We start from the raw sequence: 40,662 nt of genomic DNA, 5'->3' as shown, positions 1-40,662 counted from the left end.
TGGTTGAAAGAATATGAAATTCCTTTGTACTCTGCGAAAAAGCAAACTGACATTGAGCATATTCTTGATAAATTAAGTTTGGTAATAAAACATAGAAAAGAAGAGCTAGATGACTTGGATACCCTCATCAAAGCCCGATTTATCGCTGATGTATGGATCATTATTGTTAACTTTAGATAGTACAAATGAATTGATTGTTGATTATTGCGATACATGGAAATTAATAGCCAGAGAAAACAGCATGGTTATGATTTATAATACGTATTATTATAGAAAAGAATTTACGATAGGAGCATATATTATTGCAGACATAAGATATTTTATAGATATGATTATCTCACTTACGTGGTATTTAAAAAATTCCAGAAAGTGTAAATTGGCTGTTTCAAGTATAGGCGAGTATGTAAATAAGAAGGATCGTAAATTTGATGATTATGATCAATTTATTCCATTCATGAAAAAAACAAATGATATATCGAATGCATATAAACATTCTGTACCCAATACTATAAGAAATCTTATTGGTAAGAATGAACCTTGTATTTTTGCAAAGTATTCGAAAAAAAATAAAGATATATTTCATCCAGTATTAATTGAGATTGCCCTATCAGAATATATCAATCAATTTCAGGAATTTTTTGATTATTCAAAATGTAAGATATCAGAATTATCAATTGGAACAACAGAATAGAACAAATCAGTTGTGGTATCCGTTGTCCTATCGTATTTTAATTGTTTAAATTTGAGAATGCCGATAGGGTTAATAACTGATGATTGATCAATTGACTGACGAATAACCTTACTGGTTGCAATCGTTGGGTACAACTTGGGTATATCAGCTTTGAAATTAAGTGGGCAAGATAGAAAAGAGGATGTTAAAACATTTTGAAAGCGAATATTGTTCATAGTAAAATGAATATTCGCTCATGTTTTTGTTGGATATGTAATAAAATACGATCATAATTTTTGATGAGATACAAGCTTTACCTGATATTACGACCACATTGAAGTTCTTTTGTCTGGACGGGCGTTTTGATGTGATTTGTAGCGGATCTTTATTAGGAATACATTATCGACAAATTGAAAGCAACAGTGTTGGATATAAATTCGATATGAATATGTTTTCTTTAGATTTTGAAGAGTTTCTATGGGCAAAGGGATATGGCGATGAAATAGTTCAAGATTTATTAAATCATGTAGCTGGAAAAATCGTTTAGTGAACTAGAAATGTCTTTATATTCAAATTTGTTCATGGACTTTTGTGTGTTGGGAGGAATGCCAGAAGTGGTTCAAAACTATATTGAAAAGGGAACATTTGAAGGATCGTTACAGACACAGCGACAACTGATAGAAGACTACAAAGAGGATATTCGAAAATATGCCTATGGACTTGATCAAGGTCGTATACTGAACGTTTATAATCATATTCCTGTACAACTTTCCAAAGAGAATAAAAAGTTTCAGATTTCAAAAGTTTCTCATGGTACACGATTTAAAGATTATGTAGGATGTGTTGAATGGCTTAAATTATATTTTTCAGATGTTGGTTTATTCGTCGCATCGCTTGATGATGAATCACAAGAAGATTTATGGGTGAATAGGAATTTTGGCGTTTATAAAGGGGCTCTTTATGAAAATATTGTTGCAGAGGCATTCTACAAAAGCGGTTTACCTTTGTATTACTATAAAAAAGAAAACTCCACATTGGAAGAAGATTTCTTTGTACGAACGATGCATGATTTGATTAGGGTAGAAGTTAAGGCAAAAAAAGGAACATCTAAATCTTTACAGACTTTGATTCAAAGTGACCGATATTCAGATAGTAATAGGGGAATCAAAATTACATCTCAAAATATCGGATATAGCAATTCGATTATGACGATTCCTTATTTTTGTGCATTCTTATTAAAACGGTTTTTAAAGACATGGAATGAGTGAAAAAGATAAAGGACCAGATGGATGAAAACTGGTTCTTTTTTTGGTTGATGTATAAAATTCATAAGAAGGTAACGAACCATTGGATTGACAGGGTCTTGTTTGCATGTTAATTAAAAATTAATAAATAAATCAATTTTAATGAATAGAGGAAAGCAAGATGAGACCGGTAGTTAATCATTTCGTTTTAGGAATTCTTTTTGCATCAATCATAGTCCTTTTTGATTTATGGGCAAGAAATAGGATGGATAAAAAGAAAAGATTTATCATTAAATGTTTGCTTGCTGGAATCTTTGGAACTGTGATCATTCTTTCAACGATGCGAATGAATCCACCGGTTTATGCCACCATTAAAGAGGATACCATCGTATTTCAGCCGGATGAGCGTATCAAATTTTCAAAGATTGAAAGCATAAAATATTTTGAAGATACCAAAATAGAACTGGTATCGAATGGCTTTCGATGGGGCAGCGATGATTATTTTTCTGGAGATGCCAATATTCGTTTTTTGAATACCAATGGAACGGAAAAGGAATCTGTATATAAGTGTAAGGCTTATTTGCATAGTCGTTCCAATGATTACATTCTGATCGAACTCAAAAATTCAACACGATCGTATGTGTTTAATTTTGATGACGAGAAGGAAACAAAAAAGTTTTATAATCGAATGGATTCGTTTTATAAAAGTTCAGAATAAGAAAAGGAAAGCCTATTATGATTTGTTTTGAGATTAAATGTAATAAAAATATTGACAACAAATATCGTTGGATGATATAGTGCATCTGCAATATGAAATAAAAGTTATTACAATTAGATGAATATAATGGTGTTTTCGATGGGAAAGGAGTGTTGTTCATGTATTATTTTGATACGGATCGAATGATGAGCGAGGGATTAAAAGTTAGTTTTGATCATAAGATTGAAATATTAAAGGAACAACTAGAATGTGCAGTTGCGATCGTGATTGGTGCAGGAAGCGGGCTTTCTACTTCTGCTGGATATACCTATGCAGGCCAACGATTCCATCAATATTTTGATGATTTTTATAAGACGTATGGCATTTCCGATATGTATTCGGGAGGTTTTTATCCTTTCGATCATCTCGAATTATTTTGGGGATTTTGGTGTCGTCAAATCTGGGTGAATCGCTATGCCCCTATTCCTTCCAATTTGTATCAAAAACTCTATGCGATCGTAAAAGAGAAAGAGTATTTTGTTTTGACAACGAATGTAGATCATTGTTTTCAAAGAAGCGGTTTTGAAAAACAACGACTGTATTATACACAAGGTGATTATGGATTGTTTCAAAGCAGTCATCCACAAAATGCATCGCTTCATAAGACGTATGATAATTATGAGAGCATCCGTCAAATGATCGAAGCGCAGGGATTTACGATCGGTCCAAAAGGAGAGTTGCTTTCACCAACAAACAAAGAAGTGAGCATGTACATTCCGACTGAATTGATACCTGTGTGTGAAGATGATGGCCAGTGGATGACGACCAATTTACGCATCGACAATTCCTTTGTGGAAGATGAAGGATGGCATCAAGCATCGAATCGATATCACGCCTTTTTAACGAAACATGAGGGAGCCCATATTCTCTATTTGGAGTTGGGTGTAGGAATGAATACCCCGGTTATTATCAAGTATCCCTTCTGGCAGTATACAAAGGAGAATCCGCATGCTTTCTATGCCTGCCTCAACAAAGGGGAGGCCTATTGTCCACAGGAGATAGCAAACCGGTCCATATGTATTGATGGGGATATCGGAGCAGTATTGCAGAATCTTACGACTTAGCCGTTTTGGAAGACACAGTAGACAATTCATAGTATCGATTGAAAAGTAAACATTATGTGAAAGGAGGAGGGATATGACCAATCTTGAAAAGATAGAAGCACTTCACTATTTGATTCAATGTTTGATTGAAGAAATGCCACAATATGGAGGATATACACTTCCAACCGATCTACAGCCGGCATTTGATTTATATCGAGCCCTATGTAATGTTCGTATGTCGGCCACTCATACATTACCCGATCGATTCTATAAGGAACAAGCAGAAGTATTGAAAGGTATGACTGAAGAGAAAGGAATCACGGAAGTATCGAATCTTTTGCCTACGCCATTGGATCCACGCTTGATTCTTTGGCAAGGGGATATCACTACCCTTCGTATAGATGCCATCGTAAATGCAGCCAATGCACAAATGCTAGGTTGTTTTTCTCCACTTCATGGTTGTATTGATAATATCATTCATACGATGTCTGGTGTGGAACTACGTGAGAAGTGTTATCAGATCATGAAAGCACAAGGACAGGAAGAACCAACTGGTCAGGCCAAGATTACACCGGGATATAATTTACCTGCAAAATATGTGATCCATACAGTCGGTCCTATTGTATCCAATAGGCTAACAAAGAAGGATAAAAAACTTCTTAGCTCGTGCTATTGGAATAGTCTGGACCTTGCAGCAGAGCATGGCTGTGAAAATATCGCTTTCTGTTGCATTTCGACTGGTGTGTTCATGTTTCCGCAAGACAAAGCAGCAAAGATTGCGGTAAAGACGGTAAAAGAATGGTTGGATGCACATCCAGAAACAACCATACATCAAGTTGTATTTAATGTATTCAAAGATCGTGATAAAGAAATATACAGTCAATTGTTGTTATGAGAAATTCATGTAAATAGTAATTGAAAACTGATCAATTATTGAATAAATTGCTATTCAAGATGGACCAGTTTTTTATTGTCTCATCCCTACAAAGAAGGAGAACGGAACCGGTTGGTTTGAATGATTTTGACGAGCTTCAAAAGGACAAAAAATAGGATTACAAACCGATTTTTTGCATATGTTGTTGACAAACCGTATTATAAAAATATCGAATCTATCTAAAAGAATTTCAAAGTGACCGATTGATGATAGAGGAAAGGGTGAAAATATGAAAGTGTATGTGAAATGCAAGGTCAATCCCAATTCTGGTTTATGGATTGGACATAGTGAAAACTTTACAAAAGCCATCTATGGATTTAGTGAGTTAGGTGCTGAAATTGTACCTTATCGAAGTCTAGATGATATATATGATACGATCACAAAAGAAGATATCGTGATTGATTATATTGCGCAATGCGAAACGGTATTTCATAAATTTAGATATGATCATATGCATGTAGATGACTATCCAGCTTGTCTACAACCATATTTAGGAAGACGAATCTGGAAAGATACGATCAATGCAATCGCAACCGATCCTGAAAAATGGTCAGCAGGGTGGTTTGTAAAACCAATAAGATCCAAGGCTTTTACGGGAAAAGTCATTCATTCGATCCAAGATCTGGTTGGGTGTGGAAACTATAGCGAAGACTATGATGTATTATGTAGTGAAGCCATGGATATTCGGCGAGAATGGCGATGTTTTATTTACTATGATGAGATTTACGATATTCGACCATATAAAGGCGATTATCATTACACATACGATCCCACTGTTTTGGATCAAATGATGGATGCTTTTCGAAATTGGAAGCAACGCCCTATGGCTTGTGCCATGGATGTTGGAGTCACAAAAGACCATCAAACCATCCTTATTGAGTGTAACGATGCATATGCTCTTGGCTCCTATGGCTTGGTTGATTTTCGCTATGCCAAAATGATATCGGCACGATGGGCACAAATCTTAGAGCGAGAAGATATATTTGATTTTCGCGCCAATGGGAAAGAAAGATAAGAGAGACGAGATCTCTTATCTTTTTGTTATGTTTGAAATTTGATGGGCAATACCACGTAATACATGTCCATCAATGGTTGCTTTTTTAAGAAAATCATCAATGGAACAATACCAATTGTCTTGAAAAGAAATGACGGTATGATGGTCTTTTTGTTGTGCATGGACTTCATAAGGAGCACCTGCATACGTAAATGAAACGGCGCTATCTTTTTTTAGTAACCATATTAAATCATAGATATCAAGAATTTCCTGACCAGTATGTGGAAGCATATCTATGATTTGGTGCATCAATAAAAGGTCATCTGGATTTTTTGATTGTTGTAACCGCCTTGGTAAAAAGGCTCGTGCTTCTTGAAGTAGTTCTTCACATATCGTTTTGATGGAGGGGTCCTTTGTTTCTGAAAATATGGAAGCAATCAGTAATTTGGCTTCAGGAACAGGTGCAAACCAACTGCTTTGTCTGTGGACCACTGTTTCGGTCAACTGAAAAACGGATTCTGTATACCTTGTGTCAGTGCTTGGCGAATCATTGAACTGATAGATACAAGCAAGTTTCAACCATTGGGCTTGCAAATTCGATTCAAATTCAGCTGCTTGATTGGCATATTGATAGGCTTTTTGATAATTTGGCATTCCATCATGGCCATAATAATAAAATTTGCCAAGACAAGTTTGAGCTAAATTTTTGGACAAATCATCATATTGATCAATTAAAATCTCATAATATTTTTTTGCTTGAGGATAATATTCATTGTCGTAATAAAAGGAGGCTAAGTTGAATAATACGATATCACGATCCGGTGTATCGCGATCGGCATATATATAAAATTCGGATGCTTCAATAAAAGCATCTTTTTCAAATTGTGTAGGGTTGTCTTTTGCGTTATATTCTTTGAATATTTTCCATGCTTGTTCTGTATTCATGTTGGGTGCCTCTAAAAATCGATAAGCGAAATGGCGATTTGAATGTATGTGAAAGTATGTTTTTGACTGATTTTTATGATTGTAGCTGATAGTAGCTTGCCGGCATCCATCAATCGAGAAAACACTACATTATCTTTTTCGGGAATATATCCAAGTTTTTTTCCATCACAAGTTAAAACGAGTATTGCATTTTCATCAAAACGATTTTGTTCCCGTTGTAAATGTAAGGTATCACCGATTTTGATTTGTTGAAAAACACTTGGCTCAGTGATATGCGATGTACCGGCAATATAGGTATCAAATAAGTGAATTTCACGAGTTAATGGCTTTATGATCTCATCTAAAGAATTTTCGCTCGCTATTGTTGCTAATTGTTGATTTAACTTGCTTAGTTCGTTTGCCATGGTTCTTTTACCTCGTTATTTGTTATCATCTTTTCAAACACTTTCTGTAATTCTTCTTTGTATTGGGAATAAATTTTAATTTCTTCTTTTAATTCATTCACTTTTTCTTCTTTTAAATCATCATTCTCAAGGATCGTATGATATTGATAGGGATCACTTGAAATAATTGTTGGGATCTCATCTTGTAAAGCGTGAATTTTTTCTTGAATATTTGGCACTTCGAGGGAAAGAGAGGAATGATCCATTTCGATTTGATGCATGAGGAATTCTAGCTCTTCTAACCTAGATAAATCATTGGCATGATAGGCATCCACGATTTGTGACCATAACTCTTTGTATCGTAGATCATTGACAAATTCTGGATGCAAATCTGGATGGACTTGTTTCGCAAGTTGGCGATATTTCTGTTTTACAGCTAAGACGGTGGCCTCGCTAGATACTTTGCACTGCATAGCCATGGAAGTTTTTTCATACATTTCATGCAACTGTTTTTGATAAGCTTGCATCACTTGTTTTGTATATTGGTCTACTTCATCCATGGAAAGTTCTTTTCCTTGATTTAGAGCGGCTTGATAGAATGCAATCTGCTTTTTGAGTCGGATACATGCTATTTTTGCTGCAAAGGCTTCGTTGATTAAAAGCCCAAACGTTCGAATGTAGGCCAATTGTATCGAAGCCGCATCCTTACGAAGCGCATCGCGTTCAAACAATAGCTTTTCATATTGATCGTTTAGAGAATCTTGTATAGAAATGATGGACATAAAAATCTCCTTGTATAAATAGTATAGCAAGGAAATAAACGAAAGCATAAGATAGCTCAAGTTTTGAAGAAAAAAGCTAGAAATCGTGTAGCTGACATTATCACTGTGTAGTGATTTGTTAGTCATTTTCCTATCTTGTATTTGGATATCGTAACAAGAAATGGGACAGGAGACATCAAAACCCATCTGCATGCTTTAGAAAATGCCTGCCAAATCGCGCATGCATTGCATTGTTTAACCATTCGCATATTTCCTTTCCGTTGGCCCGATAATCGAAAAGGTCCTTTTGGGACCAAGGAAGATATGGATCGAATCATTCCGAATATCAAAAGAGCTATAGAAATTGCGAAATCTTATCAAGTCACGCTGGTGTTAGAAAACTGTCCATATTCTCACTTGCCTAAAGGGGAAATGACGCTACAAGTTGTACGAGCCCTTCAAAGTTCCTATCTCAAACTACTATGGGATCCAGCCAATTCCTATCGCGCTATCCCAGCCAATGTGCCAAAGGAATATATGCATTGGAATCTAAAGGAAGAATTAGAACATATGGCTCCTTATATAGGACATATACATATCAAGGATTATCGCTATGATGCGTCTAGCCCCAAACCATTTCTGCATGTTCCTGTTGGCAAGGGAGATATTCCTTATTCTGATTTATTAACGAGTTTGCGTGAAAATGGATATACAGGCAGCTTATCTTTAGAACCGGAAGTAGATGGGAAAGGAAGCATAGAATGTATGCGTGTATTAAAAAAGATGGTCAACAATGTATCCAAGCCAAGTAAGAATATCATTTAGGACGATGTTCTTTTTCTTTGTGTTGGTCTTAAGCAACGAGAGTCGATATGAAAAGTTTGATGACAGATTTTCTGATTTCTTTTTACGAGTTATAGAATCATTTTGTATGCAAAGGAAACAAAAGACATATTTTTCAGGTGGTATATGGAAATTGTTTTAAATGTACCCATTCCATGTTTACAAATAAACAATTTTGACATATTAGGATTTGGACTTTTTGCTTTATCTATTTTACATCGCAATCAAAAGAATCAATGGTTTTCCTTTTGATTGCGAGTGGTTTTGCCCATCTTTGTAAATGGGATGGATCGTACGTAATGGGTATTTTTTTATTTGTTTTGTGATACAGCAATAAATCTGTAGATGTTTCTGTATGTATAATACGTGGTAGAAAGATGAAATATTTTCTGTTTGTTTTATCCGTGTCATTTTGTTTGCTTTCAGAATTATCTAGGATGCAGGTTATTCGAAGCTTTTTTTTATGGCTTGTTTGTTGCATTTATTGAGAATACGCGTATAATCACAGATAGATTTGAACAAATCATATTTGATAAAATATAAATAGGAGGAAACGTATGCGACTTGCATGGAAAGAATTGAAATATAATTGGCGAAGATATGCATTGATCAGTATCATCGTTTTATTGATGATGTTTATGGTCTTATCTCTTTCGGGTTTGGTCAATGGCTTAGGAAGAGCCGTATCTTCGAGTGTTGAAAGCTTGGATGCTCAATCCTTTGTATTGAGTGATGACTCTGAAAAATTGTTGACTGTATCCAATCTTTCTGACCACCAATACCAAGAAATAACGAAACAAACCAAAGGAAAGACTACATCACTGGATGTTTTGCGAACCTATATTCAAACAGCAAATAGTGATGAAAAGAAGGATGCTGTCTATTTTGCCATTGATCCCCATAGTTTCTTATCCCCATCCAATCAACTAGCCAAAAGTAAAGCTGAAAATCCAGTTGTATTGGATGATGCATTTCAAGAAGATGGCATTCAAGTAGGGGATCACATCAAAGATGCTTCGACGGGAGTTGTGATGAGTGTATGTGGGTTTGTGTCGGATCAGATGTATGGACATGTATCCGTTATTTATATGTCGTCGGATACTTATGCATCCATCATGAAAAAAGTAAATCCTCAAGCATATGTGAAATCGTATCATGCAATTGCCGTACAATCGAATACACCAAAAATCAATGTAGATGGTACGGCTGTCTATTCTAAATCGGAGATCATCAACAGCATTCCTGGCTATCGTGCGGAACAAAGTACGATCACCATGGTCATTTGGATGTTAGTGATCATTACAGCGGTGATCATTGGTATCTTCTTTTATGTGATCAATCTCCAAAAAGAAAAAGAATTTGGAGTATTAAAAGCAATTGGTACATCCATGCGTCAATTAAGACAATTTATTCTTTGCCAAGTCTTGTTGATTGCCTCATTTGGCGCTATTCTTGCCGCGATATTGACGCAAATTCTGTCCTATGTCTTACCATCAAGCATGCCATTTTATCTCAATGGCCGAGCAGAAATCACGATTTTACTTGCGTTTGTATTGATTTCTTTAGTGGGTGGCTTGGTATCGGTTCGACGCGTGGCAAAAATTGATCCGGCGATGATCATTGGAGGTGACAACTAATGCAAAACCAAAAACAGTCAACGATCCTAGAAATTTCACATGTATCTATGAGTTATCAAGATGGCCAAAAGAAAAGACAAATTCTCCAAGATGTGAATGTATCGATCCATGCTGGTGAATTTGTCGCGATTGTCGGGCCTTCTGGCTGTGGCAAAAGTACCTTTTTGAATATTGCCGGAATGATGCTTTCTGGCAATACAGGAAAAGTCATATTGTGTGGAGAAGATCTTTCTATGAAGAAAAAGCAAGATTGGACAGCCATTCGACGCGATCATATTGGTTTTATTTTTCAAAATCATCAATTGTTACCATTTCTTACGGCACGTGAACAATTGGATGTGGTAAAAAAAGCCAATCCAGAAAAGGTAGAACAATTGGCACAAGAATTAGATTTGACCAAGATCATGGACCATTATCCATCCCAAATGTCGGGTGGAGAACGTCAACGCGTCGCTTTGGCACGAGCTTTTATTACAGATCCAGATGTGATCTTAGCCGATGAACCAACCGCTTCTTTGGATTCTCAACGAGGCAGACAAGCCGTCAAGATGATTGCGATGGAAGTGCACAAACGAAACAAAGCAGCCATCATGGTTACCCATGATTCACGTGTTCTTGATTTAGTAGATATCGTTTATCAAATGGAAGATGGAAAATTGAAACAAGTCGGATGAATGGATTCCCTTCATCAAAAAAGTACGGTAATACGAGTTATCGTGCTTTTTATTTGATTTCAATGATTCGCGCTGGACCAATACTTTGGGAAAGCCGATGCGATATGGATAGGACAGTTCGACCTTTACTTGAGGCACGCAAAGCCGAAAGGATACGATCTTCTGTCTGGGCATCTAAGTTCGCGGTAATTTCATCCAATAAAAGGATCGAAGGATTGGAAACGATGGCCCGGGCAATCGCAAGCAGTTGGAGTTGTCCTTTTGAAAATAAATCTTCATCCATAGGCGTATCCAAACCATGAGGTAAGTTTTCAATGGTCTGTTCGAATCCTAAAAGAAGAAGGGCTTTGTTGATTTCTTCATCTTTATAGGATGCATACAATGTGATTTGATCCCGAACCGTTCCAGGAACGGAGGTAAAGTCTTGTTCAACCAATCCAAATACATTTCGTCTTTCTTCCGGTTTTAGAGCGACAGGACAATAGCCGGCAAGAGAAATATGGCCTGCATCAGGGTTGTATAGACCCGTCAATAATCGAAAGATCGTGGATTTACCAGCTCCGGTCCGACCTACAAATGTCACATGTTCACCAGGATGGATCGTAAAAGATAAATTCTGAAAGACAGGTTTTTCAGGATCATACCCAAATGTGACATGGTCAAAGCAGATGTCGTTATTTTTTATGGTTGTATTGACTTCTGGATGCCAGTCGGTTTCATTCAAAAAAGTTTGAATGTGATGAATCGCTGCACTCGCAGCTTGCATGTTCTGAATTTCCATACCAATGTTTTCCAGGGGTGAAAAAATATTGGCCACATAAGCAATCATAGCTACGGCCGATCCAACGGATAGACCAAAAAGGGAACGATATCCACTCGCCGCAAAGATCATCATGATTGCCGTAACAATGGCTTGTGTGATCAAGATAACAGGGGAATAGATACTATCAATGATATTTCCTTGATCGATGGCTTGATAGCTTTCTTGAATGTATCTGTCATAGGTGTTTTCCATATATTTTTCGGCATGAAAACCATGGATCATGCGCATGCATCGAATCGTCTCGGGGACTTGGCTGTTTACACGAGCAATGGCTTTCCGATTGGCCAATTGGGCTTTGTTCATTTTTTTCTGTGCCCATCGCGTAAAAAAATACAAAAATGGTGTGATGACCAGAAGCAATAGTCCCAGACCTTTCGAACGCGTAAAGATGACGATAAAAATGGCAATGAGCTTGAAACAATCGGCAATCATGCTTACGATCCCATCGCTATACAAAATATCAATGGCATCTCCATCATTGGTAAAGATGGATTCGATTTCACCGGCTTTATGGACATGAAAATATTGTGGTGATAGTCGTGAAAGCTTTTGGCAAAGAGTCGATCGAATCGCATGGGTCATTTTCTGACCAAAAATGGTAATACAAGCATTTTGTAGCGATTCAAAAATATCGGCAAGAACGATACATAAGAAATACGAAAGTGCAAGGAGGAAGGATATGAATCGTTGATTCCCAAGACGGTTGACAATGCGTTCCAGAACCAAAGGAGGAAGCAAAGAAGTGAAAACAGAACAACCAATTACCACGATCAAAAGAATCATCCATTTCTTGTTTTGTTTCATGAATGTTTGTACGATCTTATTCATTGTCATTCGAATCTTCTCCTTTCCTTTGTTGCATAAACAATTTTCGATATCCAGCTTCTTGTTTCAACATGTCGTCGTGAGACAGAAACGTACTTGTATGATCGTGTAAATAAAGAACATGAGAAAAAGAGGGAAAATGATAAAGACGATGTGAAATGAAAAGAATGGTATGATGGGGAAAAGTCTGACGAATATTTTTTAATATGTTTGTTTCCGTTGCTTGATCGACAGCGGCAAAGGGATCATCCAATAGAAGGATGGGTTTGGCATGGGCCAACGTACGAGCCAGTGCCAGTCTTGCTTGTTGACCACCCGACAACATCGATCCTGCATCTCCAATTCGATCCGAAACCAAACGATCCATTTGTTTGAGATCTTGATCCAGATTGGTCATTTTCAAATAGGTAGTGGCACATAGATCACGACCTAGACAAATATTCTCTTCAAAAGAAACCGAAAGCAGTTGGGGTTCATGGCCCATATAGGAAATCGCAGAACGCTTTTCTTCTTCACTCATATCGCGTAATTCTTTTCCATTGCACGTGATGGAACCGGTATAATCGATTTCATCGATCAATACTTTTCCGAGTGAACTTTTGCCACTGGCCACTTCGCCTGTAATACCAATGATCTCGCCGGGTCTGGCAATAAATTGAATATCGTGTAAGAGCGAACCAATGGACACATGATTGAAAGATACAGTCATGGGACAAAAAGGTACCGTATCGATGGAATCGTCCTCTTCGATGGGTTCTCTCATCAAAGGTTGAATGCGTTTCCAGGAAACTTCTGCTTTTTGCACGGCATTAAAAAGCTTTGCGGCATGGCTGGTCTTGACGGCTAGTTTTGTGAAACAAGAAAGAAAAGTCGTAAAAGCTGCAATGTTCCAGACAGTCCAACCCGTTCCATTTACATTTTTCCCACCAAAGTAAATGATCATGAGGGTGCCAAGCATGGCAATGGCATCATACAAAGGGGTTAAAGCCCCTTCATAAAGATTGGCTTTCGCACTTTTGACTTCATAATCACTTAACACTTTTTCATAGGCCTCATCCCGATTTTGTTCACGTCCATATACCCGATAGGTAAGACTATTTTCGATACGATCCATGGTCAAAGCACTTAAAGAAGAAGCACTTTTTTTATAAGCAATATTGGCTGCAGTGACTCTATGTTTCATTTGATTGGCAACAACGTACGCAATCGGAGCAAACAAACAACATAAAATGGCTAGCTTCCAATCGTAATGAAGCAAAAGACATGTATAAGCAATCAAAACAACTCCTGTATCAAAGAGTTCAGTCGTAAATTTACGAATGCCTTCGGCACACACATCGACATCGGCAATCGCATTGGTTAAAAGCGAGCCCATATCCTTTTCTTTTGGCTTGTGTGTGTGAACAAGCGAGTTGTAGAGACTTCGACGCATGGCCCGACTGATATCATTCGCAAATCTTCGTACGCCAAACCGTTTGATGGCTCTGGCTAGTTGTACCAAGGCAATGACCAATATATAGAAAAGGGCCAATCGTAACATATCTTGCCAAGTCGCTTTGGCTTTGGTGATGTCATAGAGACATTGAGCCAACTGACCTTCAAAATAGGGCCCTGCCAACAGTCCAACATTATAGAGCAGACCGGATATCGATACGATGATAAGCATTGGTATTTCAAATCGAAAATACGTACGAATTTGGTTGGGATGTTTTAATAATTTATCTGTTTTCATGATCGTTCACAACTTTCTGAACATGCGAAAATCCCCCTTTGGACTCCGCTTTGTTTCGAAGATATAATCGATGAAGAAGGGTATAAAACGTCTGCTTTTCGTTTTCATCCAAACATTGAACCAGCCAATCGTAATAGAGATTTTCAATTTCAACCTTGGAAAGTTTCAAACGCTCCACTTTATCGGATGCATACAATTTCCAGTTTCGTTTATCTTTTTCATCTTGTTTCCGAATCAAATAGCCCTTTGCTTCCAGAGATGCCGTTCGTCGAGCACAAGCGCCTTTATCCAATCCGAGAATTTCGCGTATCCCTTTTTGGTTAATTCCCGGATTGTGACGGATCACATGGATGAAATCGAATTCTGCGGTTCCAATGCCTTCGGCCTTCATGGTCTTTACGGTAAATTTCGATACTTCTCTGGCAATTTTGGTGATTTCTCTCATTTCTTCACTCATAGGAATCTCCTTAATAGATGTACTATCAACTAAATAGATGATAGTACATCTATTAGATAAGCGCAATGGGATTGGATAAAGAAACGGAGGATGGAAAGAAATGATTTAAAATCTATATTTAACGATTGACTTCGATATAGCGAACTGCTATATAAAGTGGAAGGATAGTACTGCGATATATCGAGGTGATATGTATGGATGAACACATCAAAAAAGTTTATGTCCCTATGAGTGAAACCGCCTTTTACATTCTTTTTTGTTTACGAAATGAATCGCATGGATACGGCATCGTTCAGAAAGTTGAAAAGTTGACCCATGGGGAAATTCGCATTGCCCCGGGAACTTTGTATGGAAGCCTTTCGAAAATGGAAAAAGATGGACTGATCCAGTTTGTGCGTGAAGAAGAAAAACGAAAGATCTATGTGATCACTGCATTGGGAGAAATCGTACTGCAAACAGAAATGAAGCGCATTGAAAGGTTGTACAAAAATATGAAGGAGGTACAACATGTTTAAGCATCAATGGAAATTTTTTGACATCAGTGATTGGAAAAAAGAGCAGGACTATTTGGAAGATATGCACCAGAAGGGATGGAAGTTGAAAAGTACGAATGGTTTCAAGTATACGTTTGAATCTTGTGAACCAGAAGAGGTGGTGTATCAATTGGATTATCGTGATACCAATAGTAAAAAGACCCAAGAAGATCAGGAAGATTACATCCAGATGTTTGAAGATTGTGGTTGGGAATACATCCAAGATCTCAATGGTTTTTCCTATTTTCGTAAGGCAAAACAAGCCATGAACGGTAAAAAGGAAGAAATTTTTTGTGATGAGCAATCCAAACAAGACATGATCAAACGAGTCTATCAAGGAAGGATCATCCCGTTGATCATCGTCTTTATTGGTTTCTTGTTTATCATTCACAGTTCACTGGATAGACCGGTGGCATGGATCCTGCTTGTGGTCGTTTCTGTTATTTATATTTATATCATTTTCAAATTTATCGTATATTACCGAAAGGTATTGTTCGCAAAAAGAGAACATTGATTTCTTACTGGATGCCTTGTAGCTGGATCTTCACAATTTCATTATCGGTGCCAATTCGTACAGGAATTTCAAAATATCCCGTTCCTGCAGAAACAATGCTGCACGTGCCATTTTGGATATGTTTGCCATGATAATAATCTTTTCCATACCAATAGCGTGTAAAAAAAGTACAAGGAAAAAATTGACCTTTGTGGGTGTGCCCACATAAGATCAAATCGGCATGTTGTACTTGTGCTTCCACAATGCCAGAAGGATCATGATCTAGAATCACGATGGGTTTGGAACGATCACACGATTGCATCATACCTTTGAGATGGATGCGGGTTGGATTCGAAACCAGTCGAGTGCGACCAATCAAGTTGATTTCTTTGCTGATAAAGCTTTGATTATTGAGATCAATGATGTTTGATCTTTTTAAAAAATCCTGCCATAAAGGACTGTCTATGGATGGGTCATGATTTCCACAAATCGCAAAGACTCCATCACAAGCTTGGAGTTGTGCCAGTTCCGCAAAAATCCTATCGATGTCTTTGGGTTTACGTATATTGGTTCGATTAAACACATCGCCTGTGATCACGATCAGATCGGGATGGAGGGCATTGGTCTGACAGACGACATGATGGATATAGGCGTGATCAATGATTTCACCAATATGTAGATCACTCAATTGAACAATGGTGTATTGATGAGCAGCCGGTAGTTTGTTTGTTTTATAGGTATACGACACAGTTTTGATCGAATGCGCATGAACTCTTCCATAGATCGTGATGGCGATACTTACTAGCAAGCCTAACCGGGATAAGTCATAGGAAAGGAAGATACCTACCAGATCGGTTACGATCAATGTGGAAATGTGGTAGGTAAGAAAGGCTAAATACAAACCTGAAAATAGTGCGATTTGGCGATAGGCTGGAAAATATTTGCCAACGTGTTCGGCAAATATTTGAAATGCCAAGGCAATTGTCGACAACACGATCAAATACAAAAGGATAGAAGGATGAATGCTCCAAGCGATTCGTAGATCACTATAGAGGCTGGCAAATCCAATGAGGATCCTTGAAATTTGGAAATAGATTTTTTTATCCAAAAAGCGTGTACTTTTCATTTTCATAATTGAATTATAAAGGTTTCTGAAAACCAAAGAAATATATAAATCTATCAAAGTATCTAAATGAATCATTGGTCCGTTTTATCAACGAAAACAATTGATTCCATAGAAATGATTTGATACGATGCAGAAGATGAAACAAACAAGAAAGAAAGTCTTAACGATTGAGATCTTATGCATTGTGATGGTTGGCCTTTTTGTGGTGCATCTTCTTTTTCAACATTCTCCCAAGATCTTTCAATATTTAGAAAACAATGACATTGTCGGTTTGACGACTTATATTCGTGGAGAAGGACGAAGGGGTGAATCGGTATTGATCATTCTGCAAATATTAGAAACCATTTCGATCGTTCTTCCGGCTTTACCAATCTATATTACGGCTGGCATTGTATATGGAAAAGGCAAAGGCATCTTGATGTGTTATCTGACCAATTTGGTTGTGAATGCTTGTATGTTTCTTTGGGCTCGCAAACGAAAGATGGATGTTTCCAAAAACATTCATTATGGACGCAATCCCAAAGTGGAAGAATTGATGAAACAAGTGAAAGATCCCAAACGAGTGGTTTTGTATATGTGCTTATTACCCGTTGTGCCCAATGGCACGATTCCGTATATGGCCGCTAAAACAAGAGTGACCTTTGTTGGATTTATCCAATCTTTAGCGATTGGTTGTTTGCCAGCCATTGCTTTGGATGTCGTTTGTGGCGATGCCTTCCTCACTGTAAACTGGCATATTTTCTTGCCGATCATTGTCGTTCTTGCCCTGATGGCTGCTCTTGTTTTCATCTTTAGAAAACAAATCATGACTCGATTGGAACCCTATATTCGATCAAAAAAATATTGACATTTTTGAAAATAAAATGGTATAAAATACGCGAACCGAAAGTGGCGTAAGCGTAAATCTAGGATACAAATATGTACCAGGTTACGTGAACGTCACTTTTTTTATTTGCAGAAAGAAGGCAGAAAGAATGAGTGAGACAAACACAATAGAAACTGGCAATAAAATGGGGATACACCCCATCCCTAAATTGATGTTGACCATGGGTATTCCTATGATTTGTTCAATGGTGGTACAAGCACTTTACAATATCATTGATAGTTATTTTGTATCACAGATTCCCAAGATTGCCGATCAAGCCATGAATGCCTTGACCTTGGCTTTTCCAATTCAGATGTTGATGGTTGCCGTTGGCGTTGGAACCGGTGTCGGTGTGAATGCATTGATTAGTCGATTTTTGGGACAAAAAGATTATGAAATGGTAAATAAAATTACTGGAAATGCGATTTTCTTAGGCATTTGTACGTATGTTGTATTCTTATTATTTGGTATTTTTGGACTCGATGCGTATTTACGATCGCAGTCATCCAATGAATTGATCTTGATGTTGGGTACGCAATATTTATCCATTTGTGTCTTTCTTTCTTTTGGTGTGATTTTGAGCATGGTGTATGAAAAATTGCTCCAATCCACAGGAAAAACACTTCAAACGACCATCGCTCAATTAGCTGGAGCTCTTACCAATATTTTCTTAGATCCCGTATTGATTTTTGGTTGGTTTGGTCTTCCTGTCATGGGCATCAGTGGCGCTGCGTATGCGACCGTGATTGGTCAAATGGTCACCTTGGGATTAAATATGTTTTTCCATTATTTCTTTAATCCCGAAATCAAAAATGGTCTTCGTTATTTAAGACCTCAAAAAGAGATCATTGTCCACATTTATCAAATTGGTATTCCCGCCATCATCTTACAAGCTTTGATGTCGTTTATGACCTATGGGGTCAATATTATCTTGGCGGGTATTTCCGAAAATTATGTAACGGCATATGGTGTATATTATAAGATCCAACAATTTGCGTTCTTTGCGGGTTTTGGTTTAAACAATGCTTTGATTCCTTTGGTTGCTTATAATTATGGAAAAGGTGATATGCAACGTGTTAAAGATAGTATCAAATATGGAACGTTGGATACTGTTATTTTATTGGGCATCTGTATGATCATCTTGGAACTGTTTGCCAATCCTTTGGCGAGTATTTTTGCCTTATCGCCAGAAATTATTTCTGTTTGTGTTGTTGCCATGAAGATCATCGCTACCGGATTCTTGTTTGCGGGTTTCAATATTGCTTTACAAGGCATTTTCCAAGCCTTAGGTAAAGGTATGTATTCTCTGATTGTTTCTTTGATTCGTATGGTTTTGGTCGATCTTCCATTGGCCTGGTTATTTATACGAATGGCAAGCAATCCATCCTTGACGTTTTGGGCCTTCCCGATTGCGGAATTGTGTGGTGTGATCGTAGCTTGGTTGATGTATCGTAGCGTGAAAAAAGAAATTGGATTGGAGTAAGAAAACATGAAACGAGTGATTACCATTAGTCGAGAATTTGGTAGTGGTGGACGAACCATTGCGAAACAAGTCGCAGAAACATTGGGATATGCTTATTATGATAAAGAACTCATTGAAAAAATTGCGATGGAAACGGGATTTTCAAAAGATTACATCGAAAAACGTGGAGAATATGCGTTAGGAACGAATATTTTTAGTTATGCATTTATTGGCCGATCGGCAACGGGAGCTTCGATTGAAGATCAATTATGGGCCAAACAACAAGAGATCATCTTACATTTGGCGCAGAAGGGAAATTGCGTGATCGTAGGGCGAAGTGTGGATTATATTTTAAGAAATCGTGAAGATTGTCTTCATGTGTTCATTCATGCGTGCACCGAAAAGAAAGTAAAACGGATCGTTGAAGTCTATGGGGAAACGGATGTAGAACCGAAAAAGCGGTTGCGTGACAAAGACAAAAAGCGGGCAGCGAATTATAAATACTATACCGATCGTCATTGGGGGCAAGCAAAGAATTATCATTTGTGTTTGGATAGTGGTGAATTTGGGTTGGATACATGTACAAAAATTATTTGTGAATTGGCAAAAGAAAGAAAGGCCTGATCGAAATGGATCGGCTTTTTTTCTAGGCAATATGAAAAATTTGCATACTTGTACATCAAATTGAAATGTGTTAGGGTAACCAAAAACAAATAGAGGAAACAGAATATGGATCGATTTGAATTTCAAATCCAACAAAGAAAAGTGTGCGTATATCCAAGCTCAACGAAAGGTCCAATCGTATATATGCATAGTTTTATGGATAATGGTGATGCTTTTTGTCGTCAATTAAAAACAAGATGTCCAGATCATACATTGGTCGTAATCAGTCATCTACATTGGGATGATGATCTGACTCCTTGGTACTGTCCACCATTATCGAAAGAAGATAGGCCTTGTGGTGGAAAAGCGGATGATTGGCTACAGACATTGACCCATGAGATCGTTCCGCAAGTGGAAGATGGGCTCAATGAGAAGCCAACGTATCGAATCCTAACAGGATATTCTCTAGCTGGATTGTTTGCGATATATGCAATGTATCATACCGATTTATTCCAACGTGCAGGGAGCATGTCCGGTTCTTTTTGGTTTCCTGATTTTGGTGCATACATCCAGCATCATGAGATGTGCATACAACCAGATCGTTTGTATTTTTCATTAGGAACGAAAGAAGCATGTACCCCACATCCTGTATTAAGAACAGTACAAGCGAATACAGAAAGGCTCGTAAAGTACTATCAAGAAAAAGGAATCAAGACTCGGCTTGAATGGAATCCAGGCAATCATTATCAAGAAGCGGAACAGAGAATGGTTAGAGGCATAATGTGGCTTCTTTCTGGGGAGGATCAATCATGAATCAAACAATGTATGGTTTATTCACACAAGTTGTGAAAGAGAATGAGGATCGCATCGCTATCATCGAGGAACATCGGCAAATGACTTTTGGGCAATTATTGGCATTGACCAATCAAATCGCCGATACATTATCAAAAGATGTACAAACGGTTGGTATCGTGATGGATCATCGAGCTGAAATGATTGCCACCATGTTGGCAACCCTAAAATGTGGAGCTCGCTATGTACCAGCTGAACCTACGTTTCCAACTGGTCGCATTCAGTACATGATGGAAGAAGCGGATGTGGACTTTATCGTAACGGAAAAGGCATACACATCCAAGTTGGATGGTTTTCCAACTTGTTTCGTTGATGATCAATACAAACAATCACAGAATACACAGGCCCAACCCAGTTCACCTGCCTATGTTTTATATACATCGGGAACAACAGGAAAACCCAAAGGCGTATGTGTGACCAATCAAAATGTTTGTCACTATGTACAAGCCTTTGCGAATGAATTTCATCCTACCAACCAGGATATCATGTTGCAGTATTCGGTTTGTTCCTTTGATATTTTTGTGGAAGAAGTATTTGCGAGCTTATTAAATGGGGTAGCTATTGCGATTCCATCGCCAGAAGTTAAAACAAATATACAATCTTTGATGCAGTTTGTAGAAAAATATGACATTACGATGATCAGTGGTTTTCCATATTTGTTTGCGGATATGAATCGACTGGAAGAAATTCCGCATTCCTTACGTTTATTGATTAGTGGAGGCGATGTCCTTCGGGCTTCCTATGTGGATCATCTATTGGATCAAGCTGATGTTTATAATACCTATGGTCCATCGGAAACGACGGTTTGTGCTTCGTATTATCACTGCAACACCGGACACTCATTATCGGATGGTACCTATCCGGTTGGTCATGCAGTGAAAGGTGTAACTATTCGAATTTTGGATGAACAGGGCCAAGAAGTGAAACCAGGCGAAACCGGTGAAATTTGTATTTATGGAAATGGCGTTTCCAATGGTTATATTGGTAATCATGATGAAGAAAATCGAATGTTTGTTTCATTAGAAGATGGATCGAAAATGTATCATAGTGGGGATCTTGGGTATATTTTACCCGATGGTAACATTGCCTTTTTACATCGCAAAGATTCGCAAATCATGATTTATGGTAAACGCGTTGAAGTCAAAGAAGTGGAGTCTTGTTTGTATAAATGTGCACATATCCAACAAGCCGTAGTCCAAGCTAATACCGATGAGCATGGCCTTTCCTATATGACGGCTTATATCGTTGGTGAGCCCGAACTCAAAGTATCGGATCTGAAAAAGGAATTAGCTCAAAACCTAACTTCTTTTATGATTCCTGAATTCTTTGTCAAAATGAAGGAAATTCCTTTAAATGCCAATGGCAAACCAGATATCAATCAATTGCCGATCGTCATGAAAGAAGGAAGATTCTAATGGATATCCTCATTCAACCAGCCACCATCCAGGATCTCGATTTATTAATGGATTGGCGCATGGAAGTTCTTCATGAAGTGTTCCATCTACCAAAAGATGTCGATTTATCCGAATTAACAAGTGAAAACCGCAAGTATTATCAAGAAATGTTGCCCACTCATCAACACATCGCATGTTTTGCCAAGTTGCAGGATGAGATCGTAGGATGTGGTGGTATCTGCATTCAAAAAGAAATGCCCTCTCCAGATAATCCCAATGGATTGTGTGGCTATATCATGAATATTTATACGCGGAAACCATATCGTCAACAGGGCATTGGTCAAAGAATCGTGGATTGGTTAATCAAACAAGCCAAAGAAATGCATGTTCAAAAAATCTATTTGGAAGCTTCCGTCGATGGCAAGCCTTTGTATCAAAAGATGGGCTTCCATGATATGGAAGATTATATGAAGCTATAAGAAAACGACTGGACATCCAGCCGTTTTTTTTACAGATACTTTCCTGTGATACTCTTTTTGGTGTTTTTGATATCATCTACCGTACCGGTTGCGATAATGGTACCACCATCGATACCACCACCAGGTCCCATATCCACAATATAATCCGCATTATGGATCACATCGAGATCATGTTCAATGACGATGACGGTGGCACCTTGTTCGATGAGGGTTTGAAAGACTTGAAGCAACGTTTGAACATCGAGTGGATGTAAACCAATGGTTGGTTCATCAAACACAAAGAGTGAATTGGTTTGTGGACGTCGCATTTCACTGGCTAGTTTTAAGCGTTGCGCTTCACCACCCGATAAGCCCGGCGTTTGTTCGGCCAAGGTCAGATAGCCAAGTCCAAGATCATGTAAAACTTGTAGGCGTTTTTCGACTATCTTTAATCCCGTACAAGCATCTAAGGCTTGATCGACACTCATGGCCATGATTTCGGGTAACGTATACGATTTCCCTTTTGTGTTGGTCCAATGAATATGATTGGCTTGTTCGTTATAGCGCGTACCATGACAATCCGGACAAGTGATTTCGACATCGGGTAAAAATTGAACATCTAAACTAATGGTTCCTGTGCCATCACAAGTAGGACACCGTAATTTACCCGTATTGTAGGAAAACGCACCTGGCTTTAATTGTTGATCTTTGGCTTCGTCTGTTTTCGAAAAGACTTTTCGAAGTTCATTATGTACATTGGCATAGGTTGCCACCGTCGATCGGACATTGATGCCAATCGGAGTGGCATCGATCAGCTTCACTTGTTCGATGCCATCACACTCTAATGTAAGAACCGGATTGGGTAAGGGTTGATGATCTATCTGTGCTTGTAGAGCAGGAATCAGACTTTCTAGGATCATTGTGGTTTTTCCGGAACCAGAAACACCCGTAACCACGGATAAGCGACCTTTTGGGAATCGGACATCCAATGGTTTGACCGTATGAATAGGACCTGTTGTCATATGGATCGAACCCAAAGCAAATATATCGGAAATAACAGGACGTACGCGTTTGGCATCTTGCGCTAAGAAAGGACCTATGATCGAAGAAGGATTTTTTTCAATATCTGAAATGGTGCCTTGAGTCAAAAGATTACCGCCATTGGCACCGGCTTGGAGACCTAATTCAATCATCCAATCGGCATGTTTTAAAATATGGGTATCATGATCGACCAAGATGACAGAATTGCCATCCGCAATCAAATCATCCATCACACCGGATAGCCCTTCGATATTGGCTGGATGTAGTCCAATGGATGGTTCATCCAAAACATATAAGACACCGGTCGTACGATTACGGACAGCCCGTGCCAATTGCATGCGTTGTCTTTCTCCAGTGGAAAGAGTCGAAGCTGCTCGGTCTAACGTAAGATAGCCCAATCCTAGATCCAACAATCGTTTGGCCACATGTAAAAACGAATCACAAATACTTTGGGCCATGGGTTTCATTTCTTCAGACAAAGAATCTGGCACAGTTTGTACCCATTGGACCAATTCATGGAGGGTCATTTCACAAGCTTGATCTAAGGAAATGCCACGTAAAAGAGAAGAACGTGCAGTTTTCGAAAGACGTGTACCATGACAATCGGGACAAATCTCGGTCTTCAAAAACTTTTCGACGCGTTTCATCCCTTTTTCGTCTTTTACTTTGGATAAGGCGTTTTTGACCGTGTAGGTGGCATTAAAATAGGTGAAGTCCATATCACCAGCGGCACCACTGGTTTTATTTTGATAAATGATATTTTTCTTTACGGCGGGTCCATGAAAAACAATATCTTTTTCTTTGGGTGTGAGATCTTTAAAAGGAACATCGGTTCGTACACCCATTTCGCGAGCAATGTCTTTCATCAAAGACCACATCAATGTTTGCCAAGGAAGGACAGCGCCTTCATCAATGGTTAGATCTTCATTGGGAACCAGAGTACTTTCATCAACAGTTTGTACCCATCCTGTACCTTGACAGGTAGGACAAGCACCATGACTATTAAAAGCTAAATCTTCCGCAGATGGACCACGAAAATGGGCACCACAAACAGGACAGACGATTTCTTTTTCGGCCGCTACAGATAATGTAGGCTTTACATAATGGCCATTGGGACAACGATGTGAACCCAAACGAGAGAACATCAAACGTAAACTATTTAAGAGTTCAGTAGCTGTTCCAAACGTGCTTCGTACACCAGGTACACTGGGGCGTTGATGTAAGGCCAAAGCCGCAGGAATATAACGAATTTCATCCACTTCGGCTTTTTCGGCTTGCGTCATGCGTCTTCGTGTATAGGTGGATAAAGCTTCTAAATAACGTCTGGATCCTTCGGCATAGAGAACGCCCAAGGCCAATGAAGATTTACCCGAACCAGATACTCCAGCAATAGCCGTGATTTGATGAAGGGGAATATCCACATCGATATTTTTTAAGTTATGGACGCGGGCACCACGTACTTGAATATGAGTTGGTTGTTTATGCATACCCAAAGAGTAGTGAAAAAGAAGGGTATCGTCAAGTACGGGATTCTTTTAACTTTGTTTTCATATGATGAAAGACGATCAAACAAATAATGATTTGGACAAGGGTTGAACATGGGGTGGCCAAGCCAATATGAAATAAGGAAACTGGTCTTTGATGACTCATAACATACGCAACGGGAATACGGACACCAAAAGCTCCTACGATTCCTTGGATCATAACAAAAATCGTTTGGCCTACACCGTTGTAGAAACCAACAAAACAGAATAAGAAACAAGTCAATAAACAATCGATCGCATAGGCTTCTAAGTAGTCGGCACCGGCTTTTATGACCATGGGATTGGTTGTAAAGATACCGGCCATATTGCTGCGAAAATGAAAGGTTAAAATGCTCATGGTGATACCAAATATCAAGGATATCAAAATACCATAGAATAAAGTTTTATTGGCGCGATCGACTTTATGGGCACCTACATTTTGAGCAACAAAAGCCGATATGGATTGCATGAAGGCACTTGGAATCAGCATGATAAAGGCACAAACTTTTTCAGCAATACCAACGCCTGCCGAAGCCGTTATGCCTAAAGCGTTCACGAACATTAAAATGGCGATGAAGCTCAGGCTTACTAAAAAAATCTTGTAGGGCAATGGGAAAGCCCACGCGGATGATGCGGTGCAAAGATTCTTTATCCATTTTCAAATGAATATGAAAAGGAAGATTTTTATGACGAATGATCTGGATGGACAAGATCACACTGATCAATTGGGAAACAATGGTTGCGATGGCTGCACCTTGGGCGCCCATATGGAAGATGGCCACTAAAACCAGATCACCAATAATATTAAAGATGCAAGCAATCATTACGGTCCATAATGTGGTCTTGGAATCGCCTAGACCACGAAAGATACTACTGATAAGATTATAGGCAATGATGATCAAAGAGCCCATGCTGCAAATGCGTAAATAACCAACGGTTTGGTTGAAGGCCGGTTTTGGTGCATTCAATAAGGAAGCAATGGGGGCTGCAAAAATGAGCATGACAATCGTTAAGATGACGCCAATGATCCCAAATAGAAGAATTCCGGTACCAATGGTTTGATTGACTTTTTCGGATTGTTTCGCACCCAATTGTTGACCAATGGTGACAGTGATGCCCATAGCAAAACTAACGATGACATTGGTGATCGTTTGTAAGGCTTGAGAGCCAGTTGAAACACCAGAAATGTCGGCTGTGGTCGCAAACCGTCCCACCACAAGCAAATCGACAGCACCATACATGGCTTGTAAGAACAAGGCAAGAATCACGGGTAGCATAAATTTTAATAAGGGTTTGACAATGGGTCCACTTGTTAATGAATTTTTTATGGTTGTATCCATAATATCTCCTCCTAATAAACAAAAAAAGCTGAACAAGACTACAGGTATTTCAACCTGTCATCTTGTCCAGCGATTAAGATCCACAATTGTGTCTTATAACGCTCCCCGATGAGTAACTAGATTCTAGCAACATTAAAAAAAGATGTCAATATGGATTCTATTTATCTATATAGTCCTATGAAATATATTCGATGTGTTGATATAATTAGAAGGTACTAACAAATATAGATGAGGATAACATATGGAACTAAAAAAAGACAGTGTTGAAAGAACCCTTTGTATTCCGCTTTGGTGTCGTGCTTTAGCGGTTAAAAAGCTTCCCCAAATTTTACCAGATCATGATGCCATCCGTATCTTACAGGAAATGGGAGAAACCAAACCACCTACTATTTTTTATCATATGGAATGTGCTTGTTTAGCCGGTGCCATGCGTCAATATGATTTTTCCAAAGAGATTGCATGGTATCTTCAAATCCATCCCAACGCAACCATTGTTGAAATGGGAGCCGGACTTTCTTGTTTACGAAGACAAATGAAAAATGAACAAAATCCATGGATCAACTTGGATTTGCCCGATGTGATCGCATGTCGAAATACCTACATTCCTTGTGGAAAGAATGAACAAAATATAGCGTGTGATCTAACGAATTCTGTTTGGATGGATCAAATTCCGTTTGATGCCCAAAAAGGGGCTATCTTTATTGCAGCGGGTGTCCTTCACTATTTTTCCAAGAAAGAAGTGCAAACATTGATCAAAGAGATAGCCCATCGATTTCCGGGTGCAACTTTTGTGTTTGATACCATTAGTTATAAAGAAGTGAAAAATGGCAATGGCCAAGTCAATCAAACTAAGAATGATACTAAGATCACTTTTTATTTGAATGATGCTGAAAAAGAATTACCCACTTGGTCGGATCGTATCGTTCATGTATCGCAAAAGAGTTATTTAGAAGGCTATCCCATTTCGGGCGTCCATTATCATTGGTTTACCAAGCTTTATATTCGCTCCAAGCGTAAAAAGTTATTTATGGTTCATATCGAATTTGAAAAGAAGAATTCTTTTTAGAAAATCGTATAAAGTCCAAAAATTTGGACATGGTATTTGTTAGAGTGATAGTAGAAAGAAAAGACCTAGAAATGGAGGCACATGCTATGAAGAAAACATTTTTTACTATCACGGGAACGAAATACTATTATGGAAGTAAATTTTTTGAACCAGGTATGCGCGTTCAATTGATCAAAGACAAAGAAAATCAATATGATCGTGAAGCCATCCAAGTCAATGTAAAAGGTCTTGGAAAAGTGGGTTATGTGGCCAACAGTCCATACACGGTCTTAGGAGAAAGCATGAGTGCAGGTCGTCTATATGACAAGATAGGAAACAAGGCGATTGGTACAGTCGTTTATGTATTGGACAATGGAATCTTGTGTTCAATCGATAATATTGCCAAAAAGAAATACAGATAATACAGGTATCCCATGGAGTCAAAGAAGCGGATGGACAGGTTTAGGAATTGGTTTTGATCATACGTATGTCATGGAAAATCAGTGTAACATGCAGATAGGGGGCAAAATGAGTAATGAAATCATTCAATTCGTGAATGGAGATTTACAAATTGATGTGACAGTAACGCCTGACAAAGATACGGTTTGGCTGAACAGAAATCAAATTGTGACATTATTTGATAGAGATATTAAAACAATTGGTAAACATATCAATAATGCATTGAAAGAAGAACTTGATTCTTCAACTGTCGCAAAATTTGCGACAGTTCAAAAAGAAGGTTCAAGGGAAATAAAACGTGATATTGAGTATTACAATTTAGATATGATCATATCCGTTGGCTATCGAGTGAAATCAAAAAAGGGTATTGTTTTTCGTAAATGGGCAACATCGGTCTTAAAAGACTATATGATCAAAGGGTATGCGTTAAATCAAAAGCGATTAGATGTCTTGAATAAAACCATTTCGATCCAATCAAGAATGTTGGCATCTACTTTGAATATAGAAGAAAAAGAAGTATTCAGTGTGATAGAAGCTTATTCTCATGCACTCACGTTATTAGATGATTATGATCATGGGACCATTCCTAAGCCAAAGGGGCCACTACGATTTATCGTATGACATATGCAGAATGTCGTCATTTGATTGATTCCATGAAATATGGAGATTTCTCCGATGTATTTGGAGTGGAAAAAGAAGTGGGCAAACTCAATGGTATCTTGGCAGCGGTTTATCAAAATGTATTTGGAACCGAATTGTATCCAAGTATTTACTGTATTTCTTGATTAAAGATCATCCATTTGTAGATGGTTGTAAACGAATTGGTGCATCGATCTTTTTAGAATTTCTGAACAAAAACAAGCATCTGATTGTCGATGGTAAGCAAATGATCTCGGATGGTGCATTGGTTGCGATTGCATTGATGATTGCCCAATCGCGACCAGAAGAAAAAGAAACAATGGTCAAACTGGTGATGAATTTCCTAAATTAGGTATGTAAAAAGCAGATTGTTCGAAAGGTAAAATATCTAAGCAATCTTCAATAATTAAATATATAATGTAGATATGCAAATAGATAGAAAGTGTGTGAATGAAACTTTTTTAAAAGATGTATCCATATTTGATGAAAATGACATCAAGATTAAATTGAAGATCGATCATACCTATCGTGTTGCTAGTTTGTGTGAACGAATTGCTCATAGCCTACACTTGAATCAAGAAGACATTGATCTTGCTTGGTTATTAGGAATTTTTCATGATCTTGGGCGATTTGTGCAAGTGCAACAATATGGTACTTTTTACGATTCTTTATCAGAAAACCATGCCTTATTAAGTTGTCGATACTTATTTTCACAAAATAAGATTCGTGAATACATATTGGATCCAAGCGAAGATCCATTGATTAAAAAAGCTGTCTTTTATCACAATGTGTATGCCTTACCAAAAGACTTAACAAACCGAGAAGTATTGTTTGCCCAAATCTTAAGGGATGCCGATAAAATTGATATTTTGAAAGTGAATTTGGAAACGCCACTGGAAGATATTTATGATGTATCATTAGAAGAATTACAACAAGAAGATATTTCTAATGCGATCATACAGGATGCATTGTCCCATCGATTGGTGGATCTTTCTCATGCACAAACACATATGGATCATTATGTAGCTCATATTTGTTTTGTGTATGGATTGGTTTATCCAGAAAGTATCCGTATCATGAAACAACAAGGATATTTAGAACAATTGTTCCGTTTTCCAAGTGAAAATCTAGATACAAAGCAAGTTTTGGGACAAATTCAGGATCATGTTATACAGTATATGAAAGATATAATAGATAATTAAATGGTAGATGTGACAACACTGAAGTTTTGTATATTGTTCCAGCAAAATAGGCATTTCAAAGAGTAAGTGAAATAGATTGAAAATAAATAAAAGGTGCAGATATTCGTTCAAAATAGAATATCGGCGCCTTTTGATTATATTTGTAATATGCGTGTTATACATACTAGACAAAGGTGTCTAGTCATGATTCTTGTTTTCTGTCGTGTAAAAAGAGGGAAAGAGAAGGTATGATTAGGATGACATCAAGGAGAAACGAATATGGATCAAATAAAGATGGGGGCTTTTCTCAAAGAACTACGAAAAGAAAAACATCTGACTCAGGAAGATTTGGCGGAAGAACTTCATGTTTCCAATCGAACCATATCTCGATGGGAAACCGGTACGAGCTTACCAGATATCAATATGCTTGTTATGCTTTCTGATTTTTATGCAATAAGTATACCAGAACTTATTTCGGGTGAAAGAAAGGAAAAAATGAGAAACCAAGAATCGAATGAAACAGCACATGTAATGGCGGCATATAGCCACGATGAGATAAAAGCAGAAAGACGAAAAATGGGTGGATTTCTTATTTTAATCTTTGGGATTTTCATTATTCTATCGGCATTGATCATTTTTCCAAGTGAAAGCAGTTGGAGCAGTATTTATGCAATCTTGGGCAGTTTCATTGTTTTGTTTGGCTTGTGTATTTTGGTGAACAAAAGATGGCGAGTACAAACAGTGGTAGGATGTATGCTCCTGTTATTTATTCTTTTTACGCTTTCGGATTATGTGGCTGTTACACAATTTAACCAAGTACCAAGATTTCGTTATGAAACCAGTTATGATTCACGAAAACCCAATCAATGGAAATATAAGACCTTGTTCTTTACAGCTATTCAAACCAATCCAGGAACCAGAAACGAAAAGGTTGAAATACAGAAATAAATCAGCGATTTTAGGTCTTGACCTGCCCATTGGGGACAATGCTATCGTTTCATTAGAGGAAGTGATCGATCATGTTTCGAAATGAAGTGCAAAAGAAAACCGGATTAACCCGCAAAGCCATCACATATTATGAAGAAAAAGGCTTGATTCATCCTACAAAATTAAAAAATGGCTATCGAGACTATAGTGAAAAGGATGTTGCCATTCTTAGCCAAATTTCAATCTTTCGAAAATTAGGTATATCCTTATCCGATATGCAACAATATCTATCCAGTAATGAATCGTTAGCTTCTTTGCTTAGAGAAAAAGAGCATCAATTGGATAGTGAAGAAAAAAGAAAGGAGATCCTAGTATTGATGCTGCATGGTGAAAGTCAAAATAGGATCAATGAAAAAATAAATAGATTGGAAGCCGAAGAATCGATTTATGTCCGATTGAAAAGAGCTTTTCCTGGATATTTTGGCGATTTATTGTTTGCATCCTATCAACCTTTTTTTGATGAGCCTTTAGATGAAGAAGGAAAAGAAGCCTTTCAACAATTTATTGAATATCTAGATGCCCTTCCAGCTTTTCAGATAAGCCAAGAAGAAAAGGCATATATTGAACAGATCAGTTCCTGTTTTGATAGGAAGGCTTTGAGAGCCATCCATCAAAACAAACAGGAAGCCATTAAAGATGTGGAAACATGGTTCAAAGAACATAAAGAATCTGTTTCACAATATGAATCCTATAAAAACAGTGAAGATTATCAAAAGAGTCCAATGAAATCCATCCAAGATCAACTACAAGAATATATGGAACAAAATAAGTATTATGAAATCGCTATTCCACTCATAAGAAAGTTTAGTAAGAGCTATGATTCCTATTATAAGAAATTGTTGAAAGCCAATGAACAATATATCCAAGACATCTACTTGAAAGAGTAGGTGGTTTTTTGGATGGAAAATCATTTTATTATGGACAATCGTTGATTTATCCTGAATAATTAGAAGCACAACAGAATAAAGGCTTTCACTCATCACCGGGTGAGTGATCATAAGGCATTCAAAACATAATCGTAGGTACGGCTTGAAGCTATAAGATTATGTTTTGGGTGCCTTTTATCTTTTTATAGGAGGGATGAAAGTATGGAAGCAAAAATTTTTAAAACACTACCAAAAGAAGCAGAAAGAATACGAAAAAAAGTATTTATGGAAGAACAAGGATTTCAAAATGAGTTTGATGAAACGGATCGGATCTCATTGCATGTTGTGTTATTGGATGTATCCAATCCCGTGGGAACATGTAGGATCTATTATTCGGAAGAAAGACAATGTTATGTGATTGGTCGAATCGCCGTTCTAAAGGATCATAGAGGAAGGAATGCAGGTAGCCAATTGTTGAAGGTGGCTGAAAAAGAAATAAGAAAGCGAAAAGGGAATAGGGCTGAATTATTAGCACAAGTAAGGGCCACGCCGTTTTATGAGAAAAATAGATATTTTTCATTAGGAGATATCTATATGGATGAAGGATGTCCCCATGTATGGATGAGAAAGGAACTGAGGTAATATGAGCATTCCATATTTTTTACCATTGGTCATTGTCATTTTTTGTAATATTGGATATCACACATTCAGTAAAAGTCTTCCATCCAATATCAATCCGTTTATCGGTTTGGCAGCAACGTATGGAGTGGCATTTGTAGGCAGTTTATTCTTATTTCTTCTGACAAAAGATACTCTATATTTCAATCAGAAAGTGAACATCAATAAATATAATCTTTTGTTAGGAATTGTCATCATCGGTGTCGAAGGAGGCTACATGTTGATGTATCGGGCCGGTTGGGAAATTAGTAAAGCATCGGTCATCGCAAATATCGTAGTAGCCATTTTGTTGTTGGTCATGGGCGCCATTGTGTTTCATGAATCGGTTGATTTGAAAAAAGTCGTTGGGATCCTATTTTGTTTACTCGGCATTGCGTGGATCAAATAACATAGAAATTTTGACAAAAAGAAATGGCTATATTCATGAAAAAGAGGAATTGTTTATACATTGTTTAGGTATTTCCAACGTGAAAATTTATATCTCTTTTCTAGAGCAGGGTGCATGGGAAAGGATATTATTATGGAACTTCAAATTTTAAATGTCATTCAAACATTACGAACACCCTTACTGGATTAAATCATGCCACTGATCTCCAATGGATTTGTATTGTGGATATTATTGCCCCTTTTATTAATGATGCATAAGAAAACAAGAAAAGCAGGACTTTTCATCCTGATCGTGATGGGCATCGATGTGCTACTATGCAATGTGATCATGAAACTATTGTTCCATCGAATTCGTCCCTGTGATGTCAATACAATGATTCCATTATTGGTGAGTTGTCCGACAGACTATTCTTTTCCATCTGGACATACTGCTTTTTCTTTTGCAGCCGTAAGTGGATTATGGTTTTCTAACGTATACAAACAATGGCGGATCCCAACTTTGATTTTTGCTTGTTTGATTGGTATTGCCCTTGTGGTAGGTATGCATATTCGATCCGTTGCGCTTAGTACTGATACTCCTCTCGATTGATGATCAATGTCCAAATGGTCAAAAAGAAACAAATGGTGTTTGCCAGGGTGGTGACAAGCCAAAGACCATCGGCGCCCAGCCATAAAGGCAATACATAAATCGCAATCAGTTGGAGGACCAAGGTTCGCATGACCGATAAAAAAGCAGAGACACGACCATTGTTTAAAGCTGTGAAGAAACCGGACCCAAAAGTGTTGTAGCCCATGGTCAGATAAGATAGGGAATACAAATGAAAGCCATGAACCGTCAATGCCATAAGGATAGCGTCATAGCCCACAAAGATCCGAACCAAAAAGGTGGCACCGACCTCTGAAAAAATCGTTAAGACCACCGATGTGATCAGGATCATGATCGTGGATCGTCGTAATAAGCCTTTCAATTCATTGGTATGATGGGCACCATAGTGATAGCCAACGATTGGGGATACTCCCATGGTATAACCAAAGAAAATGCTCGCGAAGATAAAGTTGACATACATAATGACACCATAGGCAGCTACTCCATTGGTACCGGCATACTTTAATAGTTGCAGATTATACAACATTCCCACCAAGGAAGTGGCAGCATTCGATAGAAATTCGGATGCTCCATTGGTACTGGCTTTAAGGATGGCTTGCGTATCCATATGGGTCTTGCCCAATCGTAACGTCGTTGAATTGGGAAGAAAGAAAAAGACCAAAGGAACCGATCCGCCAATGATCTCACTCATGACAGTGGCTGAAGCGGCCCCAGCCAATCCCCAGCCCAAACGACCAACAAATACGTAGTCTAAGATCATATTGGTACAACCAGCCAAGATCGTGATCTTTAAGCCTAGTTTGGGACGCTCTGCCGTTACTAAAAAGCTTTGAAAAAGATTTTGGAGCATAAAAAAAGGCAAGCTGATCATACAAATACGGATATATAAAATGGCATAGGGCATCATTTGTGAAGTCGCACCTAATATTCTTGAAACTTGGGGCGCGGCAATGAAGCCAAACAAGGCTAAACAAACACCACATCCAAATAGAACATAGACCAATAGAGAAAAGATCTCATTGGCCTTTTTGTTATCTTTCATGCCCAATGTCATAGATACCAAAGCGGTGCCACCTGTACCAAACATGAAGCCAATGGCCGATAAGATCATGATAAAAGGCATGACTAGATTCAAGGAAGCAAAAGGAACAGCTCCCACATAGTTCGAAACAAAAAAGCCATCGACCATACCATAAATGGAAGTAAAGATCATCATAGTGATGGATGGAAGCGTAAAGCGAATGAGTTTACGATACGTAAAATGATCGGATAATTGAATGTTCATGCCTTATCTCCTTTCTTTGATCGTGTCGACCACATGACGCAATTGATCACGATACCGACAATTAAGTTTTAAAAACAAATCAATTTCTTCTTGGGACCAATCATCAAAAATTTTTTCTTCCGCTTGGATGAACGGCCCCAAAACGTCTTGTAAGATTTGAGTTCCCAATGCGGTAAACGAAATGATCTTTCGATGGTGGGTACGCTTTCCCAACTGGACCCAACCTTCTTTTTCCATCCGAGCAATGGCAGAATTGACCGTTTGTTTGGTCATGCCCGTTCGATTGATGATGTCACTTTGAGTCAGTTTTTTATAATCATGTAAAAGATATAAGATGATCATTTCACTATCTGCCAGACCCATTTTGTGACTGGCTGTGTGATAGAGATAATTGATTTCATCATTGATTCGATTGAAACGTTGTATGGTTTGCATAATAGACCTCCATAGCCTATGCATTACCATAGTCCGATATCGGACTTATGTCAATCAAAGTGCGTCTATAATTATCCAACGAATGCGATGTTTCATGTTACAATAGGATTATGAAAAAATTTCCTTATGATGTAGACATGGGCTCTATCATGGATTTTGTCGAAGACCACTTTATGTTGGTGATCAAAGATGAATCCTGGGCAGAAGAAGAATTAGCCATGTTAAAGAAACCACTAGATTTACATTTCTGTTATACCCAAGATATTGCCATCTTTGTCTTAGAAGGTGGCGATATTGATTCCAGCGATTTCTATTTCAATATTCAAGAATGCGATTGGAAAGAGGAATTGTTGAAACAAACCACATTGGATATTGAATTGTTCTTACTGGATAAAAAGAATCGTATTTGTTGGTCCAAACGAAAAACGTTGACAGCACAACAAAGTGAAAAAATTCTTGCTTGTCTACGTAAGCAAGAACAAGTACAATTTATGCCAGATGAATATGATATCAATGTGATGGGCATCCAAAGTGCGTATCAACCGTATGAATTGAATAAATTCGCGGTGGAATCAATCAAATTTTAGGAGGGAACAATGAACGCAATTATCAGTGTAATTGGCAAAGATAGAGTAGGTATCTTAGCGATGGTAGCGAGTGAATGTGCAAACTACAATGTGAATATCGAAGACGTATCACAAACGATCGTCAATGGTATGTTTACCATGACCATGGGTATTTCCATCGATGACATGAAAGGTGAATTTACCGATTTTGTTGATCATATGGAAGCCAAAGGAAAAGAAACCAATTTAGTGATTCGAGTCATGCATCAGGATATTTTTAATTCGATGCATCGAATCTAGGGGGCATTGTATGCACGATAATGAAATTCTACAAACGATTAAAATGATCGATGAAGAAACATTAGACATTCGAACGATCACCATGGGTATTTCATTGATTGACTGCATGGATCCAGACATTCATGTGTCTTGTCAAAAAGTGGAAGAGAAAATATGTCGTTTGGCCAAAGACTTAGTTTCAACAGCCAATACGATCGAAAAAACCTATGGTATTCCCATTGTCAATAAACGAATCAGTGTCACACCGATTTCTATGTTAGTGGGTGTATCCGGTGGCAATCCCGTTGAATATGCTTTGACCTTAGAAAAATGTGCCCAAAAGTTAGGCGTTGATTTTATTGGGGGCTATTCCGCCTTGGTACAAAAAGGCTATGCTGCTGGGGATGAAGCCTTGATTGATTCGATTCCCGAAGCCTTAGCGAAGACCCAACATGTATGTTCCAGTGTCAATATTGGTTCGACCAAAGCGGGCATCAACATGGATGCCGTCAAAAAAATGGGAACGATCGTCAAACAATGTTCCGAATGGACCAAAGATGACAATTGTTTAGGTGCTGCCAAATTGGTCATTTTCTGTAATGCGGTCGAAGATAATCCATTTATGGCAGGGGCTTTCCATGGCGTTGGTGAACCCGATTGTGAGATCCATGTCGGCGTATCCGGACCGGGGGTCGTTCGTGCCGCTTTGGCTAAAGCCGACAAAAACTTACCGATGGATGAAGTGGCCGATTTGATCAAACGAACTGCTTTTAAGATTACCCGCATGGGCCAATTGGTAGGAACAGTAGCCTCCAAAGCTTTGGGTGTACCCTTTGGCATCGTGGACTTATCCTTAGCACCAACACCAGCTGTAGGCGATAGTGTGGCTCATATCTTGGAAGAAATTGGTGTATCCACTTGTGGTGGCTATGGCACCACTGCCGCCTTAGCTATGTTGAATGATGCCGTTAAAAAAGGTGGCGTCATGGCAACTGGTCATGTAGGTGGTTTATCCGGTGCATTTATTCCAGTTAGTGAAGATGCTGGTATGATCGATGCCGCTCGATCGGGCGTATTGAAACTGGAAAAATTAGAAGCGATGACCGCTGTATGTAGTGTTGGCTTGGATATGATCATCCTTCCGGGTGATACCTCGGCTTCCGTTATTTCCGGTATTATTGCCGATGAAGCTGCCATTGGTATGGTCAACACCAAAACAACAGCGGTACGTGTGATTCCAGCCATTGGCAAAGATGTCGGAGATGAATTGAATTTTGGTGGCTTGTTAGGTGCAGGACCTGTGATGCCAGTCAACCAAACCGAAAATGATATCATGATCCAGCGTGGTGGCCGTATTCCAGCGCCTTTGCAAGCATTGAAAAACTAGTGAAAATTTCTTGCAAATTGTTTTGGCATGTGTATAATAATTTTATAAACAAAGAAGAGAAGGAGTACAAATCGAATACTTGCTAGAGAATTGGCGGTTGGTGCAAGCCATGAAGGATAGATTTGGAACGTGTCTTGGAGTTACGTTGTCGAAAAATGGAGGCAACGTCGTGAATTCGCGTTAAGAATGAGGTGTCATCCATACAAAGTGGATGGAACTAAGGTGGTACCGCGATAACTTGTCGTCCTTTCTATTGAAGGACGGCTTTTTTTGTGGAGAAAGGGAGAAGCAAGATGAATAAAAAAATTCTAAAAGTAGCGCTCGCATTTGCGATGACATTATCGTTAGTTGGTCTAGGAACGCAACAAGTTTGTGCAAAAGATGAAACGGAAGTAATTACAGTGGGGATCTCACCCGACTATAAACCGTATGAATCTTTGACAAAGAAAAACAAGATGGTTGGTTTTGATATTGATATGGTTTCTCATTTCCAAAAATATTTGAGCAAAGAAGAAGGCCATACCGTAAAATTCAAATACAAGAAGATGGATTTTGACAATATCATTACGCAAATCAATGGCGGTCAGGTCGATGTAGGTATTTCCGGCTTTACATATAGTAAAAAACGTAAAGTAGAATGGTCAGATCCATATACGAAGACAGGACAAGTTGCTGTTGTGGCCAAAGATTCCGATATGAGTTCTGTCGATGATCTAAAAGATAAGAAATTGGTCGCTCAAACAGGTTCTACTGGTGAAGAAGCTGCCAAGGAAACAAGCTCTGACACAACCGGTTTAAAAGATGTCCAAGATATCATGAACGCAATCAAAGCCAATCAATACGATGCAGCTATCGTTGATAGTGCGGTTGCGAAAGAATATGCTTCGAGTGGTGAATATAAAGTATTGGATGGTTCTTTGAAAGATGAAGAGAACTATATCATTGCGAAAAAAGGAAACACGAAGATGATCAAGAAGATCAACAAAGCCATCAAAGAATTTAAATCCAGCGATGACTATAAGAAATTGTGTGACAAATACGGTGTATTACCATTAGACGAATAAAAAAACAGAAAAGAGAGTGATAGAATGTTTCCAGCATTTAATCAAATTTTTACCGCCGAAAACGTATTCTATCTATTTAAGGGAGCGCTGCTATCATTATTGATAGCGGCGATTTCCTTATTGATAGGATTACTTTTAGGTATATTAGGAGCCAGTGGCAAACGATCCAAACACGCTGTGCCCAGAGCCATTGCCAATTTTTATGTGGAAGTGATTCGTGGTACACCCTTATTGCTACAGATCCTGATTATTTTTTCCGTCATTCCATCGATCTATACAGCGATGACCGGTGGTGTATTACGTATCAATGTTTATTATATTGGTATCATTGCGATGTCAATCAATAGTGGTGCTTATCAGACCGAACTGATTCGTAGTGGCATCAATGGTGTCGATCGTGGTCAATGGGAAGCTTGTGAGACTTTGGGTCTGACCAATAAACAAATGATGCGATTTGTGATCTTGCCCCAAGCCTTTAAACGCATCGTACCACCAGTTATCAGTGAATTCATTACCTTGATCAAAGATTCATCTTTGATCTCAACCATTGGTGCGGTGGAATTATTAAAAGGTGCACAAGTTTTAGGTACTGAATATTATGATGTCATGTCCCCTTATGTATTGGCTGCCATTTTCTATTTGATCATGACAATCAGTATTTCCTTTGTGGGACGTTATGTAGAAAAGAGGTTATCAGCCAGTGATTAAAGTTGACCATATTAGTAAACATTTTGAACATACCCAAGCACTGTCTGATGTTAGCTTGGAAATTCAAAAAGGAGAAATTGTCAGTTTGATTGGACCTTCCGGTTCCGGTAAGAGTACACTGCTTCGTTGTATTCATGGTTTGGAACATCCCGAAAGCGGCAAGATCTATTTGGAAGAGGAATGGATGGACCCATCCAATGAAGCAAAATTTCGTGCCCAACGATCAAAGATGGGATTTGTGTTCCAACACTTCAATTTATTTCCCAATATGACCGTCATTGAAAATTGTACGTTGGCGCAGATCAATGTCTTACAGCGTTCGCCTGAAGAATCTGAAAAAATTGCGATGCAATATTTGGATCGTGTAGGCTTAGCCGAAAAACGTGATGAATATCCCAATAAATTATCTGGTGGACAAAAACAGCGTGTAGCGATAGCTCGTGCACTCTGTTTACATCCGGAAATCATGTTGTTTGATGAACCCACTTCAGCCTTAGATCCAGAAATGATCAAAGAAGTATTGGAAGTTATGACGGATCTTGCCAAAGAAGGAATGACCATGATCGTTGTGACCCATGAAATGGGATTTGCCCGGAAAGTAGGTAGTCGTGTGGTTTTCTTGGATAGTGGTAAAATTATTGAAGATGCACCAAGTGAACAATTCTTTACGAATCCACAATCGGATCGGGCAAAAGATTTCTTAAGTAAGGTATTCTATCAATGAAAATCAACGACTTCAAAGTGGAACAATGGATGAATGATCATGAAAAAAAAGCCATCTATAATTTGACGGATACATGTGTGAAAGCTTGTACCTGGCAAGAATTGATGGAACGAGTAGATATCGATCCAGATCTGGGTCTGGATTATGGAGATATTACGGGATCGGAAGCGGTAAAACAAGCCATATTGAGCTTGTATACCACCCATGATCTAAAATCCTTAACGATGTTTCATGGATGTTTAGAAGCCAATCAACATGTGATGGACACTCTTTTAGAACCAAAAGATCATATCATTACCTATACGCCGGGTTATCAACAATTTTGGGATTATCCACGATCTCTAGGGGTAGACGCAACCTTGTTAGCGTTAAAAGAAGAAATGGGATGGATGCCAAATATCGATGAATTGAAAGAAAGTATTCGATCCAACACCAAAATGATCATCTTAAATAATCCCAATAATCCAACCGGCACGATGTTTCCAAGATCGTTTATGGAACCATTGATCCAGATTTGTAAAGAAAAGGGGATTTGGATCTTATGTGATGAAGTTTATCGCGGGTTTGATGATCAACCAAGCATTAGTGATCTCTATGAAAAAGGCATTGCCACAAGTTCATTAAGTAAAGTGTTTGCGTTGCCAGGCTTACGATATGGATGGGTCAAAGCCTGCCCATCTTTGATTTCGAAGATCAATGTGCGTCGTGACTATACCATGATCTCAACGGGTCCATTGATGGACACGATAGCTGCCCAAGTGCTCGCTCATAAAGACGAGATCCTGCAAAAGAATAAAGCCTATATTGAACAGAATAAACACATCTTTACCACATGGGAACAAACCCAATCGCATTATCATCTGATCATGCCAAAGGCAGGAACGGTTGGTTTCTTATCGTATGATATGGATATTTCCAGTACCGATCTAGCCAATCGATTACTGGATGAAGAA

General features: G+C 38.3%; 49 protein-coding genes and 1 other annotated feature (1 of these 50 cut by a window edge). Of the genes, 37 read left to right on the top strand and 12 right to left on the bottom strand.

Annotated features, from left to right (window positions below):
- From SOS22_RS10635 to SOS22_RS10600, 8 genes are all read left to right on the top strand, one after another.
- Window positions 1–180 (top strand): hypothetical protein (locus tag SOS22_RS10635; protein WP_320597145.1); only part of this gene is annotated, 180 nt, incomplete at its 5' end.
- Window positions 164–691, top strand: coding sequence for a hypothetical protein (locus SOS22_RS10630; RefSeq protein ID WP_320597144.1), 528 nt, complete (start codon window positions 164–166; stop codon window positions 689–691). The genes SOS22_RS10635 and SOS22_RS10630, both read left to right, overlap by 17 nt.
- 265 nt (window positions 692–956) lie before the next feature.
- A complete protein-coding gene (locus SOS22_RS10625; RefSeq protein ID WP_320597147.1) occupies window positions 957–1,217 on the top strand; it encodes an AAA family ATPase in 261 nt (86 codons plus the stop codon).
- Window positions 1,218–1,275: 58 nt separating this feature from the next.
- Complete coding sequence (locus tag SOS22_RS10620; protein WP_320597143.1) at window positions 1,276–1,938, top strand: DUF4143 domain-containing protein; 663 nt, start codon at window positions 1,276–1,278, stop codon at window positions 1,936–1,938.
- A gap of 274 nt (window positions 1,939–2,212) precedes the next feature.
- Window positions 2,213–2,632, top strand: coding sequence for a hypothetical protein (locus SOS22_RS10615; RefSeq protein ID WP_320597142.1), 420 nt, complete (start codon window positions 2,213–2,215; stop codon window positions 2,630–2,632).
- Between the two features lie 158 nt (window positions 2,633–2,790).
- Entirely contained in the window at window positions 2,791–3,735 is a 945-nt protein-coding gene (locus SOS22_RS10610) for a hypothetical protein (protein WP_320597141.1), read from the top strand.
- Between the two features lie 73 nt (window positions 3,736–3,808).
- Window positions 3,809–4,609, top strand: a complete 801-nt coding sequence (locus SOS22_RS10605; protein ID WP_320597140.1) for a protein-ADP-ribose hydrolase — start codon at window positions 3,809–3,811, stop codon at window positions 4,607–4,609.
- Window positions 4,610–4,877: 268 nt separating this feature from the next.
- On the top strand, window positions 4,878–5,663 hold the full coding sequence (locus tag SOS22_RS10600) for an ATP-grasp domain-containing protein (RefSeq protein ID WP_320597139.1): 786 nt from the start codon (window positions 4,878–4,880) through the stop codon (window positions 5,661–5,663).
- Between the two features lie 15 nt (window positions 5,664–5,678).
- On the opposite strand, the gene SOS22_RS10595 is transcribed toward SOS22_RS10600, so the two are convergent.
- From SOS22_RS10595 to SOS22_RS10585, 3 genes are read right to left on the bottom strand one after another with little or no spacing between them, the layout of a single operon-like run.
- A complete protein-coding gene (locus SOS22_RS10595) occupies window positions 5,679–6,587 on the bottom strand; it encodes an SEL1-like repeat protein (RefSeq protein ID WP_320325857.1) in 909 nt (302 codons plus the stop codon).
- 11 nt (window positions 6,588–6,598) lie between these two features.
- The gene (locus SOS22_RS10590; RefSeq protein ID WP_320325858.1) at window positions 6,599–6,991 is read right to left on the bottom strand and encodes an HIRAN domain-containing protein; all 393 of its coding nucleotides are present in this window, start codon (window positions 6,989–6,991) and stop codon (window positions 6,599–6,601) included.
- Complete coding sequence (locus tag SOS22_RS10585; protein WP_320597138.1) at window positions 6,976–7,752, bottom strand: J domain-containing protein; 777 nt, start codon at window positions 7,750–7,752, stop codon at window positions 6,976–6,978. Before SOS22_RS10585 ends, SOS22_RS10590 begins: the two co-directional genes overlap by 16 nt.
- A 141-nt stretch (window positions 7,753–7,893) precedes the next feature.
- On the opposite strand from SOS22_RS10585, the gene SOS22_RS10580 reads away from it, so the two are divergent.
- From SOS22_RS10580 to SOS22_RS10570, 3 genes are all read left to right on the top strand, one after another.
- Window positions 7,894–8,556 (top strand): sugar phosphate isomerase/epimerase family protein, encoded by a 663-nt coding sequence (locus SOS22_RS10580; protein WP_320597137.1) that lies wholly within the window; start codon window positions 7,894–7,896, stop codon window positions 8,554–8,556.
- Window positions 8,557–9,131: 575 nt separating this feature from the next.
- The gene (locus tag SOS22_RS10575; protein ID WP_320597136.1) at window positions 9,132–10,211 is read left to right on the top strand and encodes an ABC transporter permease; all 1,080 of its coding nucleotides are present in this window, start codon (window positions 9,132–9,134) and stop codon (window positions 10,209–10,211) included.
- Entirely contained in the window at window positions 10,211–10,885 is a 675-nt protein-coding gene (locus SOS22_RS10570; protein WP_320597135.1) for an ABC transporter ATP-binding protein, read from the top strand. Before SOS22_RS10575 ends, SOS22_RS10570 begins: the two co-directional genes overlap by 1 nt.
- 49 nt (window positions 10,886–10,934) lie before the next feature.
- On the opposite strand, the gene SOS22_RS10565 is transcribed toward SOS22_RS10570, so the two are convergent.
- The 3 genes from SOS22_RS10565 to SOS22_RS10555 are packed head-to-tail and all read right to left on the bottom strand — an operon-like array spanning window position 10,935 to window position 14,722.
- Complete coding sequence (locus SOS22_RS10565) at window positions 10,935–12,542, bottom strand: ABC transporter ATP-binding protein (RefSeq protein WP_320597134.1); 1,608 nt, start codon at window positions 12,540–12,542, stop codon at window positions 10,935–10,937.
- Window positions 12,529–14,265 carry an ABC transporter ATP-binding protein gene (locus tag SOS22_RS10560; protein WP_320597133.1) on the bottom strand — a complete coding sequence of 579 codons (1,737 nt, stop codon included), beginning with the start codon at window positions 14,263–14,265 and terminating at the stop codon, window positions 12,529–12,531. The genes SOS22_RS10565 and SOS22_RS10560 overlap by 14 nt, the downstream gene beginning before the upstream one ends.
- Window positions 14,252–14,722, bottom strand: coding sequence for a MarR family winged helix-turn-helix transcriptional regulator (locus SOS22_RS10555; RefSeq protein ID WP_320325865.1), 471 nt, complete (start codon window positions 14,720–14,722; stop codon window positions 14,252–14,254). Before SOS22_RS10555 ends, SOS22_RS10560 begins: the two co-directional genes overlap by 14 nt.
- Window positions 14,723–14,916: 194 nt before the next feature.
- Here SOS22_RS10555 and SOS22_RS10550 point away from each other — a divergent pair, with 194 nt between their 5' ends.
- Together SOS22_RS10550 and SOS22_RS10545 are read left to right on the top strand one after the other, a co-directional pair.
- Window positions 14,917–15,237 carry a PadR family transcriptional regulator gene (locus SOS22_RS10550; RefSeq protein WP_320597132.1) on the top strand — a complete coding sequence of 107 codons (321 nt, stop codon included), beginning with the start codon at window positions 14,917–14,919 and terminating at the stop codon, window positions 15,235–15,237.
- A complete protein-coding gene (locus tag SOS22_RS10545) occupies window positions 15,230–15,769 on the top strand; it encodes a DUF2812 domain-containing protein (protein WP_320325867.1) in 540 nt (179 codons plus the stop codon). Before SOS22_RS10550 ends, SOS22_RS10545 begins: the two co-directional genes overlap by 8 nt.
- Window positions 15,770–15,773: 4 nt before the next feature.
- Here SOS22_RS10545 and SOS22_RS10540 read toward each other — a convergent pair whose 3' ends face one another.
- Window positions 15,774–16,880, bottom strand: coding sequence for a metallophosphoesterase (locus SOS22_RS10540; protein WP_320325868.1), 1,107 nt, complete (start codon window positions 16,878–16,880; stop codon window positions 15,774–15,776).
- Between the two features lie 130 nt (window positions 16,881–17,010).
- Here SOS22_RS10540 and SOS22_RS10535 point away from each other — a divergent pair, with 130 nt between their 5' ends.
- The 6 genes from SOS22_RS10535 to SOS22_RS10510 all read left to right on the top strand — a co-directional run bounded on the left by SOS22_RS10535 (window position 17,011) and on the right by SOS22_RS10510 (window position 22,529).
- Window positions 17,011–17,721, top strand: a complete 711-nt coding sequence (locus SOS22_RS10535) for a TVP38/TMEM64 family protein (protein WP_320597131.1) — start codon at window positions 17,011–17,013, stop codon at window positions 17,719–17,721.
- Between the two features lie 127 nt (window positions 17,722–17,848).
- On the top strand, window positions 17,849–19,222 hold the full coding sequence (locus SOS22_RS10530) for an MATE family efflux transporter (protein WP_320597130.1): 1,374 nt from the start codon (window positions 17,849–17,851) through the stop codon (window positions 19,220–19,222).
- A 6-nt stretch (window positions 19,223–19,228) separates the two neighbouring features.
- On the top strand, window positions 19,229–19,825 hold the full coding sequence (locus tag SOS22_RS10525) for a cytidylate kinase-like family protein (RefSeq protein WP_320597129.1): 597 nt from the start codon (window positions 19,229–19,231) through the stop codon (window positions 19,823–19,825).
- A gap of 105 nt (window positions 19,826–19,930) precedes the next feature.
- Window positions 19,931–20,617 carry an alpha/beta hydrolase gene (locus SOS22_RS10520; protein ID WP_320597128.1) on the top strand — a complete coding sequence of 229 codons (687 nt, stop codon included), beginning with the start codon at window positions 19,931–19,933 and terminating at the stop codon, window positions 20,615–20,617.
- Window positions 20,614–22,071, top strand: a complete 1,458-nt coding sequence (locus tag SOS22_RS10515; RefSeq protein WP_320597127.1) for an amino acid adenylation domain-containing protein — start codon at window positions 20,614–20,616, stop codon at window positions 22,069–22,071. Before SOS22_RS10520 ends, SOS22_RS10515 begins: the two co-directional genes overlap by 4 nt.
- Window positions 22,071–22,529, top strand: a complete 459-nt coding sequence (locus SOS22_RS10510) for a GNAT family N-acetyltransferase (RefSeq protein ID WP_173446731.1) — start codon at window positions 22,071–22,073, stop codon at window positions 22,527–22,529. The genes SOS22_RS10515 and SOS22_RS10510 overlap by 1 nt, the downstream gene beginning before the upstream one ends.
- Before the next feature lie 29 nt (window positions 22,530–22,558).
- Here SOS22_RS10510 and SOS22_RS10505 read toward each other — a convergent pair whose 3' ends face one another.
- Genes SOS22_RS10505 through SOS22_RS10495 form a run of 3 tightly spaced genes read right to left on the bottom strand, consistent with a single transcriptional unit; the run spans window position 22,559 to window position 26,412 of the window.
- Entirely contained in the window at window positions 22,559–25,036 is a 2,478-nt protein-coding gene (locus tag SOS22_RS10505) for an excinuclease ABC subunit UvrA (protein WP_320597126.1), read from the bottom strand.
- Window positions 25,037–25,067: 31 nt separating this feature from the next.
- Window positions 25,068–25,628, bottom strand: a complete 561-nt coding sequence (locus tag SOS22_RS10500) for an MATE family efflux transporter (RefSeq protein ID WP_320597125.1) — start codon at window positions 25,626–25,628, stop codon at window positions 25,068–25,070.
- On the bottom strand, window positions 25,582–26,412 hold the full coding sequence (locus SOS22_RS10495; protein WP_320597124.1) for an MATE family efflux transporter: 831 nt from the start codon (window positions 26,410–26,412) through the stop codon (window positions 25,582–25,584). The genes SOS22_RS10500 and SOS22_RS10495 overlap by 47 nt, the downstream gene beginning before the upstream one ends.
- 241 nt (window positions 26,413–26,653) lie before the next feature.
- Between SOS22_RS10495 and SOS22_RS10490 the strand changes: the two genes are divergently transcribed.
- The 11 genes from SOS22_RS10490 to SOS22_RS10440 all read left to right on the top strand — a co-directional run bounded on the left by SOS22_RS10490 (window position 26,654) and on the right by SOS22_RS10440 (window position 33,243).
- Window positions 26,654–27,478, top strand: coding sequence for a class I SAM-dependent methyltransferase (locus SOS22_RS10490; protein WP_320597123.1), 825 nt, complete (start codon window positions 26,654–26,656; stop codon window positions 27,476–27,478).
- Between the two features lie 86 nt (window positions 27,479–27,564).
- A complete protein-coding gene (locus SOS22_RS10485) occupies window positions 27,565–27,879 on the top strand; it encodes an HIRAN domain-containing protein (RefSeq protein ID WP_128520219.1) in 315 nt (104 codons plus the stop codon).
- A gap of 106 nt (window positions 27,880–27,985) precedes the next feature.
- Window positions 27,986–28,537, top strand: coding sequence for a virulence RhuM family protein (locus SOS22_RS10480; protein ID WP_320597122.1), 552 nt, complete (start codon window positions 27,986–27,988; stop codon window positions 28,535–28,537).
- Complete coding sequence (locus SOS22_RS10475) at window positions 28,534–28,701, top strand: hypothetical protein (RefSeq protein WP_320597121.1); 168 nt, start codon at window positions 28,534–28,536, stop codon at window positions 28,699–28,701. The genes SOS22_RS10480 and SOS22_RS10475 overlap by 4 nt, the downstream gene beginning before the upstream one ends.
- Window positions 28,698–28,907, top strand: a complete 210-nt coding sequence (locus SOS22_RS10470) for a hypothetical protein (RefSeq protein ID WP_320597120.1) — start codon at window positions 28,698–28,700, stop codon at window positions 28,905–28,907. Before SOS22_RS10475 ends, SOS22_RS10470 begins: the two co-directional genes overlap by 4 nt.
- 73 nt (window positions 28,908–28,980) lie before the next feature.
- Window positions 28,981–29,757, top strand: a complete 777-nt coding sequence (locus SOS22_RS10465; protein WP_320597119.1) for an HD domain-containing protein — start codon at window positions 28,981–28,983, stop codon at window positions 29,755–29,757.
- Window positions 29,758–30,015: 258 nt separating this feature from the next.
- The gene (locus SOS22_RS10460; protein ID WP_320325883.1) at window positions 30,016–30,684 is read left to right on the top strand and encodes a helix-turn-helix domain-containing protein; all 669 of its coding nucleotides are present in this window, start codon (window positions 30,016–30,018) and stop codon (window positions 30,682–30,684) included.
- A 71-nt stretch (window positions 30,685–30,755) separates the two neighbouring features.
- Complete coding sequence (locus SOS22_RS10455; protein ID WP_320597118.1) at window positions 30,756–31,610, top strand: MerR family transcriptional regulator; 855 nt, start codon at window positions 30,756–30,758, stop codon at window positions 31,608–31,610.
- A gap of 201 nt (window positions 31,611–31,811) precedes the next feature.
- Window positions 31,812–32,231: a GNAT family N-acetyltransferase gene (locus SOS22_RS10450; protein WP_320597117.1), complete on the top strand. Its 420-nt coding sequence runs from the start codon at window positions 31,812–31,814 to the stop codon at window positions 32,229–32,231.
- Between the two features lies 1 nt (window position 32,232).
- Entirely contained in the window at window positions 32,233–32,655 is a 423-nt protein-coding gene (locus SOS22_RS10445) for an EamA family transporter (RefSeq protein WP_320325886.1), read from the top strand.
- Window positions 32,656–32,847: 192 nt separating this feature from the next.
- Window positions 32,848–33,243, top strand: a complete 396-nt coding sequence (locus tag SOS22_RS10440) for a phosphatase PAP2 family protein (protein WP_320597116.1) — start codon at window positions 32,848–32,850, stop codon at window positions 33,241–33,243.
- On the opposite strand, the gene SOS22_RS10435 is transcribed toward SOS22_RS10440, so the two are convergent.
- Window positions 33,218–34,546 (bottom strand): MATE family efflux transporter, encoded by a 1,329-nt coding sequence (locus tag SOS22_RS10435; RefSeq protein WP_320597115.1) that lies wholly within the window; start codon window positions 34,544–34,546, stop codon window positions 33,218–33,220. The genes SOS22_RS10440 and SOS22_RS10435 overlap by 26 nt on opposite strands.
- Before the next feature lie 3 nt (window positions 34,547–34,549).
- Window positions 34,550–34,981, bottom strand: coding sequence for a MarR family winged helix-turn-helix transcriptional regulator (locus SOS22_RS10430; protein ID WP_320325892.1), 432 nt, complete (start codon window positions 34,979–34,981; stop codon window positions 34,550–34,552).
- 110 nt (window positions 34,982–35,091) lie between these two features.
- Between SOS22_RS10430 and SOS22_RS10425 the strand changes: the two genes are divergently transcribed.
- The 7 genes from SOS22_RS10425 to SOS22_RS10395 all read left to right on the top strand — a co-directional run.
- Window positions 35,092–35,568, top strand: coding sequence for a hypothetical protein (locus SOS22_RS10425; RefSeq protein WP_320325893.1), 477 nt, complete (start codon window positions 35,092–35,094; stop codon window positions 35,566–35,568).
- A gap of 9 nt (window positions 35,569–35,577) precedes the next feature.
- Window positions 35,578–35,847 carry an ACT domain-containing protein gene (locus SOS22_RS10420; protein ID WP_320597114.1) on the top strand — a complete coding sequence of 90 codons (270 nt, stop codon included), beginning with the start codon at window positions 35,578–35,580 and terminating at the stop codon, window positions 35,845–35,847.
- A 10-nt stretch (window positions 35,848–35,857) separates the two neighbouring features.
- Complete coding sequence (locus SOS22_RS10415; RefSeq protein ID WP_320325895.1) at window positions 35,858–37,213, top strand: PFL family protein; 1,356 nt, start codon at window positions 35,858–35,860, stop codon at window positions 37,211–37,213.
- A gap of 42 nt (window positions 37,214–37,255) precedes the next feature.
- Window positions 37,256–37,465: a binding site (T-box leader), on the top strand.
- 41 nt (window positions 37,466–37,506) lie between these two features.
- On the top strand, window positions 37,507–38,277 hold the full coding sequence (locus SOS22_RS10410; protein WP_320325896.1) for a substrate-binding periplasmic protein: 771 nt from the start codon (window positions 37,507–37,509) through the stop codon (window positions 38,275–38,277).
- A gap of 24 nt (window positions 38,278–38,301) precedes the next feature.
- Window positions 38,302–38,985 (top strand): amino acid ABC transporter permease, encoded by a 684-nt coding sequence (locus SOS22_RS10405; protein WP_320325897.1) that lies wholly within the window; start codon window positions 38,302–38,304, stop codon window positions 38,983–38,985.
- A complete protein-coding gene (locus tag SOS22_RS10400; RefSeq protein WP_320597113.1) occupies window positions 38,978–39,709 on the top strand; it encodes an amino acid ABC transporter ATP-binding protein in 732 nt (243 codons plus the stop codon). The genes SOS22_RS10405 and SOS22_RS10400 overlap by 8 nt, the downstream gene beginning before the upstream one ends.
- A protein-coding gene (locus tag SOS22_RS10395) for an aminotransferase class I/II-fold pyridoxal phosphate-dependent enzyme (protein ID WP_320597112.1) crosses the window boundary here: on the top strand, window positions 39,706–40,662 show its 5' portion. The gene runs 132 nt beyond the window's last position; the window shows 957 of its 1,089 coding nt (coding positions 1–957); the start codon lies at window positions 39,706–39,708; its stop codon lies off the right edge, out of view. Before SOS22_RS10400 ends, SOS22_RS10395 begins: the two co-directional genes overlap by 4 nt.

The sequence above is a fragment of the Absicoccus sp. genome (genome assembly GCF_034090965.1).
Taxonomy (GTDB): Bacteria; Bacillota_I; Bacilli_A; order Erysipelotrichales; family Erysipelotrichaceae; genus Absicoccus; species Absicoccus intestinalis.
Note: the sequence above shows the minus strand (reverse complement) of the source record. Positions and strands in the feature narration are given on the sequence as shown.

Bases quoted from the DNA above. Each gene is read 5' to 3' on its own strand.
- SOS22_RS10460 (WP_320325883.1), top strand. From the start codon at position 30,016: ATGGATCAAATAAAGATGGGGGCTTTTCTCAAAGAACTACGAAAAGAA.
- SOS22_RS10420 (WP_320597114.1), top strand. From the start codon at position 35,578: ATGAACGCAATTATCAGTGTAATTGGCAAAGATAGAGTAGGTATCTTA.
- SOS22_RS10435 (WP_320597115.1), bottom strand. From the start codon at position 34,546: ATGAACATTCAATTATCCGATCATTTTACGTATCGTAAACTCATTCGC.
- SOS22_RS10605 (WP_320597140.1), top strand. From the start codon at position 3,809: ATGACCAATCTTGAAAAGATAGAAGCACTTCACTATTTGATTCAATGT.
- SOS22_RS10430 (WP_320325892.1), bottom strand. From the start codon at position 34,981: ATGCAAACCATACAACGTTTCAATCGAATCAATGATGAAATCAATTAT.
- SOS22_RS10510 (WP_173446731.1), top strand. From the start codon at position 22,071: ATGGATATCCTCATTCAACCAGCCACCATCCAGGATCTCGATTTATTA.
- SOS22_RS10475 (WP_320597121.1), top strand. From the start codon at position 28,534: ATGACATATGCAGAATGTCGTCATTTGATTGATTCCATGAAATATGGA.
- SOS22_RS10600 (WP_320597139.1), top strand. From the start codon at position 4,878: ATGAAAGTGTATGTGAAATGCAAGGTCAATCCCAATTCTGGTTTATGG.
- SOS22_RS10495 (WP_320597124.1), bottom strand. From the start codon at position 26,412: ATGGATACAACCATAAAAAATTCATTAACAAGTGGACCCATTGTCAAA.
- SOS22_RS10570 (WP_320597135.1), top strand. From the start codon at position 10,211: ATGCAAAACCAAAAACAGTCAACGATCCTAGAAATTTCACATGTATCT.
- SOS22_RS10465 (WP_320597119.1), top strand. From the start codon at position 28,981: ATGCAAATAGATAGAAAGTGTGTGAATGAAACTTTTTTAAAAGATGTA.
- SOS22_RS10565 (WP_320597134.1), bottom strand. From the start codon at position 12,542: ATGACAATGAATAAGATCGTACAAACATTCATGAAACAAAACAAGAAA.
- SOS22_RS10485 (WP_128520219.1), top strand. From the start codon at position 27,565: ATGAAGAAAACATTTTTTACTATCACGGGAACGAAATACTATTATGGA.
- SOS22_RS10555 (WP_320325865.1), bottom strand. From the start codon at position 14,722: ATGAGTGAAGAAATGAGAGAAATCACCAAAATTGCCAGAGAAGTATCG.
- SOS22_RS10450 (WP_320597117.1), top strand. From the start codon at position 31,812: ATGGAAGCAAAAATTTTTAAAACACTACCAAAAGAAGCAGAAAGAATA.
- SOS22_RS10410 (WP_320325896.1), top strand. From the start codon at position 37,507: ATGAATAAAAAAATTCTAAAAGTAGCGCTCGCATTTGCGATGACATTA.
- SOS22_RS10480 (WP_320597122.1), top strand. From the start codon at position 27,986: ATGAGTAATGAAATCATTCAATTCGTGAATGGAGATTTACAAATTGAT.
- SOS22_RS10525 (WP_320597129.1), top strand. From the start codon at position 19,229: ATGAAACGAGTGATTACCATTAGTCGAGAATTTGGTAGTGGTGGACGA.
- SOS22_RS10595 (WP_320325857.1), bottom strand. From the start codon at position 6,587: ATGAATACAGAACAAGCATGGAAAATATTCAAAGAATATAACGCAAAA.
- SOS22_RS10590 (WP_320325858.1), bottom strand. From the start codon at position 6,991: ATGGCAAACGAACTAAGCAAGTTAAATCAACAATTAGCAACAATAGCG.
- SOS22_RS10440 (WP_320597116.1), top strand. From the start codon at position 32,848: ATGCCACTGATCTCCAATGGATTTGTATTGTGGATATTATTGCCCCTT.
- SOS22_RS10560 (WP_320597133.1), bottom strand. From the start codon at position 14,265: ATGAAAACAGATAAATTATTAAAACATCCCAACCAAATTCGTACGTAT.
- SOS22_RS10545 (WP_320325867.1), top strand. From the start codon at position 15,230: ATGTTTAAGCATCAATGGAAATTTTTTGACATCAGTGATTGGAAAAAA.
- SOS22_RS10455 (WP_320597118.1), top strand. From the start codon at position 30,756: ATGTTTCGAAATGAAGTGCAAAAGAAAACCGGATTAACCCGCAAAGCC.
- SOS22_RS10425 (WP_320325893.1), top strand. From the start codon at position 35,092: ATGAAAAAATTTCCTTATGATGTAGACATGGGCTCTATCATGGATTTT.
- SOS22_RS10445 (WP_320325886.1), top strand. From the start codon at position 32,233: ATGAGCATTCCATATTTTTTACCATTGGTCATTGTCATTTTTTGTAAT.
- SOS22_RS10575 (WP_320597136.1), top strand. From the start codon at position 9,132: ATGCGACTTGCATGGAAAGAATTGAAATATAATTGGCGAAGATATGCA.
- SOS22_RS10585 (WP_320597138.1), bottom strand. From the start codon at position 7,752: ATGTCCATCATTTCTATACAAGATTCTCTAAACGATCAATATGAAAAG.
- SOS22_RS10490 (WP_320597123.1), top strand. From the start codon at position 26,654: ATGGAACTAAAAAAAGACAGTGTTGAAAGAACCCTTTGTATTCCGCTT.
- SOS22_RS10505 (WP_320597126.1), bottom strand. From the start codon at position 25,036: ATGCATAAACAACCAACTCATATTCAAGTACGTGGTGCCCGCGTCCAT.
- SOS22_RS10620 (WP_320597143.1), top strand. From the start codon at position 1,276: ATGCCAGAAGTGGTTCAAAACTATATTGAAAAGGGAACATTTGAAGGA.
- SOS22_RS10515 (WP_320597127.1), top strand. From the start codon at position 20,614: ATGAATCAAACAATGTATGGTTTATTCACACAAGTTGTGAAAGAGAAT.
- SOS22_RS10520 (WP_320597128.1), top strand. From the start codon at position 19,931: ATGGATCGATTTGAATTTCAAATCCAACAAAGAAAAGTGTGCGTATAT.
- SOS22_RS10610 (WP_320597141.1), top strand. From the start codon at position 2,791: ATGTATTATTTTGATACGGATCGAATGATGAGCGAGGGATTAAAAGTT.
- SOS22_RS10415 (WP_320325895.1), top strand. From the start codon at position 35,858: ATGCACGATAATGAAATTCTACAAACGATTAAAATGATCGATGAAGAA.
- SOS22_RS10405 (WP_320325897.1), top strand. From the start codon at position 38,302: ATGTTTCCAGCATTTAATCAAATTTTTACCGCCGAAAACGTATTCTAT.
- SOS22_RS10550 (WP_320597132.1), top strand. From the start codon at position 14,917: ATGGATGAACACATCAAAAAAGTTTATGTCCCTATGAGTGAAACCGCC.
- SOS22_RS10540 (WP_320325868.1), bottom strand. From the start codon at position 16,880: ATGAAAATGAAAAGTACACGCTTTTTGGATAAAAAAATCTATTTCCAA.
- SOS22_RS10535 (WP_320597131.1), top strand. From the start codon at position 17,011: ATGAAACAAACAAGAAAGAAAGTCTTAACGATTGAGATCTTATGCATT.
- SOS22_RS10530 (WP_320597130.1), top strand. From the start codon at position 17,849: ATGAGTGAGACAAACACAATAGAAACTGGCAATAAAATGGGGATACAC.